This is a genomic window from Coprococcus sp. RTP21281st1_F1_RTP21281_210402 (genome assembly GCF_040915325.1).
GTDB classification, from domain to species: Bacteria; Bacillota; Clostridia; order Lachnospirales; family Lachnospiraceae; genus Coprococcus; species Coprococcus aceti.
Genome location: NZ_JBCPDQ010000003.1, coordinates 103,878 through 161,548, shown reverse-complemented (window position 1 = coordinate 161,548; position 57,671 = coordinate 103,878). Strand labels below are relative to the sequence as shown.

At 38.6% G+C, this 57,671-nt stretch carries 47 protein-coding genes, 1 tRNA gene and 1 pseudogene (1 of these 49 only partly in view); 28 read left to right on the top strand and 21 right to left on the bottom strand.

The features are described 5' to 3' along the window. From AB5150_RS05035 to AB5150_RS04975, 13 genes are all read left to right on the top strand, one after another. Positions 1 to 1,644 carry the 3' portion of a DNA translocase FtsK 4TM domain-containing protein gene (locus AB5150_RS05035; RefSeq protein WP_368291429.1) on the top strand. 1,254 nt of this gene lie to the left of the window's left edge, so only the last 1,644 of its 2,898 coding nucleotides appear in the window; its start codon lies off the left edge, out of view; it ends in the stop codon at positions 1,642 to 1,644. A gap of 19 nt (positions 1,645 to 1,663) precedes the next feature. Beyond that, a complete protein-coding gene (locus AB5150_RS05030; RefSeq protein ID WP_368291428.1) occupies positions 1,664 to 3,334 on the top strand; it encodes a formate--tetrahydrofolate ligase in 1,671 nt (556 codons plus the stop codon). Between the two features lie 12 nt (positions 3,335 to 3,346). Then, entirely contained in the window at positions 3,347 to 4,189 is an 843-nt protein-coding gene (gene folD / locus AB5150_RS05025) for a bifunctional methylenetetrahydrofolate dehydrogenase/methenyltetrahydrofolate cyclohydrolase FolD (protein WP_015534883.1), read from the top strand. Positions 4,190 to 4,217: 28 nt separating this feature from the next. After that, positions 4,218 to 5,531 carry a 30S ribosomal protein S12 methylthiotransferase RimO gene (gene rimO, locus AB5150_RS05020; RefSeq protein ID WP_022216522.1) on the top strand — a complete coding sequence of 438 codons (1,314 nt, stop codon included), beginning with the start codon at positions 4,218 to 4,220 and terminating at the stop codon, positions 5,529 to 5,531. Then, positions 5,528 to 6,052: a CDP-diacylglycerol--glycerol-3-phosphate 3-phosphatidyltransferase gene (gene pgsA / locus AB5150_RS05015; RefSeq protein ID WP_368291427.1), complete on the top strand. Its 525-nt coding sequence runs from the start codon at positions 5,528 to 5,530 to the stop codon at positions 6,050 to 6,052. The genes rimO and pgsA overlap by 4 nt, the downstream gene beginning before the upstream one ends. A 240-nt stretch (positions 6,053 to 6,292) precedes the next feature. Beyond that, positions 6,293 to 7,708 (top strand): acyl-CoA carboxylase subunit beta, encoded by a 1,416-nt coding sequence (locus tag AB5150_RS05010; protein ID WP_015534885.1) that lies wholly within the window; start codon positions 6,293 to 6,295, stop codon positions 7,706 to 7,708. A gap of 15 nt (positions 7,709 to 7,723) precedes the next feature. Then, a complete protein-coding gene (locus AB5150_RS05005; protein ID WP_022216521.1) occupies positions 7,724 to 8,701 on the top strand; it encodes an OadG family protein in 978 nt (325 codons plus the stop codon). 19 nt (positions 8,702 to 8,720) lie between these two features. After that, positions 8,721 to 9,101, top strand: a complete 381-nt coding sequence (locus tag AB5150_RS05000) for a biotin/lipoyl-containing protein (protein WP_015534886.1) — start codon at positions 8,721 to 8,723, stop codon at positions 9,099 to 9,101. Positions 9,102 to 9,142: 41 nt separating this feature from the next. Next, a complete protein-coding gene (locus AB5150_RS04995; protein ID WP_022216519.1) occupies positions 9,143 to 10,273 on the top strand; it encodes a sodium ion-translocating decarboxylase subunit beta in 1,131 nt (376 codons plus the stop codon). A 33-nt stretch (positions 10,274 to 10,306) separates the two neighbouring features. Continuing rightward, entirely contained in the window at positions 10,307 to 11,713 is a 1,407-nt protein-coding gene (locus AB5150_RS04990; protein WP_015534888.1) for an oxaloacetate decarboxylase subunit alpha, read from the top strand. A 98-nt stretch (positions 11,714 to 11,811) separates the two neighbouring features. Continuing rightward, on the top strand, positions 11,812 to 13,071 hold the full coding sequence (locus AB5150_RS04985; protein ID WP_022216518.1) for an NAD(P)/FAD-dependent oxidoreductase: 1,260 nt from the start codon (positions 11,812 to 11,814) through the stop codon (positions 13,069 to 13,071). Positions 13,072 to 13,111: 40 nt separating this feature from the next. Next, the gene (gene cmk / locus AB5150_RS04980) at positions 13,112 to 13,774 is read left to right on the top strand and encodes a (d)CMP kinase (protein ID WP_022216517.1); all 663 of its coding nucleotides are present in this window, start codon (positions 13,112 to 13,114) and stop codon (positions 13,772 to 13,774) included. Positions 13,775 to 13,790: 16 nt separating this feature from the next. Next, entirely contained in the window at positions 13,791 to 15,740 is a 1,950-nt protein-coding gene (locus AB5150_RS04975; RefSeq protein ID WP_022216516.1) for a bifunctional 4-hydroxy-3-methylbut-2-enyl diphosphate reductase/30S ribosomal protein S1, read from the top strand. Between the two features lie 71 nt (positions 15,741 to 15,811). On the opposite strand, the gene AB5150_RS04970 is transcribed toward AB5150_RS04975, so the two are convergent. After that, positions 15,812 to 16,870, bottom strand: a complete 1,059-nt coding sequence (locus AB5150_RS04970; protein WP_055144524.1) for a ribonuclease H-like domain-containing protein — start codon at positions 16,868 to 16,870, stop codon at positions 15,812 to 15,814. Between the two features lie 202 nt (positions 16,871 to 17,072). On the opposite strand from AB5150_RS04970, the gene ruvA reads away from it, so the two are divergent. From ruvA to AB5150_RS04925, 9 genes are all read left to right on the top strand, one after another. Continuing rightward, complete coding sequence (gene ruvA / locus AB5150_RS04965) at positions 17,073 to 17,675, top strand: Holliday junction branch migration protein RuvA (protein ID WP_055144521.1); 603 nt, start codon at positions 17,073 to 17,075, stop codon at positions 17,673 to 17,675. Positions 17,676 to 17,701: 26 nt separating this feature from the next. After that, positions 17,702 to 18,709, top strand: coding sequence for a Holliday junction branch migration DNA helicase RuvB (ruvB, locus tag AB5150_RS04960; RefSeq protein WP_022216513.1), 1,008 nt, complete (start codon positions 17,702 to 17,704; stop codon positions 18,707 to 18,709). Between the two features lie 13 nt (positions 18,710 to 18,722). After that, positions 18,723 to 19,124: a cell division protein ZapA gene (locus AB5150_RS04955; protein WP_015534892.1), complete on the top strand. Its 402-nt coding sequence runs from the start codon at positions 18,723 to 18,725 to the stop codon at positions 19,122 to 19,124. Further along, the gene (locus tag AB5150_RS04950; RefSeq protein ID WP_368291425.1) at positions 19,114 to 21,468 is read left to right on the top strand and encodes a U32 family peptidase; all 2,355 of its coding nucleotides are present in this window, start codon (positions 19,114 to 19,116) and stop codon (positions 21,466 to 21,468) included. Before AB5150_RS04955 ends, AB5150_RS04950 begins: the two co-directional genes overlap by 11 nt. Positions 21,469 to 21,491: 23 nt before the next feature. Further along, positions 21,492 to 22,991 (top strand): FtsW/RodA/SpoVE family cell cycle protein, encoded by a 1,500-nt coding sequence (locus AB5150_RS04945; RefSeq protein ID WP_022216511.1) that lies wholly within the window; start codon positions 21,492 to 21,494, stop codon positions 22,989 to 22,991. After that, complete coding sequence (locus tag AB5150_RS04940; protein ID WP_071849453.1) at positions 22,972 to 24,423, top strand: penicillin-binding protein 2; 1,452 nt, start codon at positions 22,972 to 22,974, stop codon at positions 24,421 to 24,423. Before AB5150_RS04945 ends, AB5150_RS04940 begins: the two co-directional genes overlap by 20 nt. Positions 24,424 to 24,544: 121 nt before the next feature. After that, positions 24,545 to 24,997, top strand: coding sequence for an NUDIX hydrolase (locus AB5150_RS04935; RefSeq protein WP_022216509.1), 453 nt, complete (start codon positions 24,545 to 24,547; stop codon positions 24,995 to 24,997). A gap of 63 nt (positions 24,998 to 25,060) precedes the next feature. Next, positions 25,061 to 25,915, top strand: a complete 855-nt coding sequence (locus AB5150_RS04930) for a class B sortase (protein ID WP_022216508.1) — start codon at positions 25,061 to 25,063, stop codon at positions 25,913 to 25,915. Positions 25,916 to 26,113: 198 nt separating this feature from the next. Continuing rightward, positions 26,114 to 26,197, top strand: a tRNA-Leu gene (locus AB5150_RS04925). A 74-nt stretch (positions 26,198 to 26,271) separates the two neighbouring features. On the opposite strand, the gene AB5150_RS04920 is transcribed toward AB5150_RS04925, so the two are convergent. The 10 genes from AB5150_RS04920 to AB5150_RS04875 all read right to left on the bottom strand — a co-directional run bounded on the left by AB5150_RS04920 (position 26,272) and on the right by AB5150_RS04875 (position 49,897). Next, positions 26,272 to 27,123: a phage tail domain-containing protein gene (locus AB5150_RS04920; RefSeq protein ID WP_368291424.1), complete on the bottom strand. Its 852-nt coding sequence runs from the start codon at positions 27,121 to 27,123 to the stop codon at positions 26,272 to 26,274. A 10-nt stretch (positions 27,124 to 27,133) separates the two neighbouring features. Continuing rightward, a complete protein-coding gene (locus AB5150_RS04915) occupies positions 27,134 to 29,725 on the bottom strand; it encodes a hypothetical protein (protein WP_368291423.1) in 2,592 nt (863 codons plus the stop codon). A 30-nt stretch (positions 29,726 to 29,755) separates the two neighbouring features. Further along, entirely contained in the window at positions 29,756 to 30,265 is a 510-nt protein-coding gene (locus AB5150_RS04910) for a hypothetical protein (protein WP_368291422.1), read from the bottom strand. 53 nt (positions 30,266 to 30,318) lie between these two features. Beyond that, positions 30,319 to 30,783 carry a hypothetical protein gene (locus tag AB5150_RS04905; protein WP_368291421.1) on the bottom strand — a complete coding sequence of 155 codons (465 nt, stop codon included), beginning with the start codon at positions 30,781 to 30,783 and terminating at the stop codon, positions 30,319 to 30,321. After that, positions 30,737 to 31,657: a hypothetical protein gene (locus AB5150_RS04900; protein WP_368291420.1), complete on the bottom strand. Its 921-nt coding sequence runs from the start codon at positions 31,655 to 31,657 to the stop codon at positions 30,737 to 30,739. Before AB5150_RS04900 ends, AB5150_RS04905 begins: the two co-directional genes overlap by 47 nt. A 68-nt stretch (positions 31,658 to 31,725) precedes the next feature. Next, positions 31,726 to 31,887, bottom strand: a complete 162-nt coding sequence (locus AB5150_RS04895) for a hypothetical protein (protein ID WP_262529938.1) — start codon at positions 31,885 to 31,887, stop codon at positions 31,726 to 31,728. Then, on the bottom strand, positions 31,884 to 33,761 hold the full coding sequence (locus AB5150_RS04890; protein ID WP_368291419.1) for a LamG-like jellyroll fold domain-containing protein: 1,878 nt from the start codon (positions 33,759 to 33,761) through the stop codon (positions 31,884 to 31,886). Before AB5150_RS04890 ends, AB5150_RS04895 begins: the two co-directional genes overlap by 4 nt. 73 nt (positions 33,762 to 33,834) lie before the next feature. Continuing rightward, on the bottom strand, positions 33,835 to 42,702 hold the full coding sequence (locus AB5150_RS04885) for a hypothetical protein (protein WP_368291418.1): 8,868 nt from the start codon (positions 42,700 to 42,702) through the stop codon (positions 33,835 to 33,837). Positions 42,703 to 42,728: 26 nt separating this feature from the next. Further along, on the bottom strand, positions 42,729 to 42,992 hold the full coding sequence (locus AB5150_RS04880; RefSeq protein WP_368291417.1) for a hypothetical protein: 264 nt from the start codon (positions 42,990 to 42,992) through the stop codon (positions 42,729 to 42,731). 113 nt (positions 42,993 to 43,105) lie between these two features. After that, complete coding sequence (locus AB5150_RS04875) at positions 43,106 to 49,897, bottom strand: hypothetical protein (protein WP_368291416.1); 6,792 nt, start codon at positions 49,895 to 49,897, stop codon at positions 43,106 to 43,108. A 288-nt stretch (positions 49,898 to 50,185) separates the two neighbouring features. On the opposite strand from AB5150_RS04875, the gene AB5150_RS04870 reads away from it, so the two are divergent. Then, entirely contained in the window at positions 50,186 to 50,689 is a 504-nt protein-coding gene (locus AB5150_RS04870) for a hypothetical protein (protein ID WP_368291415.1), read from the top strand. 134 nt (positions 50,690 to 50,823) lie between these two features. After that, positions 50,824 to 51,093 (top strand): hypothetical protein, encoded by a 270-nt coding sequence (locus tag AB5150_RS04865; protein ID WP_368291414.1) that lies wholly within the window; start codon positions 50,824 to 50,826, stop codon positions 51,091 to 51,093. Here AB5150_RS04865 and AB5150_RS04860 read toward each other — a convergent pair. The 6 genes and pseudogenes from AB5150_RS04860 to AB5150_RS04835 form a co-directional block, all read right to left on the bottom strand. After that, a complete protein-coding gene (locus tag AB5150_RS04860; protein WP_368291413.1) occupies positions 51,083 to 51,265 on the bottom strand; it encodes a hypothetical protein in 183 nt (60 codons plus the stop codon). The genes AB5150_RS04865 and AB5150_RS04860 overlap by 11 nt on opposite strands. Before the next feature lie 57 nt (positions 51,266 to 51,322). Next, positions 51,323 to 51,484, bottom strand: a complete 162-nt coding sequence (locus AB5150_RS04855) for a hypothetical protein (protein WP_368291412.1) — start codon at positions 51,482 to 51,484, stop codon at positions 51,323 to 51,325. Then, positions 51,484 to 51,879, bottom strand: a complete 396-nt coding sequence (locus AB5150_RS04850) for a phage antirepressor KilAC domain-containing protein (RefSeq protein ID WP_368291411.1) — start codon at positions 51,877 to 51,879, stop codon at positions 51,484 to 51,486. Before AB5150_RS04850 ends, AB5150_RS04855 begins: the two co-directional genes overlap by 1 nt. A gap of 108 nt (positions 51,880 to 51,987) precedes the next feature. Beyond that, positions 51,988 to 52,032: pseudogene (locus AB5150_RS04845) on the bottom strand (hypothetical protein); the annotation flags it as partial. Then, entirely contained in the window at positions 52,028 to 52,231 is a 204-nt protein-coding gene (locus tag AB5150_RS04840) for a Bro-N domain-containing protein (protein WP_368291410.1), read from the bottom strand. The gene AB5150_RS04840 and the pseudogene AB5150_RS04845, both read right to left, overlap by 5 nt. A gap of 121 nt (positions 52,232 to 52,352) precedes the next feature. Further along, positions 52,353 to 52,535, bottom strand: a complete 183-nt coding sequence (locus AB5150_RS04835; protein ID WP_368291409.1) for a hypothetical protein — start codon at positions 52,533 to 52,535, stop codon at positions 52,353 to 52,355. A gap of 274 nt (positions 52,536 to 52,809) precedes the next feature. Here AB5150_RS04835 and AB5150_RS04830 point away from each other — a divergent pair, with 274 nt between their 5' ends. After that, positions 52,810 to 52,995 (top strand): hypothetical protein, encoded by a 186-nt coding sequence (locus AB5150_RS04830; RefSeq protein WP_368291408.1) that lies wholly within the window; start codon positions 52,810 to 52,812, stop codon positions 52,993 to 52,995. A gap of 98 nt (positions 52,996 to 53,093) precedes the next feature. Here the strand turns inward: AB5150_RS04830 and AB5150_RS04825 are convergent, their stop codons facing one another. Next, positions 53,094 to 53,408, bottom strand: a complete 315-nt coding sequence (locus tag AB5150_RS04825) for a hypothetical protein (RefSeq protein WP_368291407.1) — start codon at positions 53,406 to 53,408, stop codon at positions 53,094 to 53,096. A gap of 340 nt (positions 53,409 to 53,748) precedes the next feature. Continuing rightward, positions 53,749 to 53,913 (bottom strand): hypothetical protein, encoded by a 165-nt coding sequence (locus AB5150_RS04820; protein ID WP_368291406.1) that lies wholly within the window; start codon positions 53,911 to 53,913, stop codon positions 53,749 to 53,751. A 150-nt stretch (positions 53,914 to 54,063) separates the two neighbouring features. Between AB5150_RS04820 and AB5150_RS04815 the strand changes: the two genes are divergently transcribed. Together AB5150_RS04815 and AB5150_RS04810 are read left to right on the top strand one after the other, a co-directional pair. Further along, positions 54,064 to 54,411, top strand: a complete 348-nt coding sequence (locus tag AB5150_RS04815; protein ID WP_368291405.1) for a hypothetical protein — start codon at positions 54,064 to 54,066, stop codon at positions 54,409 to 54,411. A gap of 14 nt (positions 54,412 to 54,425) precedes the next feature. Next, positions 54,426 to 54,806 (top strand): hypothetical protein, encoded by a 381-nt coding sequence (locus AB5150_RS04810; RefSeq protein ID WP_368291404.1) that lies wholly within the window; start codon positions 54,426 to 54,428, stop codon positions 54,804 to 54,806. A 16-nt stretch (positions 54,807 to 54,822) separates the two neighbouring features. Here the strand turns inward: AB5150_RS04810 and AB5150_RS04805 are convergent, their stop codons facing one another. Beyond that, the gene (locus AB5150_RS04805) at positions 54,823 to 55,299 is read right to left on the bottom strand and encodes a type III toxin-antitoxin system ToxN/AbiQ family toxin (RefSeq protein WP_368291403.1); all 477 of its coding nucleotides are present in this window, start codon (positions 55,297 to 55,299) and stop codon (positions 54,823 to 54,825) included. A 251-nt stretch (positions 55,300 to 55,550) separates the two neighbouring features. Beyond that, positions 55,551 to 56,546 carry a DUF262 domain-containing protein gene (locus AB5150_RS04800; RefSeq protein ID WP_368291402.1) on the bottom strand — a complete coding sequence of 332 codons (996 nt, stop codon included), beginning with the start codon at positions 56,544 to 56,546 and terminating at the stop codon, positions 55,551 to 55,553. An 857-nt stretch (positions 56,547 to 57,403) separates the two neighbouring features. Here AB5150_RS04800 and AB5150_RS04795 point away from each other — a divergent pair. Beyond that, the gene (locus tag AB5150_RS04795; RefSeq protein WP_368291401.1) at positions 57,404 to 57,652 is read left to right on the top strand and encodes a hypothetical protein; all 249 of its coding nucleotides are present in this window, start codon (positions 57,404 to 57,406) and stop codon (positions 57,650 to 57,652) included. Positions 57,653 to 57,671: the final 19 nt, after the last annotated feature.

Below are 57,671 nucleotides of genomic sequence, written 5' to 3'. Positions count from 1 at the left end.
GTCCTTGCGGGAGCGGTAAATGGCAATATGCATCCAGAGAGTGTGTCAGATTACAATCCGCTCTACGACTCTGCATTTGCGGAGGAGGAGAAGACGGATACCGCGGCTCAAAGCAAAAAGAAGCCGGCGGTACAGACTGAGAGCTCAAAGCAGTATCAGGAGGGAAGAAAATATAAATTCCCAACGGCAGATCTGCTGTCCCAGCCTAAAAAGACGAACAATTCCAACAGGGATGCCCATGTCAGGGAGACAGCCATCAAGCTTAAGAATACCCTCGAGACATTTGGCGTCAATGTAACCATAACAAACTATAGCTGCGGTCCTGCTGTAACGAGATTTGAGATGCAGCCGGAGCAGGGTGTCAAGGTCAGCAAGATACTGAACCTTGCGGACGACATAAAGCTCAACCTTGCGGCTGCGGATATACGTATAGAGGCACCGATACCTGGCAAGGCAGCCATAGGAATAGAGGTCCCTAACAAGGAGAACTCAATTGTGGCGTTCCGGGAGCTTATAGAATCAGATAATTTCAAGAACCTCAAGTCCAAAGTGGCATTTGCGGTTGGTAAGGATATAAGTGGACAGGTCATCGCAACGGATATTGCCAAGATGCCGCATCTTCTGATCGCCGGAGCCACAGGTTCGGGTAAATCAGTGTGTATCAATACACTTATAATGAGTATACTGTACAAAGCCACACCGGAGGAGGTAAAGCTCATAATGATAGATCCTAAGATGGTTGAGCTTGCATGCTACAATGGCATACCACACCTTCTGATACCGGTCGTAACAGATCCAAAGAAGGCGGCAGGGGCACTCAACTGGGCTGTCATGGAGATGACAAGAAGATACCAGCTTTTTGCTGAGCACAGTGTACGTAATATACAGGGATATAATGACAAGGTTGAAAATGCCGTTATAGCGGGAGCTGATGGAGAAAAGCTGACCAAGATGCCACAGATAGTGGTCATAGTGGATGAGCTTGCAGATCTTATGATGGTTGCACACGGCGAAGTCGAGGATGCTATAGTGAGACTTTCACAGCTTGCCAGAGCAGCGGGTATACATCTTGTCATAGCAACACAGAGACCGTCGGTTGATGTCATAACAGGTCTCATAAAGGCAAATGTTCCATCGAGAATAGCATTTGCAGTTTCGTCGGGAGTTGATTCCAGAACCATACTTGATATGGTAGGAGCAGAGAAACTTCTTGGAAAGGGAGATATGCTGTTCTATCCGACAGGCTATCCTAAGCCGGTCAGAGTACAGGGCGCATTTGTGTCGGATGATGAGGTTACAGCGGTTGTTGATTTCCTCAAGAAGAACAATGGCGTGGGAACATATGATGAGGAGATATCCAAATCAATATCCGGAAATGGTGGATCAGGCGCCACAGCGATAGGTGGGGCTTCAGCCAGTGATAAGGATGAATATTTCGTGGAAGCGGGAAGATTCATTATAGAGAAAGAAAAAGCTTCTATAGGTATGCTTCAGAGAACGTTCAAGATAGGCTTTAACAGAGCCGCAAGGATCATGGATCAGTTGATGGCCGCGGGAGTAGTTGGCCCGGAGGAGGGCACAAAGGCCAGAAAGATCCTGATGACTCAGGAACAGTTTGATGAATATATAGACACTAATTTATAAAAAGCGGAGGATAAGAGCTATGATGACAGACATTGAAATTGCACAGAAGGCTGAGATGAAGCACATAAGGGAGGTTGCTGCAAAGCTCGGAATATCAGAGGATGACCTCGATCTCTATGGAAAGTATAAGGCAAAGCTCTCAGATGAGCTTATAAAGAAGGTTGAGGGCAACGAGAACGGAAAGCTTATCCTCGTTACAGCCATCAATCCAACACCTGCAGGAGAGGGAAAGACGACAATCACTGTAGGACTTGGTGAGGCTATGGGACAGCTTGGAAAGAAGGCGGTTATCGCACTTCGTGAGCCATCACTTGGACCATGTTTTGGAATCAAGGGTGGTGCAGCCGGCGGCGGATATGCACAGGTAGTACCTATGGAGGATCTCAACCTCCACTTTACAGGAGATTTTCATGCTATAACATCTGCAAACAATCTCCTTGCAGCCATGATGGATAACCATATCCATCAGGGAAATGCACTGAGAATAGATGTGAACAGAATAGTGTTCAAGAGATGTATGGATATGAACGACAGAGTTCTCAGACACACAGTTGTCGGACTTGGAAAGCGTGTCGACGGAGTGCCTAGAGAGGACGGATTTGTCATCACAGTTGCATCGGAGATCATGGCTATTCTCTGTCTTGCAAGTGACATGAAGGATCTTCAGGAGAGACTTGGCAGAATAATCGTTGCATACAACATGGACAATGAGCCTGTGACAGCGGCTGATCTCAAGGCTGTAGGAGCTATGGCAGCGCTCTTAAAGGATGCCATCAAGCCAAACCTTATCCAGACACTTGAGCATACACCGGCAATCGTACACGGCGGACCATTTGCAAATATAGCACATGGATGTAACAGTGTAATGGCTACAAAGACAGCATTAAAGCTTGCAGATTATGTAATAACAGAGGCAGGATTTGGCGCAGATCTCGGAGCTGAGAAGTTCTTCGATATCAAGTGCCGTATGAACAACCTTAAGCCGGATGCGGTGGTTCTGGTTGCTACAGTAAGAGCCCTCAAGTACAATGGCGGAGTTGCAAAGGCAGATCTCGGAGAGGAGAATCTTGACGCGCTTAAGGCTGGTATAGTAAACCTTGAGAAGCATATTGAGAATCTTCAGAAGTATGGTGTTCCTGTTGTTGTAACTCTGAATAGATTTGTCACAGACAGTCAGGCAGAGCTTGACTTTGTCAAGAAGTTCTGCGAGGACAGAGATTGCGATTTTGCTCTTGCAAATGTATGGGAGCAGGGAGGCAAGGGTGGTATAGACCTTGCAAATGCAGTGCTCAACACGCTGGAGAACAAGAAGAGCAACTTCAAGGTGCTCTACGATGACAGCCTGTCAATAAAGGATAAGATAAATTGTATCGTTACAGAGATATATGGCGCGGATGGTGTTACATACAGCGCAGAGGCCAGCAAGGCCATCGCCAAGATCGAGGAGATGGGATTTGGTAACTTCCCTGTATGTATGGCAAAGAACCAGTATTCTCTGTCAGATGATCCAAAGAAGCTTGGAAGACCTACAGGATTCGATATAAATATCCGTGAGGTTTATGTCAGTGCAGGAGCAGGATTTGTGGTAGCGATTACCGGAACTATCATGACCATGCCTGGACTTCCAAAATCCCCTGCGGCAGAAAGGATTTATGTTGATGATGACGGCAAGATCGTCGGATTATTCTAGGAGGACAAATAAATGTATAAGCTTATAGATGGTAAGGTTATATCAAAACAGATAAAGGATGAGCTCAAGGAGAAGGTTGCGGGACTCAAGGCAGAGGGCGTAGAGATATGCCTTGCTGTCATTCAGGTCGGAAATGATCCTGCATCGTCAGTATATGTTGGAAATAAGAAGAAGGCATGTGAGTATATAGGAATAGGTTCACTGTCATATGAGCTCCCAGAGGAGACAACTGAGGAGGAGCTTCTTGCACTTATAGAGAAGCTCAACTCTGACGACAAGGTGAACGGAATACTTGTACAGCTCCCGCTTCCAAAGCATATAGATGAGGATAAGGTCATAAAGACCATATCTCCAAAGAAGGATGTGGACGGCTTCCATCCGATGAGTGTTGGTGCACTCAGCATAGGACAGCCGGGCTTTGTGTCGTGTACACCAGCCGGAGTTATCCAGCTCATCAAGAGATCAGGAATAGAGATAGAGGGTAAGGAGTGCGTGGTACTCGGCAGAAGCAATATAGTAGGCAAGCCTATGAGCATGCTGCTGCTCCGTGAGAACGGAACCGTAACCGTGTGCCATTCCAGAACAAAGAATCTCAAGGAAGTGTGCAGACGTGCTGATATACTCGTGGTGGCAATAGGAAAGCCAGAAATGATCGATGCATCTTACATCAAGGAAGGCGCAACAGTTATAGATGTGGGAATCCACAGGGATGAGAATAATAAGCTCTGCGGTGATGTGGATTTTGAATCAGCCAAGGAGGTTGCCGGAGCGATAACTCCTGTACCTGGCGGAGTCGGCCCTATGACCATAGCCATGCTCATGTCAAACTGTGTAGAATCAATAAATATAAACTAAGAACAAGTGCAAAATTATTGGAGAACAGATGAAAGTATTACTCATATCACTAGGCTGTGATAAAAATCTGGTGGACAGCGAGGTCATGCTCGGTTTGCTGAACAAAGCCGGCCACCAGCTTACAAATGATGAGACAGAGGCAGATGTAGTAGTTGTAAATACCTGTGCGTTCATCAGCGATGCGAAAGAGGAAAGCATCAACACCATCATCGAGATGGGAGAACTGAAGAAAACCGGAAAACTAAAAAAGCTTATCGTTGCGGGATGTCTGTCCCAGAGATACAAGGACGAGATAATGAAGGAACTTCCGGAGATCGATGTCATTATTGGTGCGACCAATTACGATAAGATAGTTGAGGCAATAGGAACCGACGAGGAGTCGATCGTAGATGATATAAATTATACTCCAAGGCCGATTGCCGAGAGAATAGTAACGACAAATGCGTCGATGGCGTATTTTAAGATCGCAGAAGGTTGTAATAAACTGTGCACTTATTGTATAATACCTCACATACGAGGCAGATACAGAAGCATGCCGATGGACAGCCTGATCGCATCCGCTGAAAAGCTTGCGTCTGATGGTATAAAGGAGCTTGTCCTTGTGGCACAGGAGACTACGCTGTACGGAGTTGATCTGTATGGTGAGAAGAAGCTTCCAGAGCTTCTCACAAAACTCAGTGAGATAGAAGGCATAGAGTGGATAAGACTTCTGTACTGTTATCCGGAGGAGATAACAGATGAACTAATAGAGGTTATGGCCACGAATCCGAAGATCTGCCATTATGTCGATATACCTATCCAGCATTCTGAGAATGCGATACTTAAGAGAATGGGCAGACGGACCAGCAGAGAGGACATTGTGGAGCTTGTCGGCAGACTGAGGACAGCCATGCCGGATATAGCCATCAGAACCACGCTCATATCTGGTTTCCCAGGTGAGACACAGGAACTGCACGATGGTCTGGTCGACTTTGTTGACGAGTGCGAGTTTGACAGGCTTGGAGTATTCACTTATTCGCCTGAGGAGGGCACTCCGGCTGCGGAGTACGAGGATCAGGTGGATGGAGAGCTGGCTGTAAAGTGGCGCGATGAGATTATGGAGCTTCAGCAGGAGATTTCCTATGAGAAGAACCAGCAGATGATCGGAAGCACCCAGAAGGTTCTCATTGAGGGATATCTGGTCGACGATGATGTATATGTGGGAAGAACCTACAGAGATGCTCCGGGGGTTGACGGAATAGTGTTCGTCAGCGCACCATATGAATTGATATCCGGTTCATTTGTGGATGTGAAGATAACCGAGGCAAATGAATATGACTTGACAGGAGTGATAGTAGAATGAATTTACCAAACAAATTGACAATACTAAGAGCTATAATGATTCCATTCTTTCTCGTGTTTTTATATATGTCACCGGGATGGTCGAAGTGGGTGGCACTTGGAATATTCATAGCCGCATCACTTACAGATATGATTGACGGAAAGATTGCAAGAAAATACAATCTGGTCACCAATTTTGGAAAATTCATGGATCCTCTGGCAGATAAGCTGCTGGTATGTTCGGCACTCATAGCACTGTCGGATCTGAACAGGATCCCAGCATGGATCGTTATAGTGATCATAGCGCGTGATTTCATAATAAGCGGATTCAGACTTATTGCGGCAGAAAAGGGAATTGTTATTGCTGCCGGATGGTGGGGAAAGATCAAGACAACGGTTCAGATGATCATGGTAGGATTTCTGATAGCTGATCTCAAGGTGTTCTACATCTTTGATCAGGTGCTCATCTACCTTGCACTTGCACTGACACTTATATCTCTTGGAGATTATCTGTATCACAACAGAGAAGTTCTCAAGGACTAAAACAGTAAAAAATAAAACAGATTTTATAATTCAACGGGGAATTTGGGGTATACTTTTGTTTGAGGGTATATTTTACACAGATTCCCTGTTTTATTTTGAAAAAAAATCGCTTACAACGCCGATAAACCTTTGGTGGTTTTTTCGATTTTACTTGAAATATGACGACAAAGGCTTTACAATTATACTCGGCGAAAATTGGACTATATATAGTCCTAAAATAAATTAAACGGAGGGCTAAAAATGAGCAACACACCAAGCTTGTCAGCAAGTGACAGAATTTCAATGTTACTTGATGACTCAAGTTTTGTTGAAATCGGCGCATATGTAACTGCTAGAAATACAGATTTCAACATTCAGGACAAGGATACTCCAAAAGACGGCGTAATAACCGGTTATGGAGTGATCGATGGCAATTTAGTTTATGTTTACAGCCAGGATGCAAAGGTGCTCGGCGGTTCTATAGGCGAGATGCATGCCAAGAAGATCGCAAACCTTTACGACATGGCAATGAAGATGGGTGCACCTGTTATCGGGCTGATCGATTGTGCCGGACTCAGACTTCAGGAGGCTACAGATGCTCTTAATGCATTTGGAGAGGTATTCATGAAGCAGACTCTTGCATCAGGTGTAATACCACAGATCACAGCTATATTTGGTACATGCGGTGGTGGTGCAGCACTTATACCTAATCTCACAGACGTAACATTCATGACTAAGGAAGGAGCTAAGCTCTTTGTTAACAGTCCAAATGCTCTGGATGAGAACCGTGCAGAGAAGCTTGACACTGCAGCAGCAGATTATGTTGCAGAGAACACAGCAAATGTTGACGCAGTATACGACACAGAGGCAGAGCTTCTCGGTGCAGTGAGAACTATGGTAGGTCTTCTTCCATCAAACAATGAGGATGATGGCGACTGCGCAGTATGTGAGGATGATGTGAACAGAATCATTCCAGATCTTGCTACAAAGGCAGGGGATGTGAAGGCTGTTATAGCAGATATCACTGATGATGAGTTTGTATTCGAGCTCAAGAAGGATTTTGCAGATGACGTTGTTACTGCATTTATCAGACTTAACGGTGAGACAGTCGGTGTTGTCGGAAACCAGAAGGATGTCATGACAACAGCCGGTGCATATAAGGCAGAGGATTTCGTAAAGCTTTGTGATTCATTCAATATCCCAGTTGTCACACTTGTAAACATCAAGGGATTTGCAGCAACTGTAAAGGAAGAGAAGACTATCTCAAAGGCTGTTGCAAAGCTTACTTACGCTTATGCCAACGCAACAGTGCCAAAGGTAACTGTTATGCTTGACAAGGCATATGGTACAGCCTACACAGTTATGTGTTCAAAGGCTATCGGAGCTGATGTTGTATTTGCTTGGCCTAAGTCAGTTATCGGAACAATGGATCCAGAGATGGCTGTAAAGATCATGTATGAAGATGAGATCGCAGCAGCCGGTGACAAGCTTGCTTATATCAAGGAGAAGAAGGCTGAGTACACAGATGCTCTTTCAGGTGCCGTATCTGCAGCGAGAAGAGGCTACGTGGATGATATCATCGAGCCTGATGCAACAAGAAAGAGAGTTATAGCAGCACTCGATATGCTTTTTTCTAAGAGTGAGGACAGACCATTCAAGAAGCATGGAACAATATAAAGGAGTGACAACTTAATGGAAAAGATAATAAAGAAAAAGTTATTATTGATAGTTTCTATGTTAGCTGTTACATTTGCACTTGCCGGATGTTCGTCTTCAGACAAGAAAGTAGAATTTGACTATGACGGAAACACATTGGTTCAGATAGCAGAAACACAGGCTACGAATTACATGCAGGTTGCGCAGGTTGAAGATGTATATAATTTCTATGTGGATGAAGAGGCAAATGGCGGTCAGGTAGATGAAACGACTGCTGATGCATTAAAGGTTTTTTCAACGATTGAGTCTGACTATGGTAAATTCCAGCAGTTTAAGCCGGTCAATCTCGAAGATGAAGATGATAAAACAATACAAGAAGTTGATGACAAGGTTGTTGTTACATTATATGCAGAATGTGCAGAAAAAGAAGCTATAGTAAAGGCAACATTTGTAGACAATTCGGTAACTTACAATTTCCAGAAGTATTCAGTGATGGCTCAGAATCAGTATTCAGAAGAAGAGGCTGATCAGATGCTTGCATCAAATGGTGTTTATCCATACAAGATTTCCGAATTTGAAGTTGCTGCTAATCAGACACTTAAGGACAAGATGAAGGATGCGGGAGCAAATACCCTCATAGGTATGGGTATCGTGTTTATAGCACTTATCTTCATATCATTCATAATTTCACTTCTCAAGTATGTTCCGGCTCTTTTGGACAAGGAGACAAGAGAGAAGAGAAAGGCTGAGAAGGCAAAGAAGGCTCTTGGAAGCGTTGCAACATTAAATGTTGACAAGGAGGATGAGACTCCTGCAGGAAACGCACCTGCTCCGGCTGGAATAGTAGACATTGTCAACACAGCGACCGGTGAGAGCGTTATGAACGACTCAGAGCTTGTTGCGGTTATATCAGCAGCGGTTATGGCGGCACAGGGCGGAAAGACAAGAGTTCGTGTAAACTATCCAAGTAACGATAAGTTGGTTGTAAGACCAAGAAAAAAGAATAAGAGATAATTATAGGAGGATAATTGTTATGAAGAATTATAGAATCACAGTTAATGGCACATCATACGATGTATCAGTTGAAGAATTATCAGGTGGCGCAGCTCCAGTAGCAGCACCTGTAGCAGCAGCTCCAGTGGCAGCACCTGCACCAGCAGCAGCTCCTGCAGCTCCAGCACCAGCAGCAGGCGGCGCAGGAAGCGTTAAGGTTTCATCACCTATGCCTGGTAAGATCCTTGCAGTAAAGGCTAATGTTGGCGATTCAGTAAAGAAGGGTCAGGTAATCCTTATCCTTGAGGCTATGAAGATGGAAAACGAAGTTGTTGCTCCAGAAGATGGTACAATCGCAAGCATAGACGTTACAGTAGGCGCTAGTGTTGAGTCAGGCGATACACTTGCAACACTCAACTAATTGCTTGAATTAGAATAAATCTTATAGGAGGAAACAACTAAATGGGCAGCACAATAGTTGACGTTTTGACAAATTTAGCTAATCAGACCGGTTTTGCAAGTCTTGACTGGAAGAACTACGTTATGATCCTTATAGCGTTTGTATTCATGTACCTTGCAATCGGAAAGGGCTTTGAGCCACTTCTTCTTGTCCCTATCTCATTTGGTATGTTTCTTGTAAACATGTTCCCAGATATTATGGCAGAGGGCGGCTTGTTACATTATTTTTACCTGCTTGATGAGTGGAGTATCTTACCTTCGCTTATATTCATGGGTGTAGGTGCCATGACAGACTTTGGTCCGCTTATTGCAAATCCAAAGAGCTTCCTGCTTGGCGCTGCAGCTCAGTTCGGTATTTATGCAGCTTACTTCCTTGCATTCCTTATGGGATTCAATGGTAAAGAGGCTGCAGCTATATCAATCATCGGTGGTGCTGATGGTCCTACATCTATCTACCTTGCCGGTAAGCTCGGTATGGGTGGAACACTTCTCGGACCTATAGCAGTTGCGGCATATTCATATATGTCACTGGTTCCAGTTATCCAGCCACCTATCATGAAGGCTCTCACAACAAAGAAGGAGAGACTTGTTAGAATGCCACAGCTCAGACCTGTAACCAAGATCGAGAAGATTCTCTTCCCTATCATTGTTACACTTGTGGTAGTTCTTATACTTCCAACAACAGCTCCACTTGTAGGTATGCTGATGCTTGGTAACCTCTTCAGGGAGTGCGGCGTTGTAAAGCAGCTCACAGAGACAGCTTCAAACGCTCTTATGTATATCGTTGTTATCTTACTTGGTACTTCAGTAGGTGCATCTACAAGTGCAGAGGCATTCCTTAAGATGAGTACACTTAAGATAGTATTCCTTGGTCTTGTCGCATTCGCATTTGGTACAGCAGCCGGAGTTCTCTTCGGTAAGCTCATGTGTTGGGCGACAAAGGGTAAGGTTAATCCGCTTATCGGTTCAGCTGGTGTATCAGCCGTTCCAATGGCAGCCAGAGTTTCACAGAAGGTTGGATCACAGTATGATCCTACAAACTTCCTTCTGATGAACGCTATGGGACCAAACGTTGCAGGTGTTATCGGTACAGCCGTAGCTGCAGGTACATTCCTTGCAATATTTGGAATTTAATCAGAATTTATATAATTATAGGAGGACGATAAAATGGCAGATAAGAAACCGATAAAGATTACGGAAACTGTACTGCGTGATGCGCATCAGTCACTTATAGCTACTCGTATGACAACCGAGCAGATGCTTCCTATCATCGACAAGATGGATAAGGTTGGTTATCATTCAGTAGAGTGCTGGGGCGGTGCAACATTTGATGCATCACTCAGATTCCTTAAGGAGGATCCATGGGAGAGACTCAGAAAGCTCAGAGATGGATTCAAGAATACAAAGCTGCAGATGCTCTTCAGAGGACAGAATATCCTCGGATACCGTCATTATGCAGATGATGTTGTAGAGTATTTCGTACAGAAGTCAATCGCAAATGGTATTGATATCATCAGAATATTTGACTGTCTGAACGATCTTAGAAACCTTCAGACATCAGTTAAGGCTTGTAACAAAGAGGGTGGACATGCCCAGGTAGCTCTTTCATATACACTCGGTGATGCATATACTCTGGATTACTGGAAGGATATGGCAAAGAGAATCGAGGATATGGGAGCAGATTCAATCTGTATCAAGGATATGGCTGGACTTCTTGTTCCAAATAAGGCTACAGAGCTTGTACAGGCACTCAAGGATGGTTCAAGCCTTCCAATTCAGCTTCATACACATTACACATCAGGTGTAGCTTCAATGACATATCTCAAGGCTGTAGAGGCTGGATGTGATGTCATCGATACAGCAATCTCACCTCTTGCGCTTGGTACATCACAGCCTGCAACAGAGGTTATGGCCAAGACATTTGAGGGAACAGAGTTTGATCCAGGTCTGGATCAGAAGCTTCTGGCTGAGATAGCAGACTACTTCAGACCACTCAGAGAAGAGTGGATCGCAAGTGGTCTCTTAAATCCAAAGGTTCTTGGCGTTAACGTTAAGACACTTCTCTACCAGGTACCTGGTGGAATGCTTTCAAACCTCGTATCACAGCTCAAGGAGATGGGTGCTGAGGATAAGTTCGAGGCAGTTCTTGAGGAGGTTCCAAGAGTTCGTAAGGACTATGGTGAGCCACCACTTGTTACTCCTTCAAGCCAGATCGTTGGCACGCAGGCAGTTCTCAACGTCGTAACAGGCGAGAGATACAAGATGTGTACAAAGGAGTCAAAGGCACTTGTACGTGGCGAGTATGGTCAGTCAGTAAAGCCTGTTGATCCAGAGGTTAAGAAGAAGGTTATCGGCGATGAGAAGCAGATCACATGCCGTCCAGCAGATCTTCTTGAGAACGAGCTCGACAAGATTGAGAAGGAGATGATCCAGTACAAGAAGCAGGATGAGGATGTACTCACATATGCACTGTTCCCACAGGTTGCAACTGACTTCTTCAAGTACAGAGAGGCTCAGGATAAGAAGGTCGATGTCACACTTGCTGACAAGGACAGCACAGCTTATCCAGTTTAATAACTGAATTCATAAGGTCAGATATATAAATGATCATAAAAAGGGACGGAGCTCCGCGAGCGGAGTCTCTGTCCTTTTGTTTAATATATGGAGATAATATGACAGGAAAAATAGTGGTTATAGGAGCAGGAGCTGCAGGGGTAATGGCTGCACTGACAGCGGCACAGAAGAATAAGGTCATTCTCATTGAAAAGAATGACAGGATCGGAAAAAAGTTATTTATAACAGGTAAGGGACGTTGTAATGTGACAAATGCATGTGACGCTGACGGATTTTTTAATTCAGTGGTCACAAACAGCAAGTTTATGTACAGCTCCTTTTATACATTTGACAACAATATGATAATGGACTATCTGGAGAAGGCCGGATGTCCGCTCAAGATAGAACGCGGAGGAAGAGTGTTCCCGACAAGCGATCATTCTTCAGACGTTATAGGAGCATTCAAAACTCTTATAAACAGAAATAAAAATATAAGTCTGTATTTGAATACGAAGGTTACAGGAATCAATATAGAGGATGGCAGGATAAAGAGTGTTGACGTATCAGGAGATAACGGCGGGACAGGCAATGACAGGATATACTGTGATGCTGTTATAATTTGTACCGGCGGAAGATCGTATCCACTCACGGGATCTACCGGAGACGGATACAGACTGGCAGAACATATGGGTCATACGATAAAGCCGTTAAGTCCATCACTGGTTCCGTTTGAGATAGAAGAGAAATGCTGCTCCATGATGATGGGACTGTCGCTTAAAAACGTGGCACTTCACATAAGCAGTGGAAAGAAGAAAATATTTGACGAACAGGGGGAGATGCTGTTTACCCACTTTGGCATAAGTGGGCCGCTGGTGATCAAGGCCTCCGCATATATACACAGGTATATTGGAAAAGATATAGACATGTACATAGATCTGAAGCCGGCTATGGACAGAGATATGCTTGATGCCAGACTCCTCAAGGATTTCAAGAAATATGCAAACAAAGACTTCAAGAATTCTCTTGGAGATCTGCTTCCGATCAAGATGATAGATGTGGTTGTGGAGAGATCCGGTATCGATCCGTATAAGAAGGTCAACTCAGTGACCAGGGAAGAAAGACAGAGACTTATAGATGTGCTGAAGGAATTCAGACTTACATTTGTGGGGCTTCGGGGATATGATGAGGCTATAATCACAAGAGGCGGAGTGAGCGTAAAAGAGGTAAATCCTTCCACCATGGAGTCTAAGCTTGTGGGGGGCGTGTATTTTGCCGGAGAACTGCTGGATATCGATGCGCTGACAGGTGGATTTAACCTGCAGGTGGCGTGGTCGACTGGATATCTGGCTGGACTTTCTGCTTCCGAGAGTTTACAATAGGCGTGGACGACAGTCAATTTAATTACAGGGAGACGAAGATATGAATATAGCAATAGATGGACCTGCAGGTGCAGGCAAAAGCACGATAGCAAAAAAGGCGGCAGGCGAGCTTGGTTTTATATATGTGGATACAGGTGCCATGTACAGGGCGGTGGCTGTATATCTCACAGAAAGCGATATATCTGCCAGCGATGAAGACCTGGTGGAGAAAAGCATAGCGGACATTTCCGTGGAGATAAAATATGAGGATGGAGCACAGCAGGTCTACCTTAACGGCGAGAATGTAACAGGAAAGCTGAGAACTGAGGCTGCCGGTAATATGGCTTCAAAGGCATCTGCACTTCCATGCGTCAGGGAAAAGCTTTTGTCACTCCAGCGGGATCTCGCTGCTTCAAATGATGTTGTCATGGATGGAAGGGATATAGGAACAAATATACTTCCTTCAGCAGAGCTCAAGGTATACCTTACCGCCTCTTCGGCAGTGAGGGCCAAAAGAAGATATGACGAGCTTGTCGCAAAGGGCGCTGAGAATATTGATATAGAGAAGATAGAGCAGGATATAATCCAGAGGGATAAGCAGGATATGGAGAGAAAAACAGCTCCTTTAAAGAGGGCTGATGACGCGGTTCTTATCGACAGCTCAGATATGACGATAGAGCAGGTTACAGACACTATAGTCGGACTTGCAAGAGAGAGAATGTAATACAGGTGGTTTAGATATGGAGATATTACTTGCAAAGAGTGCCGGATTCTGCTTTGGCGTTCAGCGTGCGGTGGATACAGCATACGAACATGCTGACGAGGAAAATGTGTATACTTATGGTCAGATAATACACAATGAAGAGGTGGTTGGTGACCTTACAAAGCACGGAGTGCAGGTGATCGACAGTGATGACGAATTGCTTGAGATAAAAGACAGCAAGGTCATAATCAGATCCCATGGCGCTGAGAAAAGGATATATGACATTCTGGAGGCTGGTGGGAATACGGTGATAGATGCGACCTGTCCATTTGTCAAGAAGATACACAACATAGTGCGCGAGGAAGGACAGAAAGGAAATACAGTCGTCATCATAGGCGACTCAAGCCATCCCGAGGTGAAAGGAATCGTGGGCTGGTGTGTAGAGCCTCCGGTAGTCATAGGTTCCGAGGAGGAGGCTGAGGCTTTTGTAAGAAAATGTATTGACGGAGAGGTCAAAACAGCGGATAATATATCGATAGTTAGTCAGACAACTTTTAATTACAGAAAATTTAATTATATTGTTGATATTATTCGAAATAAATTGTATAATGTTACTGCTTATAAGACTATCTGTAATGCTACGTCTGTGCGTCAAAGGGAGGCGCAGGAGATTGCATCAAAGGTAGATGCCATGATTGTTATAGGTGGTCGGAACAGCTCTAATACTCAGAAGTTATATGAGATTAGTAAAAAAGAATGTGAGAATACTTACTATATACAGACACTCGTTGATTTGGATTTGACTACTTTTGAATCCGTTAGTAGGGTAGGTATTACAGCTGGGGCATCTACCCCAAACAAAATTATTAAGGAGGTTCATGGTAGGATGGACGAGATGAATTTTGAAGAATTATTAAAGAATGATGAGAGCAGAGTCTCAATCAAGACAGGAGAGATAGTAGAAGGTAGAGTTATCGATGTTAAGCCTGATGAGATTCTGGTAGACATCAGCTACAAGTCAGATGGTATTATTCCTAGAAGCGAGTATACCAACACACCTAATGCAGATCTGACAGAGCTTGTACATGTTGATGATCCGATAACAGCCAAGGTTGTTAAGACAAACGATGGCGAGGGATCAGTTCTTCTCTCATACAAGAGAGTTGCTGCAGAGAAGGCTAATGAGAAGCTTGAGGCTGCTCTTGAGTCAGGAGAGATCCTTACAGGTAAGGTTGTTCAGGTTGTAAGCGGTGGACTTAACGTTATGTACGATGAGACAAGAGTATTTATCCCTGCTAGTCTTGTTTCAGATACATACGAGAAGAATCTTGACAAGTACCTTGATCAGGATATCGAGTTTGTACTCACAGAGTACCAGCCAAAGAAGAGAAGAATAATTGGTAACAGAAAGCAGATCGTTGCAGCAAGAAAGGCAGAGGCTGCAAAGGCTCTGTTTGATAGAATAGAAGTTGGAATGATAGTTGAGGGTGTTGTAAAGAACGTTACAAGCTTCGGTGCATTCATAGATCTCGGTGGAGCAGACGGACTTCTTCACATCTCAGAGATGTCATGGGGAAGAGTTGACGATCCTAAGTCAGTTCTCAAGGTTGGTGATACTGTTAAGGCATTCATCAAGAACATTGACGGCGAGAAGATCGCTCTCAGCCTTAAGTTTGATGATACAAACCCATGGCTTAACGCAGCAGAGAAGTATGCTCCTGGAACAGTAGTTACAGGTAAGGTAGCAAGAATGGCTGATTTCGGTGCATTTATCGAGCTTGAGCCAGGTGTTGACGCACTTCTCCATGTATCACAGATCTCATATGAGCATGTTAACAAGCCAGAGGATGTATACAAGGTAGGCGATGAGGTTGAGGCAGTTGTTGTTGAGTGCAATGCAGAAGACAAGAAGATCAGTCTCAGCGTAAAGGAATTACTTCCAGCTCCAGAGTATACAGATGATGTAGCAGAGGACACAGAGGAGTAATCTGATATATAGACAGTTAAGAAAACCGTAGTCGATAATGACTACGGTTTTTTTATGCCAGAATATTTATATCAGAATAGTTTGTTCAGGACTGCAAGGATATAGGCGTGGGATTGCTCACATTTTTCGTGTAATTCGGTGCTGTCCGAAAGAAAACGGTTTCCTTTAAGATCTGTATCATAGAATATCTCTCCGTGAAATCCTGGTGGACAGGGTATGAAGCTGCCGGTCTTGGTGGTGAAAGCATTGTCCTTTGTCGCTTTTTCCTTGTGGGCATCGTCCACATAAGCCGCCATTGATTTGTGTATGGCCATGTGCTCCATAGGTAGATAGTAATAATTTTTGTAGTCCTTGAAGAAGTATTTCATTTCGGTGTCCCGGGTCTTTGGAACGACCACATGCATATGTGTGTTACATGCATTTACAAGAATTCCATTCAGGGATTCCGTTATGCGGCATGGAAGCTTTGGAATGGAACAGTTGTATGTTATTGAATCGATGGTATCGGATATATCATCTATCTGAAAGTCATCAGGAATATGAGGGATATTCACAAATTCAGATATAGATATAAGCCCTCTTATATCGTCATGGTTATGGGTGAGCATATCGTCAAGCAGAGATTCGTCGTGAGAATTCAGATAATGCTTGTAGGCGGATATAAGATCGCCTCCTGATATAAAAGTATTTCTCTGGAAGTCAATCAGATGCTCTATGTCAAACTGTTTAGCCGAGTCCAGACGCAGAAGCTTTTTGTATTTTCTGGTTGTTCTATATATATCCACGCTCTGTATATTGTCAAGCGTAGAGTCCACGTCGAATTGCTCCATCTTTTTCAGCAAGTAGGGGATGTCAAAGGTATCGCCGTTGTATGACACCAGTATTTTGTGATTCTTTAGGATCTGTTCAAAATGGGACAGCATTTCAGGCTCTGAAGTTCCGTTGTCATTGAATATCAACTGGGTGCGAAATGCACTGTCTGAGAAATATGAACATCCGATCAGATAGAGATCCGAACGTTTGGCGCTGAGGCCGGTTGTTTCTATATCAAAATAGAGTATATCCGACAGCTCGTCCGATATGTGAGCTGTATCTACATTTATGTCTTCAGTATATTCAAAAATTTTCATAATGGCTCCTTTTGGTTCCTTGCGTAAGGTACATTATAGAACATGCATTGTTCTGCAATATATATAGTAGCTGTCGTTTTTCAAAAAAGCAAACATATATTCACAATTGATAAATAATATGATATAATTACGAAGATTTAGTGTCGGTTTCTATGCGATTTTGAGATACCGTCATATATTACAGGACAGGAAGAGTTAACGGATGATTTCATATATTCGAGGAGCACTTGAAATAAAGGGTGACAATTATATAGTGATCGAGTGTGGTGGAATAGGGTATCAGCTCATGGTATCCGGAAAGTTTATGGAGAAGCTTCCACCGGTACATTCAGAGATAAAAGTAAGCACATACATGTATATACGCGAGGATGAGATATGTCTGTTTGGCTTTGAGAACGCAGATGAACTCAATGTGTTCAAGATACTGCTGGGAGTGAGCGGTGTGGGGCCAAAGGTTGCCATGTCTCTTCTGTCAACACTCACCGTGAACGAGCTCAGGCTTGCGGTCATATCTGAGGATGTAGAGGCCATATCAAAGGCTAATGGAATCGGGGCAAAGGGCGCTTCGAGGATCATTCTGGAGCTCAAGGATAAGCTGAGCATGGAGGATATGATAGATGCAGCATACAATGATTCGGTTGCTGTGCAGAACGCTGCAGGCGATGTGAGAACAAATGTCATATCGGCTCTCACAGCACTTGGATATTCAGGTGTTGAGGCGGGACGTGCTGTTTCGCGCGTAGATGGTTCAGCGGATATGGATGAGGAGCAGCTCCTTAAGGCGGCACTCAGATTTATGATATAGATTATTGATCAGATAGGTAGAAAAAAATGGGCAGAATTATTTCAACAGAAAGCTTGGACATAGAAGAACAGAAAAGTGAATATAATCTCAGACCTCAGTATCTGTCGGAGTATATTGGACAGAAAAAGGTCAAGGATAATCTGCACATATTCATAGAGGCGGCGAAGAAGAGAAATGAGCCACTGGATCATCTGCTTCTGTATGGACCGCCGGGACTTGGTAAGACGACGCTGTCGACCATTGTGGCAAATGAGATGGGGGTAAATATCAAGATCACCTCGGGACCTGCCATAGAAAAGCCCGGTGAGCTTGCCGCGATACTCAACAATCTGTCGGACAACGACATTTTGTTTATCGATGAGATACACAGACTCAGCACACAGGTTGAGGAGGTGCTCTATCCGGCTATGGAGGATTACGCAATAGATGTTGTGATAGGCAAGGGCGCAGGTGCAAGGTCGATCAGACTTGATCTGCCAAGATTTACACTGATAGGTGCAACGACGAGGGTCGGAATGTTGTCGGCTCCCCTAAGGGACAGATTTGGAATGGTGGACAAGCTGGAATTTTATACCCATGACGATCTGAGAGAGATAGTGATGAGGTCAGCGGAGGTTCTTGGAGTTGACATAGACGAGGAGGGTGCACTTGAGATCGCAAGAAGATCAAGAGGTACACCGAGACTTGCGAACAGACTTCTCAAGCGCTGCAGGGATTATGCTGAGGTGTGTCATGACGGCCATATAGATCACGATGTTGCTAAGGCCGCTCTGGACAAGCTTCAGGTCGATTCCATGGGACTGGACGTGAATGATAGAAATATATTAATGACAATGATAGAGAAATTTGCAGGAGGGCCTGTCGGTCTGGATACACTGGCGGCTGCCGTTGGTGAGGATCCGGGCACGATAGAGGATGTGTATGAACCGTATTTCATAATGAATGGATTCATAAACAGAACTCCCCGGGGAAGAGTTGTCACTGATCTATGTTACAGACATTTTGGACTGGATGCATTTATAAAGGATAAGTAAAGGAGAATGGGATATGGCACAGAAGAATGATATCAAGGTGGTAATCAACAATAAAGTATATACATTGAGCGGCCAGGAGAGCGAGGACTATCTCCAGAATGTGGCGACATATATCAATGGCAAGATAGCAGAATGTCAGTCATCTGAGGCGTACAGGAGATTTAACGCAGAGTATCAGAATGTTCTGCTTGCACTGAATATAGCCGATGACTACTTTAAGGCAAAGGATCAGGTCAATCAGATGCTCACCGAGGATGACGACAAGGATAAGCAGATATATGATCTGAGACATGAGGTTATCGAGGTGCAGATAAAGTATGAGTCTGCACAGAAGATGATAGAGGAATACAAAGAGAAGATAAGTGAACTTCAGAGACAGATCATAAAACTTGAAGCGGAGAAAAATGTTAAATAAGACTGAAATTTTGGCACCGGCGGGCAATACGGAGGCGGTGAGAGCTGCAGTCAATGCATATGCAGACGCGGTATATCTTGGAGGCAGTATGTTCAGTGCCCGGGCATTTGCCGGTAATTTTGATGAAAAAGAATTGCTTGATACCATAGACTATTGTCACAGATTCGGAGTGAAGGTCTATATGGCAATCAACACACTGCTTAAGAATGAAGAGATACAAAGGCTCCCATCATATGTGGAGCCTTATTACAGGCAGGGCGTGGATGGGATAATTGTACAGGATATGGGAGTTGTCTCCGTTCTGGGCAAGTCGTTTCCAGACCTTCCACTGCACGGAAGTACACAGCTCAGCGTGTCCAGTTCACAGGGCGCTGCGTTTCTGAAAAGCATAGGCATGACCAGATTTGTGCCATCGAGAGAATTGTCATTGTCAGAAATCACAGAGATCAAGAAAAATGTTGATATAGAGGTGGAGACATTTGTCCACGGAGCGATGTGTTACAGCTATTCCGGAAGGTGCCTGATGAGCAGCTTTGCCGGGGGAAGAAGCGGTAACAGGGGAAGGTGTGCCCAGCCGTGCAGAAAGCAGTATGCCTCAAATGATGTAAATGAGTATATGCTCAGCCTGAAGGATATGTGCATGTTGAAGAGTCTGAGCAGGCTCATAGATGCGGGAATTGATTCTTTCAAGATAGAGGGAAGAATGAAAAAGCCAGAGTATGTGGCTGCAACCGTGACTGCGTACCGTGAGGTCAGAGATGCTTATCTGGCGGGCGAATCAGTGGAGAAACTGGCAGAGGAGCAGGAGAAGAAGCTTCTCGACATATATAACAGGGGCGGATTCTACTCAGGTTATTATTACACATCCAATGGCAAAAAGATGCTTGCGAACAGCAGACCGAACCACACAGGAATTAAGGTTGGGCGTGTGAATGCAGTAGAAAAGCCATATGTGGATATAAAACTTGACGAGAATGTATCCGCAGGCGATGTCCTTGAGATAAGAGGCAGAAATGGTGATGTGGAGCTCACATGCAATGTGGCGGCAAAAGCGGGAAAGAATGTCAGACTTAAGGCGAAGTCATTCAGGAGCATTGCAAAGTTCAATGATGTATACCGTACAAGAAACGGTAAGCTTCTGGAAGATATACAGAATCATATAATAAATGCCGACAGGAAGATAGAGCTCGTTGCACATGTCAGTGCGTATGCGGATCAGCCATTAGAGCTTAAGCTTTCAACTGTAGAAGGAAAGTGTTCTGTCTCAGTCGAGGGGCCTGTGTGTACACAGGCACTTAACAAGCCTGTCACAGAGTCACAGATAGTTGACAAGATCAAAAAGACAGGCGGTACAGATTATGTGCTCGGGGATATAACTGCTGATGTATCTGACAACCTGTTTGTACAGATAAGCGCAGTGAACAACCTGAGGCGGGAGGCGCTTGAACAGCTTGGACTGCAGATCTCACAGAGTTACAGGCGGGATGGCGGTGCAGTAAGAACTGGCCTGCCTGGCGCTGAAAGCCCTCTTGAAAATGTGAAAAACAACACTGTTCACGGTGTTGCAGTTGGAGTGTCGGACGCTGACCATGTAAATATTGTTAAGAATTATAAATGGGTCAGCAATGTAATAGTAGATTATAATGTCAGAAAATATGCAGATGAATTGAAGCAGGCCGGATTCAGAGTGATCCTTGCTCTGCCTGAGGTATTGCGGCAGAGAGAGCTTGACAGATATTCAGGCCTTTCCGGTGAACTTGGTTCATTTGACGGTGTGATGATCAGAAATTATGACGAGCTGGGAATTCTAAAGAAGTTGGACTATAAGGGACTCGTGATCGCAGATGCCAGTCTCTATGCGTATAATGATAATGCGTTTGATTTCTATAGAGAGAATATGGGTGATGTGTGCTTTATGTGCTCAAACGAGCTCACACTTGATGAGATACATGGTCTTTCATATGATACACTCATAAAGCTCTATGGTCATCAGAAGGTTATGATCACTGCAAACTGTATAGCAGGCAATTACATGAACGGCTGTGCCTCAAGGAAGATGTCTCGGAATGTCCTGACGGATGACAGGGGAAACAGATTCTATGTCAGAAATGACTGTGCGCACTGCTATAACATTATATATAATGGTGTTCCTACAAATATGATAGACAGACTGGCTGAAACCGGTATTTCAGATAAAGACTGTTATATTGAATTTACAATTGAGGATACTAATAAAGTAAAGGATATAATGGACAGTCTGGAGCTTGCCCTGTCAGGGGAAAAAGCAGTATCCATGTCTGTAGATCAGTATACCAGGGGACATTATTACAAAGGAATCGATTAAGACTTTTTGATAAAGGTGGAAACATGATAACAATAGTAACGGAGATAGCGAAGTATTTGATCATATTTTTTATGGTTTTATACACCGTAAAATGCTTTACGGTTTTAAAGCCTGTGCCTGCCGATAAGAAACGGCGGGCGCTTAATGTGCAGATATTTTATGTGTTCATGATACATTTTCTTTGCTATCTGACATTATATCTGCATTATGAGAAGAAGAGCATACTTATATTTTATCTGCTACAGATGATAGTATCCATAACATATATGGTTTCATATCATGCCATTTATAAGGGCTCATCGAGACTTATAACGAACAATATGTCATTCCTTCTTCTCATAGGTTATGTCATGCTGACAAGACTTGATTTTGACCTGGCGAAGAAGCAGTTTATATTTGCCACGATCATGTTGGTAGTGACGGCATTTGTACCGTTGTTCGTGGTAAAGTTCCCGCAGATAAAGAAATGGAATATATTCTATGCGGTGTTTGGTATAGGCTTCCTGTGCACGGTGTTCATCCCGCATGTGGGAGTTGATAAATATGGTTCAAACAACTGGATAAGCATAGGCGGAATATCGATGCAGCCTATGGAGATCGTCAAGATCATATTCGTATTCTTCCTTGCCAGCTCATTTGAAAAGGCAAAGAACTTTAAGGATATGATGAAAACGATCTGTGTAGCAGGACTTTTCATGCTGGTTCTGGTGGCTGAGACGGATCTCGGTGGTGCGGTGATCTTCTTCATGGTATTTGTCATGATGCTGTACCTTGCCACTGGTAAGCACAGCATACTTATAGGCGGAGGCCTCGGAGGTTCGGTTCTTGCTGTGGTTGGATATATGCTTTTGAAGAATCATTTCAGCCATGTCACCATGAGAATCGATGCATGGCTTAACCCGATCGAATATATAGATGGAAGTGGATATCAGGTTGCACAGAGTCTGTTTGCGATAGGCTCGGGCGGATTCGAGGGAACGGGTCTGTGCCAGGGACTTCCGACATCGATACCGGTCGTGTCCAGTGATTTTATATTTGCTGCGATATGTGAGGAGCTTGGAGTTATATTTGGACTCTGCCTGCTTCTTATGTATCTGAGCTGCTTCATATATTTCATCAATATATCGATGAAGATAAGAGATGCTTTTTATAAGAATGTAGCCTTTGGTTTTACAATATGCTTCATATTCCAGATATTCCTGAACGTTGGCGGTGTTGTGAAGTTCATACCATCTACGGGTGTGACGCTGCCGCTTGTGAGCTATGGAGTGAGTTCGGTTGTCAGCACACTCATTATATTTGGAATAATTCAGGGTATATGTGTATTAGAGAACAGTGGAGTTGATAAAAATGTCAGACAGGAAAGTATCAGCAGGGAAGAGTGGCCAGAGACCCCAGTCGCGGTCAGGGGTCAGTCAAACAGCGGTGAAAAACAACGCAAACAGAAAAAGCCAGTCCAGCGCAAAGCAAAGACAGGATACGACAGGAAAGAGACGAACTCAGATGAATTCTGGGGAGAATAGTGACATTCTGGACAAGAAGACAAATGACAAAAAGAATGTGCCTGTTCTGGTTATAACATATTTTGTTGTCATAATCTTTATCTGTATGTTTGCATATATTATCGTGTTTATGGTGAGGGATTCAAGAACATTCATCGCCAATTCATACAATGGGAGACAGTCTCTCTATGCGGAGAAGATAAAGAAGGGAAGCATCATATCCAGCGATGGAAATGTCCTTGCGGAGACATTGACGGATGATGATGGAAATGAGTACAGAAATTATCCATATTCCAATGTGTTCGCACATGTTGTCGGATATGACAGCAACGGACAGGCGGGACTTGAGATGAGCTCCGCGTACTATCTCCTGACATCAAACCAGAACATAATCACGCAGACATACAACAAGCTCAGGAATGAGAAGAGTCTGGGAAACAATGTCATAAGTACACTGAATACCACGCTGCAGAGCACGGCTTACGATGCACTGGGATATAATGACGGCGCTGTTGTGGTTATGGAACCGGATACTGGAAAGATCCTTGCCATGGTCTCAAAGCCTGATTTTGATCCGAACTATATAGACAGTGTGATAGAGGATTCACAGGATTCTGACAGCTCTTATCTGTTGAATCGTGCAACACAGGGTCTGTATCCACCTGGTTCAACCTTCAAGGTACTCACGGCTCTGGAGTATATTCATGAGAACAGCAATTATCAGAAATATTCGTATGAGTGCGAGGGCGAGGATATATTTGACGGAGTACAGATACACTGCTCAGATTATGCGGTTCATGGAACTGTGGATCTGGCGGACTCACTGGCGAAATCTTGTAACACTTCATTTGCCAATATAGGAATGAAGCTCAACAAGCAGTCGTACAAGGATCTGTGTGAGAAGTTCCTGTTTAACAAGGATCTTCCTTATGACGGATATTACAGAAAATCAGTATTCGAGTTAAATGCAACCTCAGATGATTCGGAGATACCTCAGACAGCCATAGGACAGGGCGACACACTTATAACACCTCTGCATAGTGCCATGATCATGAGCACCATAGCAAACGGAGGAGTCATGATGTCCCCATATCTCATCGACAGGATAGAGACATGCGATGGCAATCTTGTAAAGACATTCAAGCCGAACACCTACGGTAAGATCATATCTGCATCTGACGCAAGACTTCTGAAGGATCTGATGCTTGGCGTAACATCATATGGTACGGCATCGGATGCATTTGCAGATTGCTCATATACCATAGCCGGAAAGACAGGTACTGCGGAGTTCAACGACAACATGGATTCACATTCGTGGTTTGTTGGATTCTCAAATGTTGATGATCCGGATATAGTCGTATGTGTCATAGTTGAGAATGCAAGCTCAACTGGAGCTTCAGCAAAGTATATTGCCAGACAGCTCTTTGACGCATACTATAATTATGTGAAATAATTGCACAAAATGATGCGTATGCCATTAATACGTGATCATATTTACTTTAAAAATAATTTGACATATGATATACTGACTTCAAGTTTTAATTACACACCCGGAAGAAACAGGAGGAATTGCAGTGATAGAAGCAACAAGCTGTGGAGGGGTGGTAATCTTCAGAGGAAAAGTATTGTTGTTGTATAAGAACTACAAGAACAAATACGAAGGATGGGTTCTCCCCAAGGGAACTGTTGAAAAGGGCGAGGAGCACGATGAGACCGCCTTGCGAGAAGTGAAAGAGGAGACAGGTGTAAGCGCATCTATAATCAAATACGTGGGAAAGAGCAATTACACTTTTAACACGGCATTTGATGTGGTAAATAAGGATGTTCATTGGTATCTCATGATGTCTGACAGCTATTACAGCAAGCCACAGAGAGAAGAGTATTTCGTGGATTCCGGTTACTACAAATACCATGAAGCCTACCACCTTCTGAAATTTCCTAACGAGAAGCAGATACTTGAACAGGCATATTCAGAGTATGTTGATCTTAAGAAAAAGAATCTGTGGGGAAACAAGAAGTATTATTAATCAACAAAAGGACTTCTGTATGCAGGTACAGAAGCCTTTTTAGTTTTCTTTTGAGGGTAAGACATGAACAGAAAGAATGCAGACAGATCAAAACAAAAGAAAAAGAGAACAGCAAAGGATATAGTTCTGGACATACTGTTGGTCGTTTTTTTACTTATAGCAGTTGGGAGCGGTGCGTATCTTGGAAGGTATTATTATATTGCGAAGAATGCGCAGAATAACTTCAATGATCTTAAAGGAATGCTCGATACCGATGGGGATGATACCGAAAAGGTTACGGTGGAGGTCTCGGATAAAAGTAAGGACAATGGCGAGAAGAAGATACTCAAGAAGTTCGAGAAGTTATACGAGAAGAACAGTGATATTGCAGGATGGCTCACGATCGATGGCACGACCATAGATTATCCGGTCATGTACACTCCCGATGACAACGATTATTATCTGCATCTGGACTTCGATAAGAACTGGAGTGATCCGGGTACACCGTTCATAGATATGAACTGCAGACCGTTTGATGACAGAACGGACAATGTTCTCATATACGGACATAACATGAAGTCGGGAATAATGTTCAGAGAGCTGCTTCAGTATGAGGACGAGAGCTTTTATAAGAAGCATAAGAATATCAAGTTTGACACGTTGTATGAGACCGGAACATACGAGGTCATCGGTGCATTCCGATCGGAGATATATCCTGACGATGACACGGAGCACTATCATTATTATGAGTTCTTTAACGCTGCGGATAAGGCGGAATTTGATGAATATATTGATTTTGTCAAGTCAAACACATCATATGACAGCGGTGTTACGGCTGAGTACGGTGATGAACTCATCACACTTTCAACATGCGCTTCACACACTGAGGATGGCAGATTTGTCGTGGTTGCGCGAAGGATAACAGGGGATGATAAGTAGTTGACACTAAATGGGGCATGTGTTAATATAACAAATGTCGCAAGCGCCGGCTTGTCGGAATTGGCAGACGAGGCAGACTCAAAATCTGTTGGTGGCAACATCGTGCGGGTTCAAGTCCAACAACGATACTCGCAAACCCTTATAGAAAGGAGCTTTGCACATCTGATTTTTAAAAGTAATCAAAAAGGTAATCAATAAGCAGGAATGACGGAACTGGTAGACGTAGCAGACTCAAAATCTGCCGTAGGCGACTACGTGTGGGTTCGAATCCCATTTCCTGCATTTAATTAAAATCGTAAAAAATGGGAGCACAGAAATTAATCTGTACTCCCATAAATTTTATCTAACTATAATATTTAACTCTTATATCCATATCCAATCATAGCTGTTGGATTGTATGTAATCTGAACGTTACATTTCAAATTACTCTTGATCTTATTTCTAACTTCTTCATCATCGCTCTGATAAGTATTAACTATTCTCGGCAAAATAAAATTACAATCCTTGCCTAACTCATGAACAGTCCTGCTACTGGTTACAAGCTGAGTATCACCCTTGACATATATTTTTTCATCAGCAATGCAATTTTGCACTGTGAATTCCCTATCAAGAGTATACGACTCAGTATTAGGATTATAGTAATATGTATCAAATTTCAAATTACCAGCTTCCTTGACTGTAATAACATAATCTGCATCAATATATCCATAAACATCAGAAGTAAATATAATATCACTTTCAAGAGCGTCTGATAGCTCTATATTGAACGATTTATCTTCCTGCAAGGCATAAGGTGTATTTGCTGTAAATGTCAAATTAAAGCCAATTATCGAGCTATTAAGCATTACTTGCTTACAAGTAAATGTTCCTACCCAATATATATTCTCAAAACCTATAACATCAAGCTTGAACTTCTTATTTCTCAAACTTAACCACTTCTGTATTTTTCTAGCTTGTTCAACGGACATTTCCATGTTCTCATAGTTTCCACAAGGATTCAAACATATCGAAAGTGGAAGAGTGAACGGTTCATCATAAGAGGTAGAGTATAAGTTGAATTTATTTGATCCCGATGATTTTTCTTGGTTAAGAGTTACGTCTGCACCAGATGATACTTCAACTGTTCCCGATGAACTGTCAAAATTACAACAGATACATTCAAAATCAGATAATTTCTTTCCATTAAATGTAAAATCTAATATATTCATAATTCACCTCCTATGCAATTCTCACTGCTTTAATATAACTTGATGTCATATTTATTCTTCCACCCGATGCCTGAAAAGCCTGTAAATTATATGTTGTCTGAGAAGTTGGCGAAATAATCCATTGACATTGAAGTGCAGAATTAATAGTTGCATTACTATCAACGGGAACAATTTGTTCTGAATAAGCCAAACCTGTTGAACCAGATGCAAATCTTATAGCACGTCTACCTCCTTTTGCATTGGCAAAATGTACGCTACCCATAATCACATAAGTACCTGCTGGTAAAGTAATATTTGCTCCCGTGTTAGCCCATACAGCATTAGATATTGCTTTATTATCAGTAAAAGAATTAACATATGTTTGCCCAATTGTATTACCATTATGGGTAATAGAACCATTTTTTTCAATTGAAAACAAAGAATCTCCACTTGAATTTTGAACTAAGACATAAGGTTTATCTTTTTCATTAACAATCATAATTCCAGCTTCTTTTGCGCCCATACTAATAGTATTGGAACTAGCTATTCTTGTATTTGAAATTTTCCAATTACCAAATTCTGTACTTCCACCGAAGAATGCATCCTTTGAACAATATATACCATATGAAGTATTGATCAAATTTGTATATTCTTCATCCGCAAGTTGTATATGATGACTTAATATATTTTGACTATAAATATAAAAACTATTGGTCGAACTTGTTGGATTATTAGAAATTAAGTGAGATTTGAACAAGATTAGTTTTTGATCTAAACTGGATACTTGAATCCCGTTATTATCTAATATTGTATATCCTGGCATACCAGAAGTAGATATACCTTGAAGATGTATTTGTCCTACTGGTTTTATTGCTATGGTTCTAACTGTTTCGCTATTTGATGTCAAATCTGAATATATAAAATCTTGATCACTTATTGTAAAACTAGAAGATCCTCCAGTAGTAACATTTTTCAAACCTATTGTATATAATGTTCCATCATATGTATTACTACCTTGAATATCATCAGAAGTAATAACCCATCCACCAATAGTGCCACCTGTGGCAGTGATGTTATCTGACGTTATTGTGCCAGTAATACTTGCATTAGTAGCTGTCAATGTGCCATCATGATCGACTCGAAATGGAGCAGATGATCCCGTACTATTTCCTGCCCAAAAAGCATAATCATGTCCACTAGCGCATCCAAGTCCAACATTAGTACCTTTAATATTATATTGAGATATAGTAAATCCACCAATTTTACCGTTTTCAGATGTCACAATACCGCTTATATTTGCATTGCTCGCATATAAATCGCCACTTGTAGTAACGCCAAATTTAGAACCAGCGGTGAAACACCAACCAGAAATAGCGGATGAGCCACCAACTGCTTTATTTTCTGTAGTTCCTGTTGACATTAATACTGATTTATCTGTACCCCAAGTTCCATTACTAAGATCATTTGTTCCAATTTTGAATCCACCAAGTTGTCCTGAGTTGCTTATAATAGTACCATTCAGATATACATTATCCGCATACAAACCATAACCAAAGCAATCATAAGTACCACATTTTAATCCATCAAGATAACCAAGTCTCACACTTGGGACAGTATATACTGTATCAGGATCAGAACTTGATTTACTACCCCAAATATCAAGGTATGGTGCAGCATTTGTACTGCCTGTAGCCGACATCCTAATACCTACAGGGGAATATACGTTCTCAGTAGTCGAGCCAATCTTTTTACCGTATCTCTGATAGAGCATGATATTAATCTCGTCAAATGAAGCATTGTTTTTTTCTGTAGAAAAATGATTGGCGATTGAAGAATCCACTACAACATCAATAGCCATTGTGTATTGGTCGGTATTTAATGTGTTAGTCATAGTACCATCACCTTTTATAACAATACCATCAATCTTGCTCTGAATCTTTATTTTTGAACCTTTTGCCCACTTAACACCTTGTATCGTATTCGATGTAATTGCTTTCTCATCTTTAATTGATATACTAATGGTCGTACTATCTATCTTTTTTACATTTACAACAGTTTTTGAGGCTTTCTGTATATATATAGTTGGTGATACACAAAATTCACCACCCAAGTCTTGAATAGTTCTGATTTCCTGCTGATAAGCTACGAGTTTTCCATTAACTGTTACATTGGTTGCTGTGATATTATTAGCAGCAAGAGAGTTATTGATTGTGACTGGAACGGTAAACTTGGCAGAAGATTGATTAAATAGCACCTTGTTACCAGCGTCTCCTACCTGAAATATCCCATCTGTTCGCACTGTGGTTTTCCCAAAATACACACCATTAGTCCATGCTAAAGTATCGTTTATACCAAGCCAACCATTGTTAGCATAATCTCTAATAACCACCTTACCATTAATAGATATCTTACCATTCGCTTGTGAATTACCTACATTCAATGTGCCAGTAGTGGTAGTATTACCATTAACAGTTAATCCACTTGTAATTATACTGTTTGCAGTAAAATCAGTAGTATTCAATGTCTTAACAGTTAATTCATTGCCCACACTTATATCATTACAAAAAAGCTTGCCAAGCAATCTACTAGATCCTGTGACAAGCAAATTTCCTAACTGAGCCAAGTAAAATCACTCCTTTCTGAGAGAGCGATATTACTCGCCCTCCGTTGTATTTTCATCTTCCTCATCATCTACCTTATCCATAAATGACAGCATTTCTATATCATCCATATTGAGTCCACAGTCATCAGGCAGAGTCTCGTACATTGAATCCATATCAAATGTAGTAATAGTTACCTGTGTCTTATCTCTAAGAACTTCCTGAAGCTTCTTATCGCACTCAGCTAACTCATTCTGATATTCCTCTCTGAACTCTTCCTTGACATTTACGTTCTTCTGACCGTTCTCTTCAACTTCCTCAGTTTTACCATCAGCAACATACTTGTCGCCAAGTGACTGCAAGAGATCTCTCTTCATCTCCATAAAACTCTCATAAGTCTTACCGATTTCCTTAATATTTGTTCTGAGAGCAAGCTGTACCTGAAATGGAAGAGAGTTGAACTTGTTTCTATCAGTCTGTCTACTCTGTGAATACCACTCAGCTACGTTGATGAGTTCAATATTGTAAAATTCCTTTGTTGTAATCTTCTTATTAAATGACATAATATTTTCTCCTTTTTCTCAACTAAAATTAGGGCATATAACAGCCCATTAACTTATTCTCCATACGGTCTGAATATATGTCCAAACACAACATAATAAGGTTTATTTTCATCATGAAGCACCTTATACTCAAACCAGTCCAATATAAAAATTGATATACATACAATCACAAACCAAGCACAACAAAAGAGGATATTAAGTTGATTATGTGCAAATGTTCCCCAAAGTCCTCTATAGTCCCATATGGTAAAATCTTGATTGAATGTAATACCAAATAAATATTCCAACATGATAGAAGTCAAACCACCAAACAGCACTTGCCATGCTAAATCCATATCATATGTGAACATATTGTTATACTGTGAAATGATAATTCCCACAATAAAAGCGAGCATGAACATCGTCCAATGTGTCCAACCTCGCCATAAAATCTCTAATCCGCAATATATAAAACCAGATACTATGCCAATGCTAGTTAGCTGTAGTATCTTCTGTAGTAGTTTCTGTATTTTCGCCATCTGAATCACCACTTTCTGATGTAGATGTGTCTGTATCAGGTGTATTATCTGATCCATCTGTAGTTCCTGAACCACCCATAAATCCAGCAATAAGCCCCTGTATAATCTCAAGAGTATTAGCTATAATCTCGTTATACTGCGCCTGATATGATTCATTAAGAGGTGTGTCATATGTATAAGACATAATGGTATCTCTATCTGTCTCTCCGTCTAACTGTACACGAAGTAAATTGCATTTAGTAGTTTCCTGAGTAATCTTTAACTGCATCTGAAGATAGAGTGATATAATTACTTTAGCAGGAAACATACGACATTCGTTACCATTTGAGTGATATGGAAGATATGCAACTGCTGGATTCTGCATTGCAGTCAAACAGAGAGAAGAGATATTATTCTGATCATGTTGTTCAAGACTGAATGTCTCTGTGCCCTTATCTGTTTCTATTTGTACACCCTTTGATATTTCTGCCGTACAGGTATTATTAAGAATGCCTTTCTTATATGTCTTGATCTCCTCGTCAGACATTGTATTAAAATCTATAACAGGATTAACAATATCCTGTAAACTCTGAACTTGTTCAGCAAGATTACTCTTTGTAAGCCTTACTGCCAAGCAATCTACAAACTGGTTCACATCTTCATTATACTGTGCCCCACAGTCTGTAATATCAGAGTATGTATCATATATTTCGTATAAGCCAACAGATATATCATTCTGAAATACCTGAATGGCTGTTATTTTCTTGAAATTTTCCTTAACTCCATGTAAGTAATCTGTCTGCAAATAGAGCACAGGATCATTCGCAAAATCCTGTGCGGAAAACTTCACAAGAGTATAAGTTTCTTTATTGTTTACTAGAACGTAACTTCGCATTTAACACTCCTTTCTACATAATAAAAGAGCCTACCGAAGTAGACTCTATGTGTGTTAATTACTTAATTTTAAATTTCCCATATTTCATTACAAACGACAAAATCATTCGCAATTCTGATTTTGATGTTATCATTGATTGCGTATTTTAATAAATTCTCATCTTCAACAACCGCATCTGTTTCATATATTTCAGTAGTAATTAGGTTTCCTTGCTTAGTTATATTACTCATTCTTCAATTACCTCACCAGCCAACATTAAGTTTCCATTATTATCCACTGAAGCAGAGGATTGATATAATTCAAGAATATCAGAATCGGAGAGGGCAGTAACATAGATGCGAAAATCTGAAAGCTTGCCATTAAAATATGGTGTAATACAATTGACACCAGAACTTTCACCACCTAAGAATAAATAGCTATATTTATTAAAATGTATTCCATAGCTTGTATAGGTTTTCTTTTCATATAACTTTCCATCAAGATAAATAGCATCTCCGACAGAAGCCTTATATACACATGTAATCATGTGCCAGCCTGATGCCATATCTAATAATTTAATGCCAGAATAACCACCTATTGTACTAGTATAATCATACTTTGATTTATCTGATGTAATATAAATGTTTAGTGCAAATTTAATTGAATTGTTGACTCCCTCTGTATTATATCCCCCACCTTCAGTACAGCTAAACAACCTAGCATTAAATTTAGTCCAATCGTCCATATACGCCCAACAGTTTATTGTAATTTCTTCTTGACCTTCAATCATAGTTGATGTACCACAATTTACATATTGCTTATTTCCATTAAACGCATAACTTCCTTTGTATCTAGGTGTATCACTTGACCAAGTAGGACATGTAGAATCTGTTACACTACCATTATTACAATAACCACTTGTATCGTAGATTACATTATCATAAAAAGAAGCATCGTCTTCAGGAGCTGGTGTCCAAGGCGTAGCAGTAGAAGATTTTTCGAGTTTTACATTCTTAAGCCGTGCTGTAAAACTCGCCTCAACATTTGCGTTTGAATTATAAAAAGATATAATACCCTGTTGTCCAACATTTGAAGATGCTTGTTGAGGAATAGTAACGGTTTGCTTTACATGATACCATTTATTTAATTCGCATCCGTTTTGCCCTACTACGGGTAAATTATGTTGAGTTACCCCTCTCCAAGCACCAGTGGCGGTTTCTCCACTTGGGGCATTAACATATCTTTGTCCCATCCAGAGTTCCCCCCTATTAGAACCTGTAGGAAAATTCCAAGCAGTGTACATTATGTCATACGACCATGTATATTTTTCACCAACTGGGTAATCTCTGCATTCATATACAAATCCGTCAAGTATAATACCTTTATATGTTTTTTTTGATTTTAAAGTGAACTCACCATATTCGTCTGTTACAGTTGGAAAATTTTTGAAAAAACCTGCTTTCACGTTTCCTTTGCCGTTTTTGATCAGATTCCTACCACCAATTTTTCCATCAACTTCTCCGAGAGGGTAGTGGCAGACTAATCCTTCTGATATTTCCTTGACTTGACGTGGGGAAAGACATGTATTGTAAATTCTGAAATCATTTAAATACCCCTCAAATAGATAAGTTTCAGAACTTCTTTTACCAATAAGAGCTGTTGTGCCTGATAAACCAGTTAAATTTTTAGGTTGTGATGTCGAGCATTTAACTCCATTTATATATATTGTTACAGTATTGTTTGAGCTTTGATATGTCATACAGCAATGAACCCATTCTGTCGTGTCACAAACATAAGTAAGATCAAGTGTATTACCAGTAATACTATAAATATCAAATTTGTTACCATAATGTCCAATAATTAAATTGCCACATTGATATACAACTCTAAATTTAGATAATATATTATTACTTATTTCTTTTATCCAATAACAACAAGAAAAATCTTTTCCCGATTCAATTCCAAAAGCGTTAGATAACTGTAAATATCCATTACCAACAAACGATCTACATTTACCGAGTTTTCCTTGGTCATATACAGAAGTTCCATAGTCTACTACATCCATATTTGTTAAACCATAATTTTTCGTTGTCCCATCTGTGAATGGCAACCATAAACATAACAATCTATCACACTCCTTTCTTTATAAAATAGGAGAGTAGTACCGTTCCCTACTCTCCTTAAAAATACATATATCATTAAGCAAAAACGAAGTTTAAGCACTGTAAATTGGCATCATACTCTAATGTACACTTATCACCAATCATTACTTTATCTGCGCTTATTTGCCCCTCAGAAGCGATTCCTCCCTTTACTTTCAGTGCGCCAGTGGTCTTACTGGTCGAAACTGTGGCAGATGAAATCGTTGTTTCCTTCGAGAAGGTTTTTGATCCTGATATAGTCTGTGTTGTATCTATTGTGACATATTTAGATGTAATTACATTTCCTGCACCATCTTGGGTTGCTTTGATAGCTGAAGCTACTGATTGAGATCCGATATTTGCAGACGTAATTATAGTATTACCATTATGAGTAAAACAACTATCTGAATTTTTAGTAGTAAAATTGATACCAAAATAATGAGATATATTTAACCTTTTATAACCATCACTCGCTTTATATGTACCAATTCCATACCAACTACATCCGGTGTCATTATTGTCAGTAGTCGAAGGAGTCCATTTAAGAATTTGGGACGCTGATGTAGTTATAGTTCCTGTCATACTTCCACCAATTAATTTTAAATAAGTAGAATTAATTGGATTGCCATCTGAATCCTGAGTGGCTTTAGTAGCAGAATCAGCAGAAGTAGCCTTCGTTGCAGTAGCAGCATTACCTGTAATGTCAATACCCCATGTGCCACTTGCTCCTGTACCGTCCTTTTTAGGAACATAATCAGTATAATTATTACTTGATAAAACGGTTTTCCATGAACCATATACACCTGCTTTTTGACCACGCATTTGTAATTCTGGATTATCACTAGCAGACATAAATAACTGACCATCATATCCTGCTGTATTGTCCCAATAGAAATGTAAAATATGTCCATCAGATTTTGGCTTATTTGCAGTCATTGAATTTGTTGCTTTAAATGTAGCTAATCCACCACTACCTGTAATGGCGATGTTAGCACTTGTAGGACGATCACTATACAAATTGGCTAATAAATTAGCCTTTAAAGCATTACCTCCAACACTATCACTCAGAGCATACTTTGTGCTTGAACTCAAAGCATCTGTAATACCATATCCATTCAGAGTAGTAGGATTTGTGCCAGCAGTCACATGACCATAAGTGTCAACAGTAACAGATTTATATGTACCAGCTTTCACGCCACTTGTATTATGAGTAATCGCAACTGTCTTATCATCACCTACTACGGCAGTCAATGCACCACTAGCAGTTACACCTGAGAAGTCGATTGTGCCTCCACTTGAAACCTTGATAGAATCCAGTTTACTACGTTCCTTTTCGGTCATAAGACCAAGACCAGTTGAACCTATTGCGGTCTGAAGATTAGCCTTTGTAATAGTAATCGCATTGCTTACACATGAATAGTCCATACCAGCAAGAGTCACCTTTGAAGCATAATTATGTGTATGACTTGATGAAGACGCTCCAATATCAGAGAGAGAAAATGATATATCTGATGTACCATCAAACGACTTCTTAGCTGAACCAATTGTGATATTTCTAGCAGTTGTCAACTTACTTGCCGATAAAACATTCTTTGTTGAGTCAGCCGTATTATCTACATTACTAAGACCAACTTTAGATTTCGACAACGCAGGAATATCAGCTTCAACAAGTGTTCTAAAAGATGCCTTTCCATCTACCCCATTAGGAGCTGCAAGTACAGTATTTTTTGTCCTGATATTTTGAGCACTATAAACATAAGTTCCCCAATCAGATATATTAGCCATAGTATGTGTGTGTGCAGATGGAGTAAACGTACTTGGTTTATCGGTGATTCCACTCCAAGGAACATTTGATGCAGTTCCTTTTAAATTACCAATCAACCCATTAGCAAACCTAGCAACGCCACTGACAAGAAGTGTTCCTGCTGTAAGATCATCAATGTCTACTGAACCACTAAATGACACGTTCTGACTAACCGAGTCAAAATCTTTTCTAAGGTATGTGTCTGAAATTGTATTGCCATTCCCATCCTGAGTTGCTTTTGTTGCGCTTGCTACATTAAGAGTAGACGGATTAACCCATGATGGAGCAGAAGTACCTCCACTCTGTAATATATAACCAGCAGTTCCAAGAGATAACTGCGACAATGTACCGCTTGCACTTGCATATATAATACCGTTAGCAGTCCAAGATGATTTGCCCGTACCGCCATAAGCAACACCAATAGTTCCAATTGTCAAATCAGCCGAGCCATTCCACGACTTTCCATTAACACTCAATGTATGAGTAAGCTGATTAGCCTTACTTGCTGTAGCAGTGAGAGTACCATTAACAGTTAAATTACCTGTGACTGTACCTCCTGTAAGTGGAAGATATGTACTACCTACAGCATCCTTACGAGCATATTTATCTGAAAGCTTTGTTCCGTTTTCATAAATAGTACCATCTTTATCTACCTTAAATAGATATTCCCAAGTAGACTGAGAAGAAGACGGATTTTTTACTCTACGAATATACAAGAATTTATTGTCCCATTCATTCTTAGAACCGAAGATAGGTTCAACCATACCCATATCATAGTATTTCTGTGTTTCTTTATCTAAGACATAGTTACCACCATTGATAGTTGTCCATCCCGATTGAATACCAAGACTACCATCTTGTGACATGAGATACCAATGACCAGCCGTAAGAGCAGCGTTGCCCTTAGAAATTAATGCACTATATTCTACACCATTCACAAGCGCATCATCTTTGTTTCTGATATTATCAAACTCAGCAGAGCCAATATACCAGTTATTATTGGCATCTCCAAAGTAACCTGCATCAGCATTTACCGTACCTTGATAAAAGGCATTACCAACTGAATCTAAATAGAATCCAGGTGTGTGAATTTCTCCATTAGACAAGTCAAGAAACGTACCAAATGCACTATATGTTCCATCGTTACCAGCAACATAATTGTTTGACTTTAATGCATCGGTCTTGAGTTTTCCACCTTCAATAATCGTTGCTGAACCATCAGGAGACTTAATCGTGAATTGCTTTGTGATTGCCGTAACAGCAGAATCAGTAAGAGTAAGAGAAGTAGAAGATGAACCTGATTTTACAAGCCATAAGAACTGATCAAGAGATTGTTGTGCCTTTGTTTCGGCTTCTGTAACAGAAGTTCTTACCTTGTTGACGTTATCTATTGTTTCATAAGTCTTTTTGACTGTTGACGTAATAGATTCAGCGGTTGATGTTATATTCGAATTAACTTTTGTAATTTCCTCAGTTAAAGTTTTGTTGGCAGAAGCAACAGCCTCATCTTTTGCGGTTGAGATATCAGAATCCACATCTTCAGGGGCTGGTGTCCAATCGGTTGCCTTATTGCCCTTTTCAAGTTTGAGATTTGCAATAATTACAGATTCCCCTGCTTTTAAGTTATTTTTAAAATATACCAATTGTTTGCTTTTATTTAATGCATCTTTCAAAGTTATATTTACAATATAATGGAAACCATATGTTTTTTTTATAACAGTTTCCTGTGCTGAAGCCATAATGCTATGAGTTGCATCACTATCCCATAAATTTGAAAAACCTACATTAACATTTCCAATCACATCATAAGACAATGTATAGATTGCACTTGGTTCTAACTTATCAAAATTCTCCAATAGACCATTGAACATAAACATTCTCCAAGAAGTAGTAGGAGTAGCACAACTCATTTTTACAGCATTTATACCATTCCAATTAACAGATTCACACGAATATGAACCGTTAGCATAAGCATTTGCCCATTTGGTTTTACCCTGATTTGTTTTTACAAGTAAATTTCTTCCACCAACTTGAATATTTTCAACTTCCTCTTTAGTAGAATAAGTCTTTGACACATCTAATGAAATTTTATCTGCACTTTCTTTTATAGCAGACTTCATCTGCTCAGTAGTTGAATATGATGTCAATTTCTTATCTGTATCAGCAATGGCATCAGACTTAGCTTGATTTGCTTTAGAAGTTGCATCAGATTTAGCTGATTCAAGTGTATTAGAACCAACACTATCCGCATAACTCTTGGATGTTGCTAAGTTTTCCTCGACAGTTTTCTTTGTAGAATATGTTTCTGAAACACTAAGAGTAATCTCATCAGCCTTTTCTTTAATAGCACTATTCATATCTTTTGTCGTTGAATAATTTGTCTTGAGATTATTGCTTAAATCTGTGACAGTAGCAGATTCAGCATAGGTGTCTTTTACCGTCTGTAAAATACCATTTTTTGTCTGTTCAATCTCCGAACTTGTATCAGACCATGTTTTGTAATCTGTCAACAATTTCTTATCTGTGGCGTTTGCTTTCGATACGGCATCAGCAGAATCAGATAAAGCTTTTGTTACATCTGTATCTGTAAGAATCTGCCATGAATATACTCCACTATCAACTCTGAATCTATATGCATGATTATTACCATCATAATATATATCTCCGATGTGGGTAGCTTTCTCGTCGTCAGACCATGTACTTGCAGGTTCATTCTTCAATGTAGGCACATCTGTACCACTCCATGTCTGAATATTCCCATCTATTTGACCTTGAATATTATTTAAATCTGTTTCATAAGTAGCATTACTAACATAAGTTTCAGCAACAGTCTGCTTAATTCCGTTGGCACTCTTTTCAATCTCAACCTTCATATCGGTTGTTTTAGCATAAGATTTAAGCTGATTTGCCGTGTTTGCATTTGCATTACTCTCTGCTTTATCAGCATATCCTTTGGCTGTCTCATTTGCAGATGAGAGAGTATTACTACCTACGCCATCAGCATAAGATTTTGCATCTGTAAGCTTCTGTGAACTATCAGATTTTGTCTCATAAGTTTCTGAAACAGTTTTAGTAATAGATGTAGTAATTGTTTCTGCTTTTTTGTCGATTTTATCATTTACAATTTCAGTGGTAGAATAATTAGTTGATAAATCTGTCTTCACATCATCAACTAAGCCTTTGGTTGTATCGGCAACAGACTTAGCACTATTTGCAATGCCTTTGGCACTATTAGAAATGTCAATAGCAGAAGAAGCATTTGCATTGGCACTATCGGCTTTTTCACTTGCTGAATTGGCAATCTTTGTGGCAGCGTCAGCTTTTGTAGAAGCATCCTGTGCAGTCTGGTCAGCAGAGTTGGCTGCACTCAATGCATTAGATGCATTTGTATTGGCAGTATTTGCTTTGTCTACTGCACTTGTTGCATTCTCACTTGCTTTATTAGCTGTCTGAGATGCACTATCAGCAGTTGATTTGGCTTCACTTGCAGTCGTGTTTGCACTATCTGCTGTAGATTTGGCTGAATCAGCCTGTTTTCTTGCGGCAGTAGAAATAGATAGAGCACTATTTAATCCATTAGACACGATAGGAGTAGTTGTTTCTTGTGTATTGTCGTCATAAACAACGAGTGTTCTTGTCCATATATATTTTCCCTCTGACCAAGCTGGTTCTTTATCCGACCAGCCTTCATTTGGTTGTAAAACGTTGCTATCAGAAATGGCATACTGAGGAGTAATAGATTTTACACCCTTACCCTTTACACCATTTTCACCTGGCTTACCATCTTGACCATTAGCACCTGAGATACAAATAGCTTTTGCTGTTTGAGAATTATCTGTTCCATCTTTGTAATATGTAATGACTTTCTGCCACACATATTTTCCGCTTATCCATGTAACACTATTTGTTGTCCATTCGCCACCAACTAACTCTGTAGCAGAATCAGATTGATAGAAATAGGTTGTTACATGATCCACACCTTTTTCGGCAAGTTCACGGATTTCATTCGTTTCAGTTACAAGATTATCTGTAACAGTCTTTACTTCATCTGCTGTTTTCTGAGCATTGTTAGCAGATGCTTGGGCTTGGTTAGCCGATTCTTGTGCTTTATCGGCTGCTTGTTGAGCAAGTGCTACTAACTTTTGAGCTGTATCAAGGTCAATAATAACCTCAGAGATAGTCTTTCCATCAGAGCCGACTTCTGTGCCTTTAATCTTCAGATATCCACCATCAATTGTAAGACCATTTTCGTCTATAACAATAGATTTATCTTCATTGTAGATTTGGAGTTCTTTACCTATTATAAGATTACCAACTACAGTCTTAGCAATGATGCCGTAGTCTTCAACAAGATTACCATTGATATCCCTGTATGTAAATCTACCAATACCCGTCTCAATTGATTGCCAACCATCCTTTGTAAAATACATTCCGTTGTTGACAAGTTTAAATTGTTTCAATGAAAACTCATCAAGTTGGTCATCATAACTACGACCAAGGATACCATTCTTATTGATAAGGATAGTTTGTTCTGAACTGTTTACAAACTGCGTATTATTGCCATTAATTCCATTATCTGACCAATCATTAACTGTATCAGTAGTTTTCTTTGATTTGTCAACTTGATCCTTAACGGAAGAGTATGATGTAGCCATAGACCTACTTGCATCAAGCACCGACTGCACATCAGAATATCCTGTGTGCACCTTTTCAACAGTTGAAAACTCTACAGGCATATCCTGAATAGAATCAAAATCCGTCTCATACGACATCAATCTGAGAGAATATACCTTATCATCTATTCCGACCTTGATAAAGTTACCAACTTCAAATTTGTCCTTGATTGGTTTAAATTCATCAAGTGCAAGAAGATTGCCCATTGTAGCACTAAGACTATATTGAAGATTACCAGCTTTGTACAACTCTTTCTGCGCAGCTTCAACTAACTCAGTTGCTCTTTTTATAAGAGTCACGTCGTCAAGCCCAGTAGAAGAATAGTTATCATTGCTATAATCATCCTCACGCCTGTATGAATACCATAACATGTAAAGATCTTCACCAAGATAATTTTCTAGGTCAAGTTCTGCTTTAACTGAATTGACAATATCTTGTATCTCACCTGTTGACTTTTCTGTATTGTATACAGCATTAACTGCTTCGATCTGGCTTTCTCTAGTTTTGATTTCATCCTGAATATCAACAATTCTGCCACTATAGAAATTCACATATTTATCCTTGAGTTCACTATTATTATACTGAACATCAACACTCTCATCTGTAAATCCATCAACTGCGATATCTCTGCAAGCCTCAAATTCCTTTTTGAGATTATTTAACTCGACAAGAGAATAGTAACCAAGTTGTTCCTTAAACTTATCCTCTGCAAGTTTAATACTTGTAATCTGCTTATCCTTGATTTCATCGGCACGATTAGTCATACGTGTAATTTTCTGTTCAATATATTTCTCTGTGGACTCAATTACATCAATTGTAATCTTGACTGATTTGGTAAGATACTGATTGTTCTCGTCCATTTGTGAATGACTTGTAAGGATGATAGTACCAGACCATGTTCTCTTGTCTGTTGAAGAATCATAATCAGACAGCGAGCTATCTGTTATATTCATATCATAATAAGATGCTGAGAAGAATGTTTTGACCAATGATTCTACAGAACCCTTAACTGCGCTCTGAGTGATAGTCTTGATTCCTGTAACAGCAATACCACCAAGATCTTTCAGTCCGTCCTGAATAGACGTAATACTATCATCTAGTCCCATACCATCAACATCAATTACTGGCATCATGGAATCGTTCAGGAAATAGTATACATCCATAGCAGAATACCATGCAGAAGTGAGTGCTGGATAACCAACAAGAGGAGATGTGAGAGTAGGATATTCGATCTTATCCTGATCATCTTTTGACATAGATGCGAATTTAGTGTTGATATAATTTATGACCTTGTTGTATTCAGCCACTCTATCTGCCTTAAAATTATATTCTCTTGTTGTATTGATTTCGTCATATAAAGTATTATAACTCCTAAGTTTACTCTGTAGCTCTGTTGGCATATCAGCTAAAGTTTCATTTGAGAAATAATAAATATACTGTGTGCCATTAGGATTTACATTAGCAATGGCAGCATTTATCGCATCATCTGCACCTGTAATATAGAAACAGTTTTTCAATGAATCACTGTTAGAATCAAGTGTAATCTGAGTTGTAAGATTAGTGCTATTGATGAGGATATTGGTATCTTCACCATATTTATTTGTTATATTATTAGAACCACATTCAGGACACTCATCCATATAGTCTCCCCTATAACCACAATTATTACATGTTGAATAGAGATCTAACACAGAGATGGTTCTATTTTCAGAATTAAACATGAAGGCACAGTGAAAATCATCTGCAATTGTATCTTTCAGAGCAGAGAGAATATCTGTTCCATCAAATGTAAATTCATGTACAGTTTTCAACTTCTTCAATGTATCTGCAACATATGAGATTGAATAGTGCGGAGCTTTTTCGAGAACACGATGTAAGAGTGAAGCATGTTTGAGAATTGATTTCTTTCTTACAATAACTGACTCCTCTGTTGGATAAGCTGTTTTATCTTTGAGATAGTCATACTTTGATTTTGTCCATATTTTTTGATTTTCTGCTGAATCATATTCCTCTGGATCACGATAAAGGATTGTTGGAAAATTCTCATCATACAGAAGATTTGTCATATCTGTTTCTGTATTTATCTGCACATTTCTGAGTGTGATCTGAGACAATTCTGCTTCACATAATGATGTACCAGTTATTGACTTAGATACGTCATTAGGATCTTCCTCACTTGTTGTTACTGATATTTCAAATCTTTCGTGTAACTGAGGAATGTATATAATCTTAAAATCCACCATAGAGTCCCATAGCGGATGTTTCTTTTCATTATTAAACTTATGTATTTTAAATGATACTTCGTTTGCATCATTAAAATTACTCTTGTATGTTAAACCAGAGACATTAGTAACCCCTCCATTACCAATCGTTTCAAAATTTTTGTGCTGTAATAGGAGAGTAGGAGTCTCTATCAAACCTTGGCTATTAAATAATATTTTCGCCATTTACAAAATGCCTCCTTATATATTTTTTAAATTTGTTTCTTGACTTCTAACATTTGTCTTTGTAATTCATATTTATCCTTGAGTAAATCATTGAGAAGTTTTCTATACTGCCCTTTGATTTCATTTACCTCAGAGATAGTCTGTTCCAATTCTTCACGAGTTCTGATTGTTTCTTCTATATTTGCAACGAGAACATCTACATTATTATCCTTGATATATTGCCTTAATTCAGCATTCTCGGCTCGTAAATCCTCAACATACTTCTGTTGTAAGAATCGCTTGATTGTCATGTTATCACCTCATTTTTAGTTAATTTTCGTCATTTTAGACCAAAGAAATAGGAGAGACCTGAAACAGTTTCAAAAATCTCTCCATATCTTTATAGTTATTCCGTTCTATCCAATTACCATCTCTTCACGCTCTGAGAGTTATATCCCTTACTGAGACTGCCAATGGTATCTTCCTTAATCATACTACGAACTCCACCTGTATTGTTTTTAATGACATCTTTTATTCCATTAGCAAGCTGTTTTGGATCTTGAACACCCTCAAGCTTAATATCACCAATAGAGATATTCACATCATTATCCACCTTATTATTTACAGGTACACTCGGCATACTGAACGCTGTACCAGTATACATATTCTTATATGCCATAGGATTTTTGGCAAATTCCATCAGAGTTTTAGCCTGTTCAGCAGTGAATATCATATCACCTTGTCCAACAGACTTCAGTACACCTTTCGATATATCATACTGTAACTCTGTACCATTTTCACCCAAGTTGGCAATCATGTCATAAGGAATACCGTCAGAACCCTTCTTGAATCCCTTAATACCTGACCTGTGAAGTGTCTGATAAAAAGCAGAATTTGTAGCAGATGAGAAGTTACTAAATCCAATCTTCTTGGCTAACTCCGTCCACTTAGATGTAGGAAGAATCTTCTTACCCCAATTGCGGTAGAGTACCTTATTCAGATTACCATACTTGCTAACATCCTGTTGAGCAACAACAATGTTCTTCTTCAAGAAGTCATTAACCCACTTTTTCTGTGAAGTTGATAATACTTTACCGACAGGAGCTGTGCTGTTTGTATTGGTTGTGGTATTATTGTATGCAGGAGAAATCTTATTGGTTGGATTATCAATTCGACTAATCAATTTATTGGCATCAATTTTCACATCTGTAGAAGATCCAGAAGATGATCCGCTATTAGAATTGTTCAGAATATTATTCTTAACTTTTTCTTTTGTCGCTTCATCTATCTTGTCCTGCTGTGTAGTTTCAGCGTCACGATCGTATTTAGCCCAAGCCCTCTCCATAAAACTCTGAATATCACTTACAACATTACCAGTGCTCTCAGATATTTTTCCATCAGCAGATACATTGTTGAATGAATCGGTTGCGACATACTGTATCTTTTCCATGAGACTTGTAATTGTCTCATTGTTCCAATGACTATCTATGTTATTTATGAGCTGGCTGAAATTGTCGTCCAGATTCTTGATTACATCCTGAATACTGTCATCCAAATCAGTCTGGAAGTCAGAGAGCATATCCTTCGTTGAAGATATAAGCTTATCATACTGTGTATCTTTGAGATCCTTTTCTGCATCCTTGAGAGACTGGTTAAGCTCCTGGGCTTTTGCTCTAGTCTCCTCTGATGTATCGCCAGAAATAGCAACCAACTGTTTACGAAGATCTGAGAGAGTCTTTGTCTTCTCAGAAATATTATTTGCATAATCATAGGCATCTTTTTCTGAATCCAGAAGGTCATTAAATTTATCAATAAGATCTGAGATGTGATTTTTTAAGGCATCGTAACCCGATTTCATCAAATCAATGGTCGCCCACTTTTCATCTTCAGCACCCTTTACACAATCCTGATAAGACTTGACCAATTTCTCTTTTTGGTCAATTAGCTTTTGATTGTATGGATCATTAGCCAACTTCTTGTTGATACTCTCAATCTCGGCATAATACGTTTCCGCATTTTTCTTATATGCTTCGTAGTTGGATATGTGAAGTCCAGCGACAGCATTACCCTCAGAGGTTAATCCACCAGTATCATCAGAAGTCAAATCTCTACGAGATAATTCATCAATAATGAAGTTATTCTCATCTATCAGGTTCTGAATCTTATTTGCCTGTTCATCAATTCTATCCCAATGTATTTGCATGATTTGATTATTATATTCAGCAAGCGATTTAGTTGCTTCGTCAATGGAATTGGTCACATCATCTATCTGTGATCTCATTTCATACCATTTTTCGCTCTTATAGGCAACATCACCATTCTTAACTGCATTATTCAATTCCTTGACGAGATCTGTACGTTTCTGAATCAAATTACTTCTACTTGACTCTTCATTCTTTGCTAATCTACTATACCAAGTAGCAGAAGCACCATTGCCACGTTCCTCAAGTATAGACATGTTATTATTCAGCTCAGTTGCAGTCTGGTCATACTGATGACGCTTATTATCATATTCAGTTGAGATATTAGAGAACTTCTGTGAAGCAATTTCTGCCCTCTGAGTAATCTGTGTCTGCTCATCAATTTCTGTCTGTGCTTTTGCCTGATTGTATGACTCCAACGCATTGTTGTAATCTATACAAGAATTAAAGAACCCAGAAGATATATAGCCCTTCTTGTAATACTCAGACAGTTTCGCAAGAGTAGAAACAGATATTATCTTACCACTCTTGGCTGACTTTCTGGCATCATTGATATACTTATTAACTGTATTTCTATTGGTCTTTGACAGACTGCTATATGACGCTCCCTTTGCAGACTTGGATATATTGCTCTTTGCAGTCGCCCTAGCCTTATTGTATTCATTCTGCTCATTCTTGTCACGAGTGACAATTGTAGAATATCCCGACTTCTGCTTGTCGAGATAGCTATTCTTATCCTTTGCCGAAACTGCATTAGATGACTTGGTACTATTTAAGTCCATAGCATCATTTGTAGCATCATCAAGATTTTTATACTTATCTGCTATATTGTTGTACTTTTCAGCATTATTTACAGCAAAAGTTGTAGTGTATTCTTCTCTAGCAGTCTGAAGGTTCTCAATGCTAAGATTATACATGTACAGTCTGTTATAAAGAGTAGAGTTCTTCTTTGCAACAATAGCAAGTAATGAATCTGGAATAGTAACACGCTTCTTAATATAACCCTTGATAGAATTAAGTGTAGCATTGTACTTTGTATTCTTCTTAATCTTGCCCTTATTTAAAGCGGATGTAGCACTCTTAGCAAATCTATTGACATTACTATTAGCTGACTTAGCAGCCGTGTAATATGCACTGTTCTTTGTATTTAGGACAGAATTGTTATATCCAAGCGATGAGTTCTTGGCTGTAGCCGTATTTTGTACACCACCTGTGGCAATAGTCTGCTTTGTCTCGGCGATAGACACTGTAGTATCTCTCTGTGCATCAGATACCTTTTTGAGATCTTCAGCGTATGTCCTGAGAGAGTCATGAAGTGTCTGCATAGCAGTAGTGCAGTCTTTCGCCTTATCTATCCAATCTTTATAGGTCGATATAACTGTCTGAATATCAGAGCTGTATCTTGAAATATTGATCGAACCATCCGCAACACGAGTCTTAATCTCTTTGGCAAGTTTCTTGTTTATTGCACCAAGACTGATTGCTTTGTTGAGATAATTATTTGCCGTATTAAGATACTTATCTCTACCTTTCTGCTCTGTATACATCTTTGTGTATGTATTACCCACAGCAGACATATAATTAGCTGTAGCAGAAGAGTATCGCTTATCATTTAGTTTTGATTCCGCTTTGGATATATTGGAGTCGATTTTCTTTTGGAGTCTGTCTAGGCGAACTTCAATCCAATCGAAGAATTTAGATGCATAATCGGAAAGTTTATCGAATGGTGTTTTCTTGGTAGATGATGAACTACCTGTACCTGATGTACCTGTGCCAGTTGTACCACCTGAAGGAGTAGTTGTCACATTAACGTGACTTCCTCCACCAATCAATGCCTTGATTCTTCTTGATATCATTGCCGTTTCTGCTGCTACTGCATCTGATGGTTCTCCATTTGTAAAACCTTTTTTCAATTGGGCAAGTCTGTTTAATAATGCACCTAATTCTGAACCAGCGGTGGCAAGATCGGCAAGGTTTTGAATATCACCCGCAGTTGATAGAGTAGTACCATTTGCTATAGCCTTTTTAACAGCAAGTACAGAAAGAGCATTAGCACTATTACCCGACTGAACTGCTTCATTAGCAAGTGCCCCAATCTCATTTGCTGTGGCATTGGCAAGAAAATCACTGTAATTTGCAGCAGTTATTTTTTGTCCGTTATATTCAAGACTAGCATTAGTGCATTCTTGTAATCCCTCTGCCTGTTGAGCATGTAAATAAGTTAATCGCTGTTCCACAACAGCGTCAGCGTTAGAAACACCCATACTTGTCATCTGAGTTCTAAAATACTCAGCCGTTGAATCATCAAGTTGGCAAATTACTTCATTACTATTGACATACTCTGTTGCAAGGTTATTTGCCGCTGTCTGACAATCTTCCATAGATGACTTTGCATCACCAAGAAGAGTAGTAAACTCTTTCCATGAATTAAGTCCTTTAATAGTTGCATCAAATCCAGCAAAATCATCGGCAGTCGCAAATCCATCGGTCTGTTTAGAACCGAGAGCATCCGTAATCGACTGGATATTCTTGCGCATCGCACTAACTTGGGAATTCTTATCTGATAGCTGATTTATTTGATTAACAGCTTGACCAGCAGATATACCAAGATTATCAAAGTAATTTTCTGCACCATCTACTTTTTTAAATGTATCAATAGTAAGCTCACCTTTATCAGCAAGATCAGTCAGAGATTTATAAAGTGCCTTTACAGCCTTGTCTTCTTCATCTGTACTGCTATCTGTTGATTCAGATAAGGTCTTCAAGTCATTCCATGCAGTTGAAAATGACTCGGCAGCCTGTTCCTGATGAATTTTCCACTTTAACATAGCTTCATCAGCATTAGTTATTCCATCTGTAACTTGATTAAATTCATCAAGTAATTCCTGATTGTCGCTTATACCATTTTCATCAAGGAAATTTTTGATTTTGTTTTGTTCGTTATTACCATATTGAGACTCTACTTTTCTTTCGTCTCTTTGAGCAATTTGAACGCCGCCATATTTACCTGACATATGCATAAGCTTACTTATGTCTTCTGAATCAGAATTAAAACCAGCTATGATGCCATGAATATAAGACTGTCCAACTTTCTTACCTTGGGCATCGTATATTTCGGCATTTTTATCACCTTGCTTATCAAGTTCAAGGATATGGTCAATTGACAAATCACCATCTTTTTTCGCTTCGTCCAAAATGCCATAGATATATTCTTCGGCAGTTTTTTGACCAAGAAATTCAAAAGTGCCATCATCATTATCGACAACATGAGAGAAAGCGAGAGAGGAGATTCCATCATATCCTTCGATATGATCCATCATATCACCGAATACAGTGTCAATATTAGATTCACCTTTTTCAGCACTTTCCTTAAGCTGATCGTAATATGAATCAATGAAATTACCATCGTCATCATAATATTTAATATCAGATAATTGATCCTTCCATTTCTCAATATTATCAAGATTCCAGTCAATAATCTGACGGTTATCCATATCTACATTGCCATACTTAGATTGAATAGTGCCATCTTTTATTTGGTCGGAATAAGAGTCAATACCCCAATCATGAATCTTATCATATTCTTCCTGAACAGCAGCTTTAGCTTCTGCGACATCTTGGCTAGTAACCGATTCATTTGTTGGAAAACGATTGAGAGTTTTCTTATATGTGTCAGCTAATTTTTGAGCGTCTTGAGCATTTTGATTATCTGCTCCTGCAAGAGCATACATTTGATCACAAAATGCCGATGCAGCAGATTGACCATCAGAAAGAAACATATTGGTTTTTTCAAGAGCAGCATTCAAATTCTTATATGATTGAATAGTAGACTCGTCAAGTGTACCTTCTTTAGCCATTTCAACAAGCTCGTCTTTAGTTTTTTCTACTCCATCAGAACTGAACACGCTATTTACTTGCATTTCGTTCCATGTATTAGGGTCTAATTCTTTATAAACTAATTCAATAGCATTAGAAATAGCGGTATAAGAATCTACCACTTTTTTTTGATCTGCTGTCAAAGAATCATATGGAAGATTTTCCAAAGTAGCATAGTAATCTGACATTGCACTTTGTTGCTCTTGAAGATCTTTTGTAGTTGAGAAAATAGTCTCTTTGCCTTCTTCTAAAGAAGTTTTGAACCAATCAATGTTATCAGCATCTTTATTAACATAAGCTTGTGATAGAAGTTTCTCATACTGTTTGTAAGCAGCAATTAATGCAGGAATATTATTGGTGTCTTGTACTAAAATATCATTATTCATGCTTGCATCAGCAGCATTTTGATATTCCTCGATAGCCGCTTCAGAAAAATCATATTTGCCAAATTGCTTTTCGTATGTCTTTGCTGCTTCATATGCACTTTCTTTTTTTTCTTTTTCTTCGTCTTTTTCGGCAAGATCTTTCTGGATTCGTAATTGTTCTGTAATTTTTTCAAGTTCTTTTAATTGCCCTTTTTCAGCATAAGTCAACTTGTCCTTTTTCAACAAGTCATCCATGGCTTGTTCCTGGTTAGTTAATTCTGTTGTAATATTTTCTAATTCTGTTTTTGCATCATTATATGCAGATACAGAATCTTCCATCTTTTCTTTTTGTTCTTCAACAGATATAGTTAATGCGTCATAAGCCTTGACCGCTGCAAAAACTCCTGCAACTATTAATGTTAGCCATCCCACAGGAGTTGTTGTCATCCAAGTCCACATTGCAGAGATATTTGCTTTAATTGCTGTAGTAAAAGCACCTGTAGCCAAAGTAGCTCCACTTTCACTTGCAGTCAACGCAATATTAGTTGCTGTTATTTCACCGTTTGCAACAGCTTGAGCGTTTTGTGTAACAATTTTTTCAAGAGCACTTTTAGCTTGAGCATCTGTAGCAGCTTTTTCTGCTAATTCTGAAACAGTTAAAGTATCTGTGGCAGTTGTAAGTCCCCAACTGGCTAATGTTTCTGCCGAAATATTAGCTGTTTTCGACAACTGTTCTGCGGTGTATTCTACATTTGCAGAGGTCAAAGTAGCCATAACCAAGCATTGTTCTTTTTGCTCATCTGTCAATAGTTTTGAAGACAATAAAACTTTTTGTTGAGCAGCATCAAGAGCAGAAAAAGAAGAGAGTAATTTTACATTGTTTCCTGTATTATTTAATACTGTAGATATATTGCTTAATTGTTCTTTGAATACCGTACTAATTGATTTTAAGTATTGTTTGATGATACTTATATATGTATATTGATAATAAAATTATTAAATGTTATACTTGGAACAACGATTAATTAAATTAAAATGCTTGTTATAAAATAGGAGAGTATTATGAAAAAAATATTAATATTTATTATAATGTCAATATGTTTTTTATTAACTGGATGTGGGTCTAGTAATATGATCATATCAATGCCTTCAGAAATTGTTTCAGATAATCAAATGTTAATATATAACGATGAAAACAAAAACTTTGATTTTAAAGAATTTAAAATATATGATATGCCATTAAAATCAACACAAGATGATACCGAAAATTCAGTTGCTATAAATAAAGATAATAAGGTCAGATGTATTTCTATTGTTGATAAAAGAATAAAAACATATAATAATATTTCAGTTGGCGATTCTTACGAAAAAATTAAAAAACTATATAAAAATTTAGATCACGTAGATAATGTGTATTCAGTTCTTTTTAACAATACTACAGAAGATAACCTTCTAAACAAAGAAAAAAAAGATGATTGGATAATAATAAATTATATTCTTGATGACGATAATAATATATGTCGTATTTTAATTTATGATGTAAAATGCGGAAGAGAATCAAGATGAAACAAATAATATATGTAGGAGCGACCTTTAGGACTAGTAATATTCTACAAAACATATGTTTGTAATATTGTTTTCTTGTACAAAGTAGTATTATAAATATAACAGACTATTTTTTATACAAAGGAGGACATTAAATGACAATCATTGCTGATTCAAGAAGAGTATTACAGGGGATTTATGACTTACTAGATGACAATTCATATTGTCTTGTTGTTGAAATTCCATATAAAGAATTTACAGAAAAATATGAGATGACAAGACAACACCTCAATTTATGTATCCATTATCTTATCGAGACAGGATACATAAAAGGAAGCTATTGTTTTAATAATAGTGAAAACGAAATTAAAGAAGTTACGGTTCTTCCACCTACTATCATGCTTGAAGAAAATGCTAGATTTTAGAATCTAATACGATATCTGAGCAGTCAACAAAAAGTTTCTGGGCTTGCCTTACGGTGAGTCCTTTTACTTTTGCCAGATCTACAAATTCGTACATCAATTCATAGTATTTGTCTTCGGTTAATCCTCCTGGTGCTTCATAACCTCTCCCATATTTTGTTGCCTTTGTAATCATAATATTTTTCTCCTTACAATTAAAAAGAGTAGACTACTTCAGCCTACCCTTGATTTATTAGATCTTAATGACCTTGTATTTACTTAATGCACTGTATTTGTCTACTATGTTGTGATATTCATTACTTTTGCAGTAAATTTCGTCAAATATTTGGCTGTAAACACCAGATATGTCTAATATAACAACACGTATTACATCTTCATCATATGTAAAATTCATTATGCTACCTCCAAATATCCATATTTACGAAGTAGCTTTGTTATGTACGAAATTCCCTTTGGATATACCCTTGTTTGCAAATGAGCCTTACCGTCAGGAGAAATGGCTGGACAAGCCATAAATTTCCCTTTCATTACAGGTTTTTCATATGGAACATTATCGCCATTTTCATTCCTAAATAATAGCCCAATATTTCTTAAATATGCAAATAACGTATATTCGCCAATTCCAATAAAATGTGCAATCTCATTAACCGAGAAAGTCCCTTTTGTATCCATTAGAAGTTTCCAATCCTTTTCTGTTTCTTCCAATGATTTTATCCTCTTTTTCTGATTAGCAATAATTTCATCTTTATGCTTGATTGTCTCGTTTGCAATCTGAACAGCTCTCGCCATTATCAATTCATCTGGCTCAGATTCTTTAATAGGAATATAACCGCCAGTTTTGCGAATCTGAGGTAGTACCTCTTGCGTCACCCATAATCTAAATGGTTTTGCAATAGGTTTTCTACTACGAAGAACGAGAGTATAAAATCCAGATTCACTAATGATATTTGTCCCCCCCTTGACGACCTAGATTTAATCTAGCCCGTTCAAAATCTTCAAGCCCCTTATTCAATGCATCTGTTGGGTTTGCAATTCCTAAAATGTTACACACATCTTTTGCAACAAACCAAGGTTCATTGTCAATAATAACAGTTCTAATAGTCCCAAAATCTTTGTTTACAAATTCCTGAATACCATTCATTTAATTTCCTCCATATCTTGAAAAATAATTCAACATAGAGTAAAATGAATATGTCTGTTTAACAGGCTATGTATGAGAATCGTTTCGATCTTGGTAGGATAGGGCGATTCTCATTTGTTATTTATTCTCTTTCTAATATTTTATCTGTTATGAGTTTCATACCTTCTCGAACCAATTCGGCTTTTGATTTTTCTGTGATCTCACAACACCTTTCCAAGTCATCATTTTCTTTATCTGTAAGCCTAACAAACAGCTTATGATTTCTTGGATTATCAGAAAGAGGTCGTCCCATCTTTGCAGACATACAACACCTACTTTCTGTCTATCAATAAGTACAAATATATAATACTTTATGATAGTCAAAAAGTCAATACTATAATAAATATTTTTATATTTATCAAGGAATAATATCAACGAATACTATAGTAGTAATATTGGAAAGAGTATGTGTTGCCAGAATTGCGGATATAAATGGTAGTCCTTGGCAATTTTTCACAAAACACACGTTCAATCTATCACCTCAGATGTATTAATGATAATATATAGTTATCTTATACAAATGAGGGGGGTCGATAGGTATGTTCTGTCCAAACTGTAAAAGTGATAATATTATTGAATTACAACCAACAATTATTAAAAATGAAGTAAAGGATAAATCAGTAATTCCTACGTGGAGTCCTGACGATAATGAAAAAGAAGTATTTCCTGCCTTTAATTTCCAATGCAAAGATTGTGACACCAAATTTAATGTAAACCATAATTAACAAATGAACACATATAAGATAAGATAGAAGAGTAGTGAGAGATCACTGCTTTTTTATTTTTATTGTTAGATTAAATTAATAGAATAAAGAGCAGGAGATTAACTTTCCTGCTCATCTTTGTTTAAATTATATAATATATTATTAGCATCACATAAGCACTTTAAATCATTGCATACATCACTATTACTTACATATATAATTTCAACCTTATTTGACTTAGATATATCCAATACAATAATTCGTGTATTATCGTTTGTATAATCACCCAGTATATTACCATGTTCGTCTTTTATAATATATGAAGCTAAGACTAAATGTGGTTCATTTGAATAACTTTCAAAATTATGCAACATTCCTTCATATACAAATCTATCGTAATCAATTCGAATTTTCATTGGATAGTTATTATCCATTAAATCATCCCAATAATAGACATTCCCTGTATCCCGAATTTTCAAGAAATCTAAAAATGGAATTAAATACTTGCTTCTTAAAATACGAGCAAATACGTATGAAGTTATTAAAGCAGATATGATTATTAATATATTATCAACACTATTAGATATATGAAGTGGAATAGTATTCGCAATTTTATAGTAAATAAACCCAATAACCAATGATGCTGTTAATATATGTTCTATATCTTTTGAATTTTGTTTCAATGCAACAAAATAAAATGTTTTATTAAAAATGTATCCAATTACTATATAAATAATGATCTGTGGTAAAATATCTATTAGTTCTTTAATGTTATCATCTCCAATCTATTAAACCAAATTTTTTCTTCCGTTTTCTTTTCGGTGGAGTATGCGGAGGTCTCCTTGATGTTTTACTAGCCTTGAGATATCTCTTCCCACTTTTCTTAGCTATTTGTTGTATTCTCTTTTTTGCCATATCTACACGAATTTCTTTTTTCATACCATATTACCCCTCCTCTTTTATAAGTATATACCAATAATTGACACAATTCTATCAGAACATATGTTTTATAGATATATTTCCAGTAATATTGTATAATCAACTATATATTTTACAATTCACAAAATCAGCAGGAGAGGAGAGTACCATATGACGAAAAATTACAAATTACATTACCACCCAAACTTAAACTTAGAAAAAGAAACAACTATTGAATTAAAATCAGTAGAAGAAGTGAGAATATGTCCTCATTGCGGCATAGCTACAAGCCCTACATTTATTGATGGATATCTTATTGGGGATAACAATAGTTATATACCACCGACCGCTTATATAATATTCCATTGCCCAAGTTGCAGCAAACTATATATCGCAAAATATTACATACCACATAACTACTATATAACAAACGACATGATGCCATATGATTTTACGCCCATATTCCCATCATGTACATATCCAGGAAAACACATATTACCAGAATTCACTGAAATATAAAACAATTGTCACCTATGTTTGTAGAAACATATAGACAAGCTTGCTATGCAGAAGAAAATGAAGACACAATTGGGTTAGCTGGGTTAGGTTATAGAAAAGCAATTGAATTCTTAATCAAAGATTATCTTATTAAGGTAGATCCAGATAATAAAGATAAAATTATTAAAATGCAACTAGGAAAGTGCATTGATAAATTAGATGAAGATATTCAAGATATCGCAAAAGCGGCTACGTGGTTAGGTAATGATGAAGTTCATTATTTTAAGAAACATAGAGATTATGGTATTGATGACATGAAAGACTTTATACAATGTTTGGTAGCAGATATAGAAAGATATTATGTTAAATTGAAAGCAAGAGAGTTCGTCAATGCGAATGATAATGCTACAAAATAGCATAATAAAAGACACCTTAATTGGTGTCTTTAAATTTCATATATTCACTTTCAAGTTTTTTGAAATCACAACATGTATAATTTAATCTATGATTCTTATTACATCCAATTTTATATACAGCATTTGCTTTTTCGTATATATCAGTTTTATTATTTTTACAATAATCATACTCGACTTTAAGCAGATCTGCATACTTTTTATCACGTTTTGAAATTTCAGAAAACTTTAATTCTGTTAATACTTCGTCATATGCTGGAATCATAAATGAAAATCTAATAGAAGATATTGGAACAGATTCATTATATATCAATAAACTTGTTTGATATTTCTTTGTTGTGTGAGATATTGGTGCATAATAATCAACTCCATTAATATTAAGCACAACTCCACAAACAAATTTATTATTTGTACTATAATGAATATTGGGTACTTGTTCATCTATTGTTTGCAAGTATCTTACATAATCCTCATTTATATCATAGAATTTCAGCATATTTCTCCTTATGTATGATAAATGGGACGAAGATTTTATCTCCGTCCCTGCATTAAATTTTCGCTCTTTCGGTGGCGAAACACCTAGCATTAAATCCTTCAGTTACGGTTGAAGCATACCTAGCATTAAATCCCAACTTGCGGTGTTGGCAACCTTGCATTAACGAAATCATTTGATTTCTTACTTATATTATATATTGTAACACATAAAAAATGTCACCAAAAAGAAGATAAAATTTTGTACATAATTACTTAATTCAACTCATTAACAATGGCTCTCCAATATTGGAATCTACCATCCACATTTTCAGCACTTGTCGTTCCTTGCTGGACAAAGAGCTTATACTCCTCATTGTCGTCATAAGTATTTAAAAATTCTGTTATCTTATCCACCAATGCCCCGAATGATTTCTTGTTCTTAACAATCTTATAACAAGCATATAAAATCTGCGGAAGGGAAGTTACAGGAATATCTAAATCTTCAAATGAAGCATCCAATTTATTCATAGCTTCCTCAAGAGTATCTTTCACATTAAGATACTGATCTGCATATTCTATAACAAAATTATCTATATCATTAGCACGGAATGAAGTAAACTGATGCTCCTGATTTGTTGCGATGAGCATAATAGTCTGGATTATAACATCTCTGTCAGTACCATTCTTTCTCTGATTAGGACTCATAAGTTTATCCATTAGAGGATTAACTGAGAGAGAGTAGACCATATCGCTGAATTCATCAGAACATTTGCATACTCTTAATAATTTTGCTCCAAGTTTCTTTCCACTATTCTGACGCTCAAACATCATTTTCACATCATCGTCTGTATAATCAGATAATATACAAAAATCTAATGTGTCAACTAGGAGGGCTTCCTTTACAATGTCATCAAGTTTACTAAATCTTTTCTTAGCTATTTCAAATTCCTTTTCAATCTCTTCACCATTTTCCTTATATCTAATAACTACATTAGGAGTATATTTATTAAGGGCAAATTCATCATTGATATACTGAATACAAGTAGAAACTCTCTGAGATCCATCAAGAGTAGCCATTACATTATTTTCTTCTACAAGATAAATAGGATTAACAGGAATTCCCATTAATAGACTGTGAATCAGAAGACTCTTCATTTGAGTAGACCACTGATTAATTGGTCGCTGTAACTTATGACTGAAACTGATATTGCCCTTCTTATATTGACTGTTTATCCATGATAATGTTTTAGGTTTTGTAGTGTTCTGCATTTAATTACCTCCAAAATTAAAATTTTTGATTTGTTGCTTTTTCAAAAATATCACATTTTGAAGTAATTGTAAATAAACAGGAGATTCTTTTTTTACAAAAATGCGAAAAATACATATGGTATAGAATGTATGTTCTGGATTTATATATTTGGATAAATATGGTAAGCTGATATTAAGCAAACTGTATCTGAGCCATCGTATCTCAGATCATCGCAAGACAGAATGCTCGGTATTATACCATACGAAGTGCCATAATTGTAGTTGGCACAAGTTCTTTGGAAAAGTAAATATCTAGCCCTTTCTGGGCAAATACATTTCCCAACTTTTATATATTACTACAAAGAAGGGAGGGTAGAATTGTTCGACATTTTAACGAACGTAATTAGAGTCTTAGGCTATGCAGGTATATGCTATTTGGGATATTTGGGTTTAAAATTAGTTGTCACAATACTGATTTGCAAACACCCAGAATTATCTGAAAAGAAAGTTCAATACATTACTCGCATGGTTGCAAAAGACAAACATCAATCTAAATAATTCTATTTTTGTATTCCATATTTATTTTTCTCCTTTTAAATCGGGGAGGGTAGTTACAATGGCTACCCTTCTTTTATACTTTACATCCAGTTGGCTTAAATGTCGTCTATACATTTATTCTCCCTTAATCAAATAATAATATAGTATTTTTGATTTTTTGGAAGAAATATGCATCAAATTATTTTTTCTACTATCCTTTATTGCCTATATATTATATAATTATAATACAATACATAATTATTAGTTCATTATAGTCGCTTCCCTAATAACCGGGCTCGCTACCTATAATAAAAAATAATCATATGTCATTGGAGGTGACTATGATGGACATAATAAAAAGTATTGTTGAGTATGATTCTTTATATGGTGTAATCGCTCTTTTTATTCTATGCACTCTACTTGGGTTTGTATCATGGCTTTGTTATAAGGTAATAATCGAAGTCAAAAAACTAATCCAATACATAGTTAATAAAATTACAAAATATAAAGAAATTCATGCAAAAGCCCAGTACAAAGATGCTTTATTAAAAGTTGATTTAACTGAGCAAAATGAAGAAGGAATTGAGTAGAGCAGTTCCTTCTTTATCC

Coding starts and splice junctions, on each gene's coding strand:
- AB5150_RS04905 (WP_368291421.1), bottom strand. CDS start 30,783: ATGGCGAAAATACAGAAACTACTACAGAAGATACTACAGCTAACTAGC.
- AB5150_RS04920 (WP_368291424.1), bottom strand. CDS start 27,123: ATGAATATATTAGATTTTACATTTAATGGAAAGAAATTATCTGATTTT.
- AB5150_RS04815 (WP_368291405.1), top strand. CDS start 54,064: ATGACGAAAAATTACAAATTACATTACCACCCAAACTTAAACTTAGAA.
- AB5150_RS04990 (WP_015534888.1), top strand. CDS start 10,307: ATGGCAGATAAGAAACCGATAAAGATTACGGAAACTGTACTGCGTGAT.
- folD (WP_015534883.1), top strand. CDS start 3,347: ATGTATAAGCTTATAGATGGTAAGGTTATATCAAAACAGATAAAGGAT.
- cmk (WP_022216517.1), top strand. CDS start 13,112: ATGAATATAGCAATAGATGGACCTGCAGGTGCAGGCAAAAGCACGATA.
- AB5150_RS04825 (WP_368291407.1), bottom strand. CDS start 53,408: ATGGATAATAACTATCCAATGAAAATTCGAATTGATTACGATAGATTT.
- AB5150_RS04950 (WP_368291425.1), top strand. CDS start 19,114: ATGTTAAATAAGACTGAAATTTTGGCACCGGCGGGCAATACGGAGGCG.
- AB5150_RS04810 (WP_368291404.1), top strand. CDS start 54,426: ATGTTTGTAGAAACATATAGACAAGCTTGCTATGCAGAAGAAAATGAA.
- AB5150_RS04975 (WP_022216516.1), top strand. CDS start 13,791: ATGGAGATATTACTTGCAAAGAGTGCCGGATTCTGCTTTGGCGTTCAG.
- AB5150_RS04865 (WP_368291414.1), top strand. CDS start 50,824: ATGACAATCATTGCTGATTCAAGAAGAGTATTACAGGGGATTTATGAC.
- ruvB (WP_022216513.1), top strand. CDS start 17,702: ATGGGCAGAATTATTTCAACAGAAAGCTTGGACATAGAAGAACAGAAA.
- AB5150_RS04885 (WP_368291418.1), bottom strand. CDS start 42,702: ATGGCGAAAATATTATTTAATAGCCAAGGTTTGATAGAGACTCCTACT.
- AB5150_RS04855 (WP_368291412.1), bottom strand. CDS start 51,484: ATGAATTTTACATATGATGAAGATGTAATACGTGTTGTTATATTAGAC.
- AB5150_RS05010 (WP_015534885.1), top strand. CDS start 6,293: ATGAGCAACACACCAAGCTTGTCAGCAAGTGACAGAATTTCAATGTTA.
- AB5150_RS05000 (WP_015534886.1), top strand. CDS start 8,721: ATGAAGAATTATAGAATCACAGTTAATGGCACATCATACGATGTATCA.
- AB5150_RS04820 (WP_368291406.1), bottom strand. CDS start 53,913: ATGAAAAAAGAAATTCGTGTAGATATGGCAAAAAAGAGAATACAACAA.
- AB5150_RS04985 (WP_022216518.1), top strand. CDS start 11,812: ATGACAGGAAAAATAGTGGTTATAGGAGCAGGAGCTGCAGGGGTAATG.
- pgsA (WP_368291427.1), top strand. CDS start 5,528: ATGAATTTACCAAACAAATTGACAATACTAAGAGCTATAATGATTCCA.
- AB5150_RS04940 (WP_071849453.1), top strand. CDS start 22,972: ATGAATTCTGGGGAGAATAGTGACATTCTGGACAAGAAGACAAATGAC.
- AB5150_RS04875 (WP_368291416.1), bottom strand. CDS start 49,897: ATGGCTACTTTGACCTCTGCAAATGTAGAATACACCGCAGAACAGTTG.
- AB5150_RS04800 (WP_368291402.1), bottom strand. CDS start 56,546: ATGCAGAACACTACAAAACCTAAAACATTATCATGGATAAACAGTCAA.
- AB5150_RS04930 (WP_022216508.1), top strand. CDS start 25,061: ATGAACAGAAAGAATGCAGACAGATCAAAACAAAAGAAAAAGAGAACA.
- AB5150_RS04870 (WP_368291415.1), top strand. CDS start 50,186: ATGAAAAAAATATTAATATTTATTATAATGTCAATATGTTTTTTATTA.
- AB5150_RS04995 (WP_022216519.1), top strand. CDS start 9,143: ATGGGCAGCACAATAGTTGACGTTTTGACAAATTTAGCTAATCAGACC.
- AB5150_RS04805 (WP_368291403.1), bottom strand. CDS start 55,299: ATGCTGAAATTCTATGATATAAATGAGGATTATGTAAGATACTTGCAA.
- AB5150_RS04850 (WP_368291411.1), bottom strand. CDS start 51,879: ATGGCGAGAGCTGTTCAGATTGCAAACGAGACAATCAAGCATAAAGAT.
- rimO (WP_022216522.1), top strand. CDS start 4,218: ATGAAAGTATTACTCATATCACTAGGCTGTGATAAAAATCTGGTGGAC.
- AB5150_RS04860 (WP_368291413.1), bottom strand. CDS start 51,265: ATGATTACAAAGGCAACAAAATATGGGAGAGGTTATGAAGCACCAGGA.
- AB5150_RS04970 (WP_055144524.1), bottom strand. CDS start 16,870: ATGAAAATTTTTGAATATACTGAAGACATAAATGTAGATACAGCTCAC.
- ruvA (WP_055144521.1), top strand. CDS start 17,073: ATGATTTCATATATTCGAGGAGCACTTGAAATAAAGGGTGACAATTAT.
- AB5150_RS04955 (WP_015534892.1), top strand. CDS start 18,723: ATGGCACAGAAGAATGATATCAAGGTGGTAATCAACAATAAAGTATAT.
- AB5150_RS04910 (WP_368291422.1), bottom strand. CDS start 30,265: ATGTCATTTAATAAGAAGATTACAACAAAGGAATTTTACAATATTGAA.
- AB5150_RS05005 (WP_022216521.1), top strand. CDS start 7,724: ATGGAAAAGATAATAAAGAAAAAGTTATTATTGATAGTTTCTATGTTA.
- AB5150_RS05030 (WP_368291428.1), top strand. CDS start 1,664: ATGATGACAGACATTGAAATTGCACAGAAGGCTGAGATGAAGCACATA.
- AB5150_RS04880 (WP_368291417.1), bottom strand. CDS start 42,992: ATGACAATCAAGCGATTCTTACAACAGAAGTATGTTGAGGATTTACGA.
- AB5150_RS04830 (WP_368291408.1), top strand. CDS start 52,810: ATGTTCTGTCCAAACTGTAAAAGTGATAATATTATTGAATTACAACCA.
- AB5150_RS04795 (WP_368291401.1), top strand. CDS start 57,404: ATGATGGACATAATAAAAAGTATTGTTGAGTATGATTCTTTATATGGT.
- AB5150_RS04835 (WP_368291409.1), bottom strand. CDS start 52,535: ATGTCTGCAAAGATGGGACGACCTCTTTCTGATAATCCAAGAAATCAT.
- AB5150_RS04945 (WP_022216511.1), top strand. CDS start 21,492: ATGATAACAATAGTAACGGAGATAGCGAAGTATTTGATCATATTTTTT.
- AB5150_RS04895 (WP_262529938.1), bottom strand. CDS start 31,887: ATGAGTAATATAACTAAGCAAGGAAACCTAATTACTACTGAAATATAT.
- AB5150_RS04840 (WP_368291410.1), bottom strand. CDS start 52,231: ATGAATGGTATTCAGGAATTTGTAAACAAAGATTTTGGGACTATTAGA.
- AB5150_RS04900 (WP_368291420.1), bottom strand. CDS start 31,657: ATGCGAAGTTACGTTCTAGTAAACAATAAAGAAACTTATACTCTTGTG.